We start from the raw sequence: 54946 nt of genomic DNA, 5'->3' as shown, positions 1-54946 counted from the left end.
ATCCCGTCCGCCGCACCGTGACCCGCCGCGGGCAGCGCCTGGAGCTGACCGCCAAGGAGTACGTCATCCTGCAGTACCTCCTGCAGAACAAGGAGCAGGTGGTCTCCAAGCTGCAGATCATGGACAACGCCTGGGACGCCGACTTCGAGGGCTCGGAGAACATCGTGGAGGTCTACGTGGGCTACCTCCGGAAGAAGATCGACGCCCCCTTCGGCCTGTCTACCCTGCAGACGGTCCGCGGCATGGGCTACCGCCTCGTGTCCGACGAGCCGGGGGCACCGGGCCCGTGACCGCCCGCCGGAGGTCGCCGTTCCAGCGGTGGGGCGTGCGCCGGCGCAGCACGGCCGCCGCGGGCCTGCTCATCCTGCTCGTGGTGGCCGTGGCCGGGGCCGTGCTGCTCGAGCTCCTGCACCGCACCGCCGTGGGGGCCGCCCACGACCAGGCCGTGGCCCGGCAGGCCGAGATCCTGCACGACCTCGGCGTTCCCTGGCAGCCGCGGACGGCCGGCGGCACCGCCCGGGAGACGACCGTCTACACGACCTCCGGCCTCGGGGAGCTGATGCAGCGGCTCGGGCGACCGGGCGTGCTCGTGCAGCTGCAGGGCGCCGACGGGCGGTTGGTCGCCGCCTCGCCCGCCGCCGCGCTGGACGCCGCCCTGTCCCCGCCCACGCTCGAGCCGGGGCAGTCCTTCGACTCGGCGGCGGACACCGCCGGACCGGGTCCACGCGCCGACGACTTCGTCTATGTCTCGCACGGCATGTACATCAACGACGTCCCCTTCACTCTCACCGTGGCCGTGCCCATGGCGCTGCAGCAGACCACGATCCGGACCGTGAGCCTGTTCCTGCTCGTCGGCGGCCCGGTGCTGGCCCTGCTCGGCTCCGCCCTCATGTGGTTCCTGGTCGGCCGGTCCCTCGCCCCCGTGCGGCGGATCACCGGGCAGGTCCGCCGGATCGGCACCGCCAACCTCGGGGAGCGGGTGGACGTGCCGCCCACCGGGGACGAGGTCGCTGCGCTCGCCGGGACGATGAACGGGATGCTCGACCGGCTGGAGGCCTCCGACCGGGCCCAGCGCCGGTTCGTGGCGGACGCCTCGCACGAGCTGCGCAGCCCCCTGGCGACCCTGACGACCACCATCGAGGTGGCCGCCTCGGACCCGTCCGCCACGATGTGGCCGGAGGTCGCTCCGGTGCTCCGGTCCCAGTCCCGCCGGATGGGCCGGCTCGTGGAGGATCTCCTGACCCTGGCGAAGATCGACGACGCCGGGCTGCGGCTGCGCGTCGCGGACACCGACCTCGACGAGGTGGTGCGGGAGGAGGTCGCCCGGATGCGGCCCGCGTCGCGGCACGAGGTCCGTGTGCACCTGGATCCGGTGCGGATCCGGGGGGACGGGAGCCGGCTGCAGCAGGTGCTCCGCAACCTGCTCTCCAACGCGGAGCGGCACGCCGAGTCGTGGATCGCCGTGTCCCTGCGGACGCAGGGACAGGAGGCGGTCGTGACCGTCGACAACGACGGCGCCGGCATCGCCCCGGAGGACCGGGAGCGGGTCTTCGAGCGGTTCGTGCGCCTGGACGACTCCCGGACCCGGGACACCGGCGGCTCCGGTCTGGGACTGGCGATCAGCCGGGAGATCGCGACCGCCCACGGGGGCGCGATCACCGCGGGGGAGGACGGACGGGGCAACTGCCGCTTCGAGCTCCGGCTCCCGCTCGGGCCCGGCGGCGCCGGGGCCTGAGCCGCGCTCAGTACCCCGTGGCGGCCTCGCCCCAGATCCGGTGCACCAGGTCCGGGACGTCCTGCTCCGGGGTGCCCCGGGCGCGCAGCGCCTGGCCGATCTGCCGCTCGGCCGTCGAGGCGAGGTGCTCGCGCATCGCCTCTCCCGCTGCGTCCGCGTCCTGGGCGAGCACCGCCTGCACCAGGGCGTCGTGCTCCCCGGCGAGCTCACCGACCGGGCGGAGCGTGGTGGCGGTGACGACGCCCAGGAATGACGTGGTGGCGCGCAGCCGCTCCACGAGCCGCGCCGCCTGCTCGTTCCCGGCGAGCTGGAGCAGGACCAGGTGCAGCCCCTCGTCGGCCTCGGCGGTCGCCTCGAGGTCCTGCGCCCGGGCCGCCGCGTGCATGGTCTCCCACTGCGCCCGGACCCACTCGAGGTCCGGCGGCTGCGCGAGGCCCGCCGCCCGCCGGGCGGCGGGGACCTCCAGGGCGGTGCGCACGGCGAGGATCTGCGCGACGTCGGTGGGGCTGACCTCGACGATCTCGAAGCCGCGGTTGCGGTGGAACCGGATCAGCCCGGCCTCGCCCAGCCGCAGGAGGCCCTCCCGCACGGGGCTGCGGGAGACGTTCATGACGGAGGCCAGCTGCTGCACGGAGTACAGCCGCCCGGGCTCCATCTGGCCGGCCATGACGGCCCGCCGCACCGCCGTCATCACCTGGACGGCGAGCGAGCTCTGGGTCGTGGCGGTCACGGCGGGCAGGGCGGGGGTGCCGGTGGAGGGCCGGCCGTCCGCCGCGGCGCCGGCGAGGGGACGGATGCGCTCGGTCACGGCGTCACGGTGAGCTTGATGTCGCCGGGGCGGTGCTCCTCGGCCCGCTGCATGGCCTCGGGCAGCCGCTCGAGGGGGAGCTCGCGGCCCAGGCAGTGCTCCACGTCGATCTCCCCCTCGGAGATCCGGCGCAGCGCCTCGCGGAAGGACGTGAGTCCCGGCTCCGCCTGCGCCGCCACGGAGCACTGCAGCCTCAGGTTCTTGCGGAACGCCGTCCACAGCGGGATGTCCGTGGGCCCGTGCCGCTCCGGCAGGCCGAAGAAGCCCACGACGCCCCGCTCGGCCGCGAGGTCGACGGCCTGGTCGCGCAGCACGTCGTGCCCCACGGCCTCGATCACGAGATCGGCGCCGCGCCCGCCGCTCACCTCGGCCACGACCTCGCCGAGGTCCTGCTCCGGCACGTGCACGGGGGTGGCGCCGAGTCGCCGGGCGACCTCGAGCCGGCCGGGGTCGAGGTCGGAGGCGACGACGTGCTCGAAGCCCAGCCGCCGGGCCTCCTCCACGAAGAACAGCCCCGCGGAGCCGGCACCCATCACCACGCACGTGTGTGCGCGCCGGGCGGGCGTCTCCACGGGCCAGAACTGGCGCATGGCGTAGAGGCAGGTGCCGTACTGCTGGGCCATCATGAGCCGGCGCAGCTGCCGGGAGTCGGTGGGGTCGGTGCCGGCGGGCAGCTCGACGACGTGCCGGTCGTCCAGCAGCTGCAGCTCCGCGAAGCACCCGCCCATCTCGCCCTGCGGGACGGTGAGCACGAGCGCGCCCTCCGGGACGTGCTTCGACCGGGACAGCACCACCATCCCGACCCCTTCGTGGCCGGGATAGCCGGGCCGGCGGGGGCCCTCGGCGTGCAGCAGGCCGTGGAAGACCACGTGCAGGTCCGAGCCGCAGATCGAGGCGTGCAGCATCTGCACCACCAGCTGGCCCGGTTCCGTGGCCTGCGGATCCGGCCAGTCCGTGACGGTGATCGTCCCCGTGGCGGGAACGTGGGACCCTCGCATGTGCGCCTCCTGCCGTCCGGCACGACGGGCGCCGGGTGAGTGACATGCTACCGACCCTTTGTCTCGGTGGCGCCGCATGACAGCAGATGAAAGGCCGGTGCGGCGCGCCTGCCGGGTGCCCGTCAGGTGCCCAGTGCGAGCTCCAGGCCCAGGACGAGCATGAGCACCGCGAGCGCGCCGTCGAGCACCCGCCAGGAGACGGGCGCCGCGAAGAACCGCTGCAGACGGGTGGCGCCCCACCCCAGGGCGCCGAACCACAGCGCGCTGGCGGTCATCGCCCCGGCGGCGAACCACCAGCGCAGCTGCTCGCCCTGCGCATTGGCCAGCGATCCCATGACCAGGACGGTGTCCACGTAGACGTGGGGGTTGAGCCAGGTCAGGGCCAGCGCGGTGAGCGCCACCCGGCCGCGGCCGGGCGGCGCCGCCCCGGCCGCCACCAGGCCGCCCGCGGGCCGCAGTGCCCGCCGCGCGGCCAGCAGCCCGTAGCCGAGCAGGAACGCCGCCCCGGCCCAGCGCAGGGCGCTCATCAGCCAGGGCGCCACCTGCTCCAGGAGGGAGGTGCCGGCCACGGAGGCGGCGATGAGGATCAGGTCGGAGACCGTGCACAGTGCCACCACGGTGCCGACGAACTGCCGGCGCAGACCCTGCCGGAGGACGAAGGCGTTCTGCGCCCCGATGGCCACGATGAGGGCCAGGCCCGAGCCGAGGCCCAGCAGGGCCGGGCCGAGCAGCGCGGCGAGGCTCACTCGCCGGCGCCCACGGCCTCGGCGGGGACGGCGAAGACCGGGCGCGGGGACTGCAGTCGTGCGGGCGCCGGCAGCTCCCGGCGCAGGACCCGCTCCCCGGGCTCGAGCTCGAGGGAGAAGCCCGCGACGGCGTGGTGCACGTTCTCGCGCAGCACGGTCCGCTCCACGAGCTGCTCGGGACCGGGCGCCCCGTGCAGCAGGAGCACGGGCTCACCCTCCTGCAGCTCCTGCTCGACGCGCGCCACCGCCGCCATCCAGTGGTTCTCCCGCACCCCCTCCGGGACACGGAACGGGACGAGGACGGCGCCGCCGACGGCCTCGTGCGTCCCCGGCGCCAGCACCCAGGCGCGCCGGCCGTGCGGCGGCTCGGCGGGGGGAGTGCGGGACTGCGCGGGCTCCGGCCACACGTACTCCAGTCCCGCGGTGTCGTCCGGGAACACGTCCCGGTAGAGCTCCTCGTCCTTGCTCAGCAGCTTGGACCGGTGGGAGCGGTGGAACGCGTCGTCGCCCAGCCACGGGGGCGGCTGCGCCACTCCGTCGTCGGGATACCGGTCCCAGGCCTCCGGGGCGAACTCCCGGATCTGCCACGCGGTGCTGTCGGCCCCGCCTCGGGCGGTCCACTCGTCGACCATCGCCCGCCCGTAGGCCACCAGCGCGGGCACGTGCCCGGTCCACATCGCCGTGGCCGGGTGCCGGTACCAGCCGTAGCCGGGAACCGTGGCCGCGCGCAGGACCTGGAGGGCCTCCACCCGCTGCTTGCCGAGCCGCTTGCGGTCCAGGGCACGGGCGGAGCGGGTGAAGTCCGGGTAGGGGAGGAAGGTCTGCACCGCCCCAGTCTGCTACGGACCGGACGGCGGCCACCACCGTGGCGCCCCGCGAGCCGCTTCGTAGACTGGCACCATGCCCCTGCCCCGCGCGCTGGAGCCCTTTCGGCTCGGCGAGTACCGTGTGCTCGCCTTCGCGATGTTCGTCAGCGTCTTCGGCGCGGGGATGTGGGCGGTGGCCCTGGTGAACCAGGTCCTGGAACTGGACGGGACGGCCGTGGACCTCTCGGCCGTGACGGCCGTGGGTGCGCTGGGAATGCTCGTGGTCGTGCTCGTGGGCGGCATCGCGGCGGACCGCTTCCCGCTGGCGGCCCTGCTGCGCCTCGTCGAAGCCGGGAACGCCCTCACGGCGGGCACGGTCGCGGTGCTCGCCCTGACCGGTGGGCTGCGGCTGTGGCACCTCGGCGCCGCGGCGTTCGTGTTCGGCGCCGGCGTCGGCTTCTTCTACCCGGCGTACTCGGCCGCCCTGCCCCGGGTCCTGCCCGCGCGGCAGCTGCTCGCCGCCAACGGGGTGGAGGGCACGGCACGCCCGCTGCTGCAGCAGGCGGCCGGCCCCGCCGCGGCCGGCGTGCTCATCGGGCTCCTGGCGCCCGGCGGGGCGGTCGCCCTGATCGCCGCGTGCCACCTCGCGGCACTCGTGCTGCTGCTGCGCCTGCAAGTGCCCGAGCGGGAGGCGCTGCCCGTGACGGGCCCGACGGCCCGGGCGCCGCTCGGGGACCCGGCCGTGGCACCGGCGACGGAGCCGATGGTGAGGCCGGTTGCGGAGTCGGCGGAGCCGGTCGTGGAGTCGGTTGCGGAGTCGGCTGCGGAGCCGGTGGTGAGGCCGGTTGCGGAGCCGGTCGTGGAGCCGGTGGTGAGGCCGTCTGCTGAGCCGGTCGTGGAGCCGGCTGCGGAGCCGGGTGCGGAGCCGGTCGTCGGCTCGGCGCCGGGCCCGGAGGCCGCCGCAGGGCCGTCGGACCACTCCGGGGGCGTGTTCGCCTCCGTGCGGCGCGATCTCATGGAGGGTGTGCGCTACACCCTGCACACGCCGTGGCTGCTGTGGACCCTGCTGTGGGCGGTGTGCGCGGTCTTCCTGCTGCTGGGGCCCCTGGAGGTGCTCGTCCCCTTCCTCGTGCGGGACCGGCTGGGCGGGGACGCCGCCACCTTCGGCTACCTCCTGGCGTGCTACGGCGGGGCCAGTGCGCTGGCCTCACTGGTGGTGGCATCGCTGCCCCTGCCGCGGCGCTATCTCAGCTGGATGATCGGGCTGTGGGGGCTCGGGACGCTGCCGTTCGGTCTGGTGGCGACCACGGAGTCGTTCTGGGTCATGGCGGTGTGCCTGGCGTGCGTCGGCGCCGGGGACGGCGCGGGCATGGTGCTGTGGGGGACGCTCCTGCAGCGCCGGGTCCCGCGGCACATGCTCGGGCGGGTCTCGAGCCTGGACTTCTTCGTCTCCATCGCCCTCATGCCGGTGTCGATGGCGATCGCGGGGCCCGTCGCGCAGGTCGTGCCGATGCCGGTGATCTGCTGGACCGTGGCGGTGCTGACCCCCGTGCTGGGATTCGTGGCCCTGCGAGCCGGCCGGATGCGCCAGGACGAGCTGGCGCACCCGCTGGCGGGCTGAGTGCGTCCGTGCACTGAGTGGGCCGCGCCGAGGGGCTGAGTGCGTCCGGACGTGCCCGCCGCATCCACCGGCGCTCCGAGATCGCCGGGCAGGGCGCGCCGGCGGCCGTGGCCCCTGGGGTGGGGTCGGTCGCCGGCGCGCCCCGGGCAGGATGTGCCGGCCGGGTCAGTAGGCCTTCACGCGCTGCTCGACGATGAGGTGGATCAGGGCGAAGCGGCCCTCTTCGTCGATGGCCTTGAGCGCCGCCTCGAGCGCGCCGGGGATCTGCGCCTCGTGCTCGACGCGCACCCCGTACCCGCCGAAGGCCTGGGCCATGAGGGCGAAGTCGGGGTTGACCAGCTGGGTGCCCGAGACCCGGTGCGGGTAGTCGCGCTCCTGGTGGGTGCGGATCGTGCCGTACTCCTGGTTGTCCATCACGATCACCAGCGGGGTGGCCCCGTACTGGGCGGCGGTGGCCAGTTCCTGGCCGTTCATCAGGAACTCCCCGTCCCCGGCGATGGTCACCACCCGCCGGCCCGGGTAGCGCAGCGAGGCGGCCACCGCCGAGGGCACCGAGTAGCCCATCGAGCCGTTGCGCGCGGAGATCATCGTCGCGTACCCGCGGGTGGGGAAGTACCGGTGGGCGAAGTTGGTGTGCTCCCCGGCCCCGAAGGTCACCATCGCATCCGCCGGCAGGCCGGCCACCAGGTGGGCCATCATCGTGTCCATCCGCGCCGGGGCGTCGGCCGGGGTCTGGGCGGTGACCATCGGGGCGGGGGCGGAGAACTCCACCTGCTGGGCCCGCAGCCGCCCGGTCCACTCCTTCCACACCGGCTTGGCCGGCAGGTCGATGCGCACGAGGTCGCGCACGAACACGTCGGGCTTGGCCACGATCTGGTAGGACACCGGGCCCGACCGGCCGCGCAGGGACGGGTCGATGGTGACCAGGAAGTTCTTCTTGTCCCAGTTCTGGCGGACCAGGAACCCGTTGGTGATCACGTCCCCGGGCACCGTGCCCACGAAGACCAGCAGGTCGGTCTCCTCCAGCATCTCGAAGGTCGCGGCCGGGCGGCCGTAGCCGATCGGGCCCACGTAGGAGGGCGAGTCGAAGCCCACGGTGCCCTCGGTGCGCCACTCGGCGGCGGCCGGCAGGTGGTGCTCCTCCAGCCACTTCGTCAGTCCTGCCGCCCCGGCGGTCGTCCAGTCGTTGCCGCCGGTGACGAACAGCGGCTTCTCCGCCGCCGAGAGCGCATCGCGCAGCGCTTTCCAGTCGTGGACCGTCATCCCGCCGGTGGCCACCGGGATCGGCGGGTGCAGGGTGGCGTCGATCTCGGTGCGGATGATGTCCTCGGGCAGACCGACCACCACCGGACCGGGACGCCCGGAGCTGGCCGCGAACATCGCCTCGGCCACGATCTCACTGGCCCGCTCGGCGTGGTCGAGGACCATCACCCGCTTGGCCCCGGAGTCGAACCAGGCGTGCGGGTCGAACTCCTGGAAGGCCTCCTTGTCCCGGTGCTCGAAGGGGATCAGCCCCACGAACAGCACCATCGGGGTGGAGTCCTGCCAGGAGGTGTGCAGCCCCACGTGGGCGTTGGCCGCCCCGGGCCCGCGGGTCACCATCGCCACCCCGGGCACCGGGTTCATCTTCCCGTCGGCCTCGGCCATGTAGGCCGCCCCGCCCTCGTGGCGGCACACCACCGTGGCGATCGGGGAGTCGTGCAGACCGTCGAGCACGTCGAGATAGGACTCGCCCGGCACCACATAGGCGCGTTCCACCCCGTGCGCCACGAGCGTGTCCACGATCACGTGGCCCGCCGACTTCCGGGCAGTGGTCTCAGCAGGGGATGCGGGGTCCGCAGTGGTCTGGGTCAACGTGGTTCCTTTTCGCCGTTGAAAATGGAGCGGTGGGACTGGGCGGGTCAGGACCGGTTCGGGGGCCGGGGCCGCACACAGCTGTCCCGAAAATACCCGAAGTCGGCGGCGATGCGTGTCCTGACAGTCACCGAGGGGTAACGAAGAGCGCACAGCCCCCGTCCGGGGCCGTGCGGCGAGGAGCACCGGGAGGGTGCCTCCGCGGCAGGCAACGACGGCGGTCCGCCTCCCCGGAGAGGGAGGCGGACCGCCGTCGTTGCCGCAGCTGCAGGGCCGGCTCAGTCCTGCATGTCCTCCAGCTCGATGCCGGTGGTCTCCCGGACCATCTTGAGCGTGAAGAGGAGAGAGACCAGCGCGAAGAACGTGTAGAGCCCGTAGGCGACGCCCAGCGAGAAGGCGGCCAGCGCCGGGAAGGTGACGGTGACCAGCCAGTTGGCGATCCACTGCACGAAGCCGGCCACCGCCAGTGCGGCGCCGCGGATGCGGTTCGGGAACATCTCGCCGAGCAGCACCCACATCATGGGTCCCCAGGAGACACCGAAGAAGACCACGAACAGGTTGGCCGCCACGAGCGCGACCGGACCGGCGGTGGGACCGAGCACGGGCGCGCCGTCCACGACGTCGGCGGTGGCGAACAGCACGGAGAGGGTGCCGAGGGAGAGGGCCATGCCGGCCGAGCCGATGAGCAGCAGCCGGCGGCGGCCCACCCGCTCCACGAGGGCGATCGCCACGATGGTGACGGCCACGTTGGTGACCGACGTGATCACCGTGATGGTGAAGGAGTCCGCCTCGGTGAAGCCCACGGACTGCCACAGCACGTTGGAGTAGTAGAAGATCACGTTGATGCCCACGAACTGCTGCAGCGCGGCCAGGCCGATGCCGACCCACACGATGGGCTTCAGGCCGGCCATACGGCCCTTGAGGTCGGACAGCCGGGGCTTGTGCTCGCTGCGGAGGGACTCCTTGATCAGGCGGACGCGCTCGGTCGCCGACGCGGATCCCTGCAGATTGGCCAGCACGGCCTGGGCCTCGTCGGGACGGCCGTCCTCCACCAGGTAGCGGGGGGACTCGGGGATCGTGAACGCGCCGATCAGGTAGGCGAGCGCCGGGATGGCCTCTGCCATGAACATCCATCGCCAGGCCTCGAGCCCCCACCACAGCTCCTGGGTGGAGCCGCCGGCCAGGGCGGCGAGCCAGGCGTCCACGGCGAGGGAGACGAAGATGCCGAGCACGATGCCCATCTGCTGCAGCGAGCCCAGACGTCCGCGCACGGCGGCCGGGGCGATCTCGGCGATGTAGGCCGGGGCGATGATGGAGGCCACACCCACGCCGACACCACCGACGATGCGCCAGAAGATCAGCCAGCCGAAGCTGTCGACCACGCCACAGCCGATCGCGCTGACGAGGAAGAGCACCGCGGCGATCTTCATGACGGGAACACGGCCCAGCTGGTCGGCGATCCGTCCGCCGAAGAAGGCGCCGGCGGCGGCACCGAGCAGCGCCGAGGCCACGGCGAACCCGAGCGGGCCGGGGCTGACCCCGAACTCCTCCTGGATGGCGGAGACCGCGCCGTTGATGACGGCGGAGTCGTAGCCGAAGAGGAAGCCGCCGAAAGCGGCGATGATGCTGATCCTGAGGACGGCCGAGGTGTTGGGATGCTCCGCCACCGTCGGGGTCGTTGCGTCTTGACTCATCGAACAGCTCCCTTGCTGGTGTGAGATCGGCGGGGTCCGGGGTGCCGGCCTCCGCGCCCCGGGACGGACGCACCGGCCGACGTCGAGGGGATCTTGTGGTCCGGTCCACAGTAGAACTCGGCGCACCGGATGTCCATTAGTCGAACACGATGGACGCGCCGCCCTCCTCAGCGGGTCGGACCGGCTCCGGCCGGCAGCTCCGCGTGCTGCAGGGCCAGGATGACGGCGCCCGCCACATGGGCCTGGATGCCGAGCCGGGCGGCCTCGATCCGCAGGTCCTGCACGCTGCCACGGACCCCGTAGCGGGAGACGATCTCGCGCAGCGGGTCGAGCAGCAGGTCTCCGGCGCGGGAGATCTCCCCGCCGACGACCACGAGCTCAGGGTTGATGATGTTGCACAGGTTGGCCACGCTGGTGCCCAGCATCCGTCCGGTGTCGCCGATGACCCGGGCGCAGCCGACGTCCCCGGCGGCCGCGGCGGCCACGAGGTCGGGGATCGTGAGGTCCGGGCCGTGCGTGTCGGCCAGCAACCGCGTGGTCTCCTCCGAGGAGACGTAGGTCTCGAGGCAGCCACGGTTGCCGCACCGGCACACCCGGCCCCGCTCGTCGACGGTCGAGTGGCCGATCTCGCCCGCCGACCCCGTGGCGCCGCGGAAGAGGGCGCCGTTGAGGATGAGCCCGGAGCCCACCCCGTGGCCGATCTTGATGTACGCCATGTTGCGCGCCCCGCGCCCGGCGCCCCACGCGTGCTCGCCCAGAGCACCCGCGTTGGCGTCGTTCTCGACCACCACGGGCAGACCGAGCCGCCGGCCGGCCTCCTCGCGCACGTCGATCCCGCTCCAGGCGGGCAGGATCGAGCTCGCACTGATCAGCCGGCCGTCCAGGTCGACGGGCGCCGGCAGGGTGAGGCCCGCGGCGAGCAGCTCGGGGCGGGCGGTGCCGAGGCCGTCCAGCAGGTCGTCGAGGGCCCGCCCCGCGAGCTCGAGGTCGTCGGCGAAGCGGTGCCCGGCGGGCAGGTCGTGGCGTCGTTGGGCGAGGATCCGCTGGTTGAGGTCGGCGACGGCGACGGTGAGGTGCCGGTTCCCCACGTCGATGCCCACCACGTGGCCGGCCGAGCCGCTGAAGCTGATCAGCTGACCGCGGCGGCCCGCGTTGTCCGCCTCCATGACCAGCAGGCCGGCGCCGATCAGCTCGTGCACGATGTTGGACACCGTCGACGGCGCCAGGGCGGTGCGCCGGGAGATCTGGGCTTGCGTCAGGTGGCCGTTGCGGCGCACGGTGTCGAGCACGCGGCGCTGGTTGGCGTTGCGCAGGGACGTCTGCGAGCCGGGCTTGGCGCGGGGCTCGGCGGACTCGGACATCGTCGTCCTCTTTCGCCGGTGAACATGTGATGAGGAGTGATTCTACTCACCATTCATAGGTTGAAGACAGGGGGTGAGACTCCGTCCTCGGGGCGGGCCGGCCGCACTCCGCGGGCCGGCTGCACTCCGCGGGCCGGGTGCCGGCGGCGGTGCACCGGGCACGGGCACCGGCGCTCACCGTGCGGCGGTGGAGTTCGCGATCAGTGCTCGCGTGAGGGCCACCTGCTCGCGGGACGCCGCCACGAAGTGCTCGTCGCGGGTGACCACCGTGGGCACGGTGGCGTTGCCGTCGTTGAGCGACTCGACGAACGCCTGGGCGTCGCGGTCCTCCCAGATGTTCGTCCACGTGGCGCGGTCGGCGTCCTCGGCGAGACCGCGCTCGAGCATGCTGCAGAACGGACAGCCGGGCCGCCAGTAGATCGCGACCCCTCCCTGTGCGACGTGCTGCGCGGCCTCGGCGTGGGAAGCGGCCGGTCGGGCGCGGCGGGACGGGTCCTTCTTGAACACGGGTGCTCCATCGTCGGTCGGGTGGCACGGGGCCTGGTTGGCCGATCAGTCTAGTGCGGCTCCTGCGGCACGTCATTGTCCCCTGAGTGGGGGACGTCTCAGCCGGCGCGTGCTCGACGGCGAGAATCCACGGTGCACCGGAGCGCGGTCGGGATCTCAAGCGAAAGACATTGTTCGCGAGCCGGAACCCTCGTCCGTTCCACGTGAAACGGGGAAATGACAGTGTCGTCATCCCGCCGAGGTTGTGCCAGCCGTCGTCGGCCGGCGTCGGGACGCCTGGCGTCATGCGAGCGTGCCGGTGCCGTCTGTCCCCCGAACAGCTTCATGATTTGTCATTCTCTGTGCCCGGGCGGAGAAATCTTCGCGAAGACCCTTGTCACAGGCCTGCTCGGCCGTTGGGCCCACGTGGTGTATGTCATGGTGGGCACCATGGCATTCCCGGCACAGCACTCTTCCCCCCGGCCGGCCCGCTCCACCTGGTCCCTGCCCCAGCTGCACCAGTGGGTGGTCGTCCCCTTCATCGTCGTGCTCGCCACGGCGACGGTGGGACGGCTCCTGGTGTACTCGCCGGGGATCGCGGCGCGGGAGACCGAGGTCCTGCAGCGGCTCGACGTCGCACGCTCCGGCGCGCTCGACCTGTCGGCGCTCGCCCTGCACCACGCCTTCTCCACTCCCGGGGCGTTCGCCATCATCGTCGCCCTCACCGCCTGGCTCGCCCGGAACCGGCGGCGCCCCTGGGACGCCGCCGGCTTCGCCGTGACCGCGCTCTGCGGCTGGGGCGCGGTCGCCGTGGCCAAGGTGGCGGTCGGGCGAGCCCGTCCGGACGCCGCGACGCTCGGCGAGCCGCTCGTCCTGGTGGAGGGCATCACGTCGTTCCCCTCCGGACACACCGGCGCCGCGCTGGCGATCGCGGCGGCCTTCTGCCTCGCGGTGCGCCGGTCCGGGCGGGCACCGGCGGTCCTGGCCGCCGGCGTGGGGGTCGCCGCGCTCGTCGGCGTCTCCCGGCTCTACCTGGGCGTGCACTACCCGCTCGACGTCCTCGCCTCGTTCCCCGTCGCGTGGGCCGGGCTCGCCGTGGGCTGCGGTCTGGCCAACCTGCTCGTGCCCGCGCTGGCCTACGGCTTCGGCTGGCAGCAGGAGGGCGCCGGGTGGGAGGCCGCGGAGCAGGCGCCGGCGGCGGAGCCGGCGCCCGAGGAGGAGGCCCGTCCGGTGACGAACCGGATCCCCGTCGTGGCCCGCCGCTCCGGCCACCACGCCGCCTGACCGGGCGCTCCGGGGCGCCGCCGGATCAGAGGTCGATCCGCCGGTGGGCGGGCCACCAGATGGCCCGCCCGATGTCGTAGGTCAGGGCGGGCACCAGCAGCGAGCGGACGATCAGCGCGTCCAGCAGCACCCCGAACGCCACGATGAACGCCAGCTGCACCAGGAACATGATCGGGATGACGGCCAGGGCCGCGAACGTCGCCGCGAGCACGATCCCGGCGGAGGTGATCACCCCGCCCGTGAGGGTCAGCCCCCGGAGGATGCCGGCCCGCGTGCCGTGGACCAGGGACTCCTCCCGCACCCGGGACATCAGGAAGATGTTGTAGTCGATGCCCAGGGCCACGAGGAACACGAAGCCGAACAGCGGCACCGAGGGGTCGGCGCCGGGCAGCCCCAGGACGTGCTCGAACACCAGGGCGGCGACGCCCAGGGCGGAGAAGAACGAGACCACGGTGGTGAGGATCAGCAGCACGGGCGCCAGGACCGAGCGCAGCAGGAGCATGAGGATCAGGGTGATCACCACGAGGATCACCGGGATGATCAGCGTGCGGTCGGCGATCGAGGTCTCGTTGGTGTCGAGGTTCGTGGCGGTGGTCCCGCCCACCAGGATCTCCTCGTCCACCGCGGCGAGGTTCTCCCGCAGCTCGCGGACGGTCTGCTCGGCGGCGGGGGAGTCGGCGGCGTCGGCCAGGGTCGCCTGCAGCTGGTAGAGGCCCTCGGCCTCGGTCGGCTCCACGCCGGCGAACGGGCCGACCGGCGGGGCCGCGTTCTCCCCCAGGGGGAGGGTGCCGGAGGGCGAGTCGTTGGCGACGGCGGACACGTCGGCGACGCCCGCGGTGTCCTCGATCGCCGTGACCGCCGCGTCCAGGGACCCGGTGGGCACCAGCACGACCGCCGGACTGCCGGAGCCGCCGGGGAAGTGCTCCGCGAGGGCCTCCTGGCCGTCCCGGGCCTGGGACTCCCCGAGCACGAGCTCGCTCTGCTCCACGCCCGTGGCCTGGAACTGGGTGCTGAACCCGGCCAGCACCAGCAGCACCGCCGTGGTCACGACCCAGATCGCCCGCGGGGCGCGGGCCACGAAGCGGGCCACGGACGCCCACACGCCCCGGCCCTCCACGGTCGGACGGTGGCCGGCCCCGTGGCCGACCACGCGCACGCGCTCCGCCCCGGAGGCGTCGAAGCGGGGCCGGAACGGCCAGAAGGCGCCGCGGCCGGTGGCGTAGAGCACCGCGGGCAGGAAGCTCAGGGCCGCCAGGATCGACATCACGATGCCCACCGAGGCCACCGGGCCCAGCGCCTGGTTGGAGGCGAGGTCGGACAGCAGCAGGCACAGCAGGCCGGCGATGACCGTGGCGCCGGAGGCGACGATCGGCTCGACGGAGCCCTTGAGCGCCGCCCGGGTCGCCTCGGCCCGGCCGCGGTGGTGCAGCAGGGCGTCGCGGTACCGGGCCGTGTACAGCAGGGAGTAGTCGGTGGCCGCGCCCACCACGAGGATGAACAGGATGCCCTGGACCTGGCCGCTGATGGTCACGAGGTCGTTGGCGGCCAGCCAGTACACGACCAGGATCGCGGCGCTCAGGGCGAAGACCGAGGTCAGCAGGACGAGGACGGGCAGGACCGGGGAGCGGTAGACCACCAGCAGGATCACGAAGACCACGGCCAGCGCCACGCCGAGCAGCAGCCCGTCGATGCCCTCGAAGCCGGCCACGAGGTCCGCGGTGAACCCGGCGGGGCCGGTGACGTAGGCCTGCAGCCCCTCCGGGCGGTCCTGCGCGAACCGCTCCGAGAGCGCCTCGACGTCCTCGACCACCTCACCGTCCGGCAGCGGGACCACGACCTGGAGGGCTTCGCCGTCCTCGGACGGAATGGGCGGGGACAGGCGTCCCTCGACCGGTCCGCTGTCCTGCACGGAGGCGACGGTCTCTTCTGCCCACGCGCGGTCCGCCGGCTCCAGGCCGCCCTCTCGCACGAGGAGCACGATCGCGGGGATCGCGTCCGAGTCCCGGAACTGGCCCTGCAGGTCCGTCACGCGGGTGGACTCGGTGGACTCCGGCAGGAAGCTGGACTGGTCGTTCGTGGAGACCTCGGAGATCTTGCCGAAGAACGGCCCGCCGACGCCGGCCACGGCCAGCCACCCCACGATGAGCAGCGCCGGCAGGAGCACGCGCAGCAGCGTGGCCCAGCGGGAACGACGCGGCGGCCGGGTCTCGCCGGACCAGGGGGCGGGACGGGACCTGGCGGGGGCCGAGGAGGGCATGGCGGGCCTTTCGAAAGCGGCTGGAGCGGTCCCGGCGGCGGCGTCGGGTCGGACCCGGCGCGGCGGCCGCCGATCCCGGGTCCGGCACCAGCCTAATAATTCGAAAACAGAAATAAAACGCGGCGCTCAGTCGTAGACGGCCTTCACGCCCAGGACCGGGCAGGGGCTCTCCAGCAGGACGCGCTGGGCGGTGCTGGCCATGATGATCTTGCCCACGGGGGAGCGGCGGCGGATGCCGAGCACGATGAGCTCGGCCTCCCGCTCCCGGGCGGTGTCGAGGATGACGTCCGCGGGGTCGCTGTCGTGGTCGGGCTCCCGCAGCTCGTAGCGCAGCCCGGAGCGGGCGAGCTTCTCCCGCTCCACGTCGATGTCGGCTCCCACCTCCGGCGGCTGGTGGCGCTTCGGCCGCGGCTGGACCACCACCAGGTCGGTGCCACGGCGCTCGGCCTCGCGGATCGCGGCGTCCAGCGCGGCGTGTCCGGGGGCGGTGGGCATGTATCCGACGACGACGGTCACGGTCTCTCCTCGGTCAGGGCCGCCGCGATCGGCGGACCGGGTCACAGGGTGCGGTGCGGGTCCCCGCCCTCGGGCTCGTCCTCCATCCGGGCGAGGTCCTCGGGGTTCTCGAACCGTACCTTGCGGCCGAGGAACAGCCGGTCGTAGAGGAAGTTGACGATCCACAGGCCCAGGCCGATCAGCAGCAGGACCACCGCGATCTGGTACTCGATGAGGTCCTGCGCCCACGGCCCCACGAGGTAGGCGCAGGTGATGGCACCCAGGTACGGCAGGACCCGCGGGGCGTGGAAGTAGTCGTGGGTGGGTCCGTGGTCCTTGCGCAGGATGATCGCCGCGATGTTGACGATGGTGAAGACCCCGAGGAGCAGGAGCGCGGTGGTGCCGCCGAGGGCGCTCGCCGTCCCGCTGCCGAGGAGGTTGTTGATCACGATGATCAGGCCCATGGCGAGCAGGGTGGTGAACACGATCGCGGACCACGGGGTCCGGCGCCCGTGCAGCACGTGTCCCAGGAAGTCCGGCAGCACGCCCTGCCGCGCCATGCCGTAGAGCAGGCGGGAGGCCATGAGCATGTTGATCAGGGCGGTGTTGGCCACGGCGAAGATCGTCAGGAACGGGTAGATGGTGTCGATCGGGATGTTGGGGGCCCCGATCCGGACCATGTCCAGCAGCGGCGTGGTCGACTCCCCGAGCACGCCGATGGGCACGACCGCCACGGTGAAGATCGAGACCAGGATGTAGACCACGCCCGTGAGGCCCAGGCCGAAGAGCATGACGCGCGGGAAGTCGCGGCTGGGGTTCTTGGTCTCCTCGACCATGTTCACGGAGTCCTCGAAGCCCACGAAGGAGAAGAACGCCAGGGAGGTCACGGCGGTCAGCGCCAGGAAGATGCCCTTGTCCTCGGAGGTCTCGAAGATCATGGTCTGGCTGAAGTCCGCCTGGCCCTGGAAGGACGCCCAGAACCCGACGAGGATCACGATGAGCAGCCCGGTGAGCTCGATCGAGGTGAGGACCACGTTGAAGGCCAGCCCCTCGGTCACGCCGCGGATGTTGATCGCGGCCAGGATCGCGATGAAGGCCACGGCGATCACGGTGATCCCGGTGGTGCCCACGTCCAGGCCGAAGCCCCGGGCGAAGTTCGAGGCCACGGCGGAGGCCGCGGTGGACGCCGACGTCAGCCCCGAGCTGAGCACGGCGAAGGTCACGAGGAACGTGACGAAGTGGATGCCGAAGGCCTTGTGCGTGTACAGGGCGGCGCCGGAGGCCCCGGGGTACTTGGTCACCAGCTCCAGGTAGGAGAACGCGGTGATGGTCGCCACCACGAAGGCCACGAGGATCGGGGCCCAGGCGGCGCCGCCGATCTCCCCGGCGATGTTCCCCGTCAGGGCGTACACACCGGTGCCGAGGATGTCCCCCACGATGAACAGCAGGAGCAGCCCGGGACCCATCACCCGCTTGAGCTCCGGCTGCGGGCGGGACCGGGTCTTGGAGTCGGCGGACTGGGCCATCGGGTGCCTCGAATCGGTCGTGCCCGGCGCACGCCCGGGCGGACGGTGGTCTGGGCACAGCCTATGCCACGGCCGGGGAGCGGCGCAGGGGGTGACGCGGGGTCCGCATGTTCCTAGCCTGGGGCCATGACCAGCATCGCGCCCCGCTTCCGGCTCTCCGACCTCTCCGTCCCGTTCGTGGGCGCCCCGATGGCGGGTGGGCCGTCGACGCCCGCGCTGGCCGCGGCGGTGACCGCCGCGGGCGGCCTGGGCTTCCTCGCCGCCGGCAACCGCCCGGCCGAGAGGGTCCGGGCGGACGTCGAACAGGTCCGGGCGCTGACCGGCGGCCCCTTCGGGGTGAACGTGTTCGTGCCGCAGGCCGCGAACACCGCCGCACCGGGCGCCGCCGTGGACCCGGCCGCGCACCGGTCGGTCGCCGCCTACCGGGACGCGCTGCAGGAGACCGCGCGGGACTACGGGGTCGAGCTGCCCGCCACGGACCCGGCCGACGACGACGGCTGGGCCGCCAAGCTCGAGCTCCTCGAGCAGCTGCGGGTGCCGGTGGTCTCGTTCACCTTCGGCCTGCCGGCGGCATCCGTCCTGGCCCGGCTGGCGGCGGTGGGCAGCACGACGTCCGTCACGGTGACCTCGGTCCCGGAGGCGGAGGCTGCGGCCCGGGCCGGTGCCGACCTGCTGACCGTGCAGGGTCCGGCCGCCGGCGGCCACCGGGGCACGCACCGCACCGAGGACGTGGCGGGCGAGGAGCCCCTGGCCGAGCTCGTCGCGGCGGTCCGCGCCGCCGTCGACCTGCCGCTCGTGGCGGCCGGAGGCATCGCCTCGCCCGCGGACGCGGCGGCCGTCCGGGCTGCCGGGGCGGACGCGGTCCAGGTCGGCACGCTGCTGCTGCGCACCCACGAGGCCGGGACCTCCGCCGCGTACCGGGAGGCACTCGGCTCGGGCCGCTACCGGGAGACGGTGGTGACCCGGGCGTTCTCCGGCCGCCTGGCCCGCGGCCTGCGGAACGGTTTCATCGACCGCTACTCGAATATCGCTCCAGCGGCATATCCCGAGGTCAACCAGTTGACGAAGCCGCTGCGGGCGGCAGCGGCGGCCGCCGGGGACCCCGAGGCCATCTCGCTGTGGGCGGGCCCGGCCTTCGCCGCGGCGCGGGAGTGCCCCGCGGCGGACGTGGTCGCGCAGATCGTGGTCGGCTGAGCCGGAGGGCGAGAGGATGCCACCGCCCGCCGCGGCCCGGAACCCGGCCGGCACCGCCCGCGGGCCGGAACCCGTGCAGCACGGTTCCGCGGCCCGGGCTCCGGTCGGCGCCGTGCGGCGGGGGCCGGTCGGGTGCCACCGTGGATCAGGACCCGGTCGGTGGGCCCGGCGACTCGGTGCCCGCTGTGGACCGGGGCCCGGTCGGTGGGCCCGGCGGATCGGTGCCCGCTGTGGACCGGGACCCGGTCAGCGCACCCCGCGCATCCGGCGGCGGATCCAGGGGGAGAGCACGAGCAGGCCCGCGCCGATGACGATCGTCACCGCGCCGAGGGCCCCGAAGTAGGCGGCCTCCGACTGCTCGCTGTAGTACCCGGCCAGGGACCCGGACAGGGCGGTGCCCAAAGCCACGGAGAGGTAGAACAGGGAGACCATCAGCACCGGGTAGGCCCGGGGGGCCAGCCGGGTGGACAGGGACAGCCCGACCGGGGAGACCAGCAGCTCGCCGAGGGTGGCCACGAGCAGGATCAGCGCGGCCCACAGCACCGGCACGGAGGACACCCCGACCATGGGCAGGAAGATCAGGAACGCCGACCCCATCAGGACGATGCCGAGACCGAACTTGGCGGGGGTCGACGGCTGCCGGTCGCCCAGGCGCGTCCACAGCACCGCGAACACCGGGGCGAGCAGGATGATGAAGAGCGGGTTGAAGGACTGGACCCAGGAGATCGGCATGGTCCAGTCGCCCAGGCTCCGGTCCAGCCGGGTGTCGGAGTAGATGGTGATCACGGTGAACTGCTGCTGGAACAGCGCCCAGAACGCGGCCGAGCCGATGAACATCGGGATGAACGACCGCACGCGGGAGCGCTCGTCGTCGTCGACCTTCGCGCTGGTGAGCAGCAGCACGAACAGGGCCACGGCCGCCAGCACGGTCACGACCACCACGACGTCCGCCAGGTTGCCCGCGTCGAGCACGCCCGTGAGCACGGCGGCGGCGACCACGGCGAGCGCGGCGGCCGCGACGCCGATCCACCGGCCGTACTGGCTCCGGGGCAGGGGGTTGGGCACGTGGTGGACCTCGCCTGGCAGCCGGCGCCGGCCCAGCGCGTACTGGGTGAGCCCGAACGCCATGCCGATCGCGGCGAGGCCGAAGCCGAGGTGGAAGCCCCAGGTCTGCTGGGCGAGACCGGTCAGCAACGGGCCGGTCAGGCCGCCGATGTTGACGCCCATGTAGAAGATCGAGAACCCGGCGTCCCGGCGCGGGTCGCGGCGCTCGTAGAGGGAGCCCACGAGGTTGGTGATCGTGGCCTTGAGCCCGCCCGAGCCGACGGCGATGAGGATCAGCCCGATTGCCAGGCCGGAGACCGCGGGGAGGAGGGCCAGCGAGATGTGCCCGGCCATGATGAGCACGCCGCTGACGAACATGGTGCGCTCGGAGCCCAGCAGCCGGTCGGCCACCCACCCGCCGAGGATGGCGAACAGGTAGACGGCGCCGCCGTAGGCGCCCACGATGCCGGCGGCGGTCGACTGGTCGATGCCCAGCCCGCCCTCGGTCGTGGCGAAGTACATGTAGAGCAGGACGATGCCCTGCATGCCGTAGAAGGAGAAGCGCTCCCACAGCTCCACGCTGAACAGGTTCGCCAGCATGCGGGGCTGTCCGAAGAAGGTCTTGCCCGCGGGGCGGGGCAGGTCCGCGCCCGGGATGTTGTCGGGGGTGCCGTGCGGGGCGGCGGCGCTGGTGGTGCCGTCGCCCGCCCGGGTGGTGTCGGTGTTCATGACCACCATGGTTCACCCGTCGGCCGGTTCCGCACCAATCGGCGGGCGGGGCGGGCGGGCCCGGCCGCCGTGCAACGGTTCTGTCACGGGGCGTTCGGCGGCTCCGCCGCCGGGCTAGCGTGGGGACCGGTCGGACGAGGAGGCAGGACGAGGGGGCAGGACGATGGGGACGGAGAACGACGAGGACGCCGGGCGGGGCAGGCCCGGCTGGGCCGGGCACGTGTACATCGGGGTCAGCGTGGACGGGTACATCGCCCGCCCGGACGGGGACCTGGCCTGGCTCGAGAGCCGCGGGGCCGCCGCCGCGGAGGCGGGGGCCGGGGACCTGGGCTACGAGGCGTTCCTGGCCGGGATCGACGCCGTGGTCCTCGGCCGCGTCACCTACGAGCAGGTCCTGGGCTTCGGGGACTGGCCCTACGGCGAGCGTCCCGTCGTGGTGCTCGGCTCCGGAGGCCCGGGCCCGGGGGCGGGGGTTCCTCCGGTGCGGTGGGCGACGTCCCTGCCCGGGGCGGTCGAGCTGCTCGACGCCGTGGGCGCCCGCCACGTCTACGTGGACGGCGGCGCCACGATCCGCTCCTTCCTCGACGCCGGCCGGATCGCCGATCTCGTGCTGACCCGCGTGCCGGTGCTGCTGCGGGAGGGCATCTCCCCGTTCGCCGGGGCGGGCACGGACGTCCCGCTGGAGCTGGTGGACGTGCGGTCCTTCCCGGGCGGGCTGGTCCAGGAGACCTACCGCGTGGCCGACCCGCACCGCGCAGGACACCGCCCGCACCGGTGAGCACCGGTGCGGGCGGCCGTCAGGGGCGGGGAGCCGTCCCCGGGCGCCGAGGGCTCAGTTGAAGTCCTTCGGGTCCGAGCCGATGCGCCCGCCGTTGTCGAGGCCGTTGATCGCCTCGACGTCCTCGGCGTCGAGCTGCACGTCGAGGGCCGCGAAGTTCTCGCGGATCCGCTCGGGGGTGACGGTCTTGGGGAAGACCACGTTGCCGATCGCCAGGTGCCAGGCGATGATGACCTGGCCCGGGGTCGCGCCGTGCTTGCGGGCGATCGAGGCGATGGCCGGGTCCTTCAGCAGGTCGCCGCCCTGGCCCAGGGGGGACCACGCCTCGGTGAGGATGCCGTGGGAGGCGTTGAAGTCCCGCAGCGCCGCCTGGTTGAAGTAGGGGTGCAGCTCCACCTGGTTCACCACCGGGACCACGCCGGTCTCGTCGATGATCTCCTGCAGCTCCTCCCGCGGGAAGTTGGAGACGCCGATCGAGCGGGCCTTGCCGCTGTCGCGGATCTCCCGGAAGGCCTTCCAGGTCTCCAGGTACTTCCCGCGCTTCGGCGTGGGCCAGTGGATGAGGTACAGGTCCACGTACTCCAGGCCGAGCCGCTCCAGGGAGGCGTCGATCGCCTTCAGCGCGGAGTCGTAGCCCTGGTCCTCGTTCCACAGCTTGGTGGTCACGAAGATCTCGTCGCGCGGGATGCCACTGTTGGCGATGGCCCGGCCGACGCCCTCCTCGTTGCCGTAGATCATGGCGGTGTCGATGTGCCGGTAGCCGGCCCGGAGGGCCTGGCCCACCACGTCCTCGGCGATGTCGGCGTCGACCTGCCAGACGCCGTAGCCGAGCTGCGGGATGGTGCTGCCGTCGTGCAGGGGCAGGGTGGGGGACTGCGTCATGGACTGGGTCATGGACCGTGCCTTTCGTGGGGAACCAGCCGGTGGCTGGAAGGGTTGGGCTCCGGGACGGGGTCCCGGAGCCGGTGTCCGTCGTTCAGTCTGTGGCCGCCGGGGGCCCGTGACAAGAAGACCAGCCTGCTTTCTGCTCTCAGCTATCAGCGCTCGGCCGTCGGTGCTCAGCTCCCGGTGCTCCGCCGTGGGCGCTCACCGGGACGGCGCGGGACGGTTCCCCTCGGACAGGAGTTCGGGCAGCTGTTCGGGCAGGAGACGGGGCAGCGCCTCGGCGGAGCGGGCCCGCACGGCCCAGTCCGCGTGCGGCGTGAGGGCCGTGTCCTCGGGATTGACCTCCACCACGGGGATCCCGCGGCCGGCCGCGACCAGCGGGAGGGAGGCTGCGGGCTGCACCAGCCCCGAGGTGCCCACCACGAGCACGAGGTCGGCCTCCGCCACGGCGTCGGCGCCGCGCTCCAGGGCACCCTCGGGCAGCAGCTCCCCGAACCAGACGACCGAGGGGCGGACGGCCCCGCCGCACGCCGGGCACACCGGGGGGCGCTCGCGGGTCGGTTCCGCCAGGTCCACCGGGTGCTCCGGGGACAGGCCGGGGACGAGCGCCTCGGGGAAGGGGGTGCCGCAGGCCGAGCAGCGGAAGGCGAACAGGCTGCCGTGCAGGTGGGCGAGGACCTCCGACCCGGCCCGCTCGTGGAGGTCGTCCACGTTCTGGGTGACCACCTGCACCCGGGCCCGCTCGGCCCACCGGGCGATCGCCCGGTGCCCGGCGTTGGGGCGCAGCCGGCGCAGCTGCCGCGCCCGCCACAGGTACCAGGACCACACGAGCTCCGGGTCGGCCTCCCAGGCCTCGGGCGTGGCCAGTTCCTCCGGGGACCACCGGGCCCACAGTCCCGTCCCGGCGTCGCGGAACGTGGGCACTCCGCTCTCCGCCGACATCCCGGCGCCGGAGAGCACGGTGACCGTGCGGGCGGAACGGGCGAGGTCGAGCAGCTCGGGATCAAGGTCGTCCATGCCGCCCACGGTATACGCGCAGGGGCGCCGAGGCCACGGTCCGCCCCGCGGCCGGCCGCGACCCTGGGTGCGGACCGGGAAACGCGCGGGCGCGTTGGTCGATCCACGCGCGCGCGTGGTGGAATGGAACCCATGAAGTTCAACGTCCAGCGCGTTCTCACCCCGGCCTACCTGACCTCCATCGCCCTCATCGTGATCGGAGTGCTCCTCGGCCTGGCGTGGTACCCCGTCGCGGCGTGGGTGTTCGTGCTCCTCGGTCTCGCGCTCAACGCGATGGCCGTGTCCGTCACCGAGATCCACGACGCCCCGCGCGCGGGCGGCCGGCGCCCCACCCTGCCCTCGCGGGCGTCCCGCACCCGTCGCCCCGCCGACGAGCCCGAGGACGACCCCGAGGCCGACCCGGGCACCGATCCGCTCGGAGCGGTCGTCACGGAGCCACCCCGGGAGGGGCTGCGCCGGGCCACCGCCGAGCCGGAGGCCGAGACGGCCGCGACCCCCACGGTGCCGCACACCGGATCCCGGGCCCACGGGCCGCGGCGCTGAGCGCTGCCGCCCGGTCGCTCGTGCTAGATTCGGGCTGATGAGTCCAGTCGTTCGGGTCCCCGCACCCCGAGGTCACGACGTGCCCTCGGCGTACGTGCTGCTCCGGGGCGGGTTGCATCTGCCGGCCGGCACCAACGGCTACACCACGTCCTGGGGTCCGTCGCTCTCCGGACATCCCTCCGAGCTCTGACACCACCTGACCGGCCCCGCCTCTCGTGGAGGGATCGGTTCGTCGGCAATCCCCGGACCCTCCTCACCACGACCGGACGGTAATTCAGGCGTGTCCCTCCTCGTCATTCTGGTTCTCACCAACCTCCTGGCCCCGCTGGCCGGGCTGCTCGGCCGCCGCGCGGGCCGGGACGCGGGCTGGCCGATCGCCGCGGCCCTGCTGGTGCTCGCCGCGGGCCTCGTCTCGGCCTGGAACGGCCGCGCCGACCCGGCAGGGGTGAGCGAGGCGGTCCCGTGGATGCCCACGCTCGGGATCTCCTTCCACCTCCGGCTGGACGGCCTGGGACTGTTCTTCGGCCTGCTGGTGCTGGTCATCGGCGCGGTGGTCATCGCCTACTCCGCCCGCTACCTCGGCCGGGGCCGCCACGCGGCGTTCTACAGCCTGATGACGTTCTTCGCGGCCGCGATGCTCGGGCTCGTCCTCGCGGACGACGTGGTCCTCCTGTTCGTCATGTGGGAGTTCACCACGCTGTGCTCCTTCCTGCTCATCGCGCGCTCGGGCCCGCACGCCCGGGACCCGGCCATCCGGACGTTCCTGGTCACCTTCGCCGGTGGGCTGTGCCTGCTCGTCGCGGCGGTCGCGATGTGGGTGGCGACCGGGACGACGCGCCTCAGCGAGATCCTCGTCGACGACGTGTGGTCCACGTCCCCGGGCCTCGCCGCGTTCGTGGCGGTGCTGATCGCACTGGCGGCCTTCACCAAGTCCGCGCAGTTCCCCTTCCACGCGTGGCTGCCCGACGCCATGGTCGCGATCACTCCCGTGAGCGCCTACCTGCACGCAGCAGCCATGGTGAAGGCGGGCATCTACCTGATGCTGCGCTTCTCCACCGCCCTCAGCGAGGTGCCGGTGTGGAACGTCCTGCTCATCTCGGTGGGCCTGTTCACCGCCCTGATGGGCGCGGTGTTCGCCCTGCAGCGCCATGACCTCAAGGAGCTGCTCGCCTACTCCACGGTGAGCCAGCTGGGGTTCCTGACGGCGACCATCGGGATCGGCACCTCCTACGCCGTGGTGGGGGCCGTGGTGCACGTGGCCGCCCACGCGCTGTTCAAGTCCGCGCTGTTCATGTCCCTGGGGGTGATCGACCACCAGGCGGGCAGCCGGGACATCCGCAGGCTCTCCGGGCTGGCCCGGACGATGCCCGTCACCGCCGTCGTGATGACCCTCGCCGCGGTCTCCATGGCGGGGCTCCCCCCGCTGTTCGGCTTCGTCTCCAAGGAAGCCATGTTCAAGGCCATGGCGGAGAGCCCCGCGCCGCCGGCCGCCGTGTGGCTCGTGGGCGCCGTGGCGGTCCTGGCCGCGTCCTTCACGTTCGCCTACTCGGCCCGGATGGTCATCACGATCTTCCCCGGCCGTCCGGCCGCGGACCCGCCGAAGGAGGCCTCCGCCGCTTTCCTGGCCCCCGTGGCACTGGTCTCCGTGGCCGGTCTGGCGCTGGGTCTGGCCGGCGTGCTGGCGGAGCCGCTGCTCGGCGCCGCCTCCGCCGCCGTCGCCGGGCCCGACGCGGAGCCCCATCTGGGCCTGTGGCACGGCTTCGCCCCCGAGCTGTACATGTCCCTGGTGGTGTTCGCCCTCGGCGGCGCGCTCGTGCTGGCCCGGAGGAGGATGGACCGGTTCCTGGACCGGAAGCTGTCGCCCGTCACCGGGGTGGGTGCCGTCGAGGCGTTCCGGAACGGCTCCGTCGCTCTGGGCGAGCGGGTCGGGGATCTCACCCGCACCGACGCCCCCTACCGGCATCTGGTCCCGCCCGTGGCCGTGCTGGTGCTGCTGACCGTAGTGGGAGTGTCCACGGTCGACGTCCCGCCGCTGCACGGCGACGTGACGGACCCGCTGGACTGGATCCTGCTCGGCGTGGTCCTGGTGGGGGTGCTGCTGGCGCTGGGCGTGCGCAGCCGGATCGCCCTGGTGACCATCATCGGGGTGGTGGGCTTCGCCGTCGCGCTGTGGTTCTTCGAGCTCGGCGCGGCCGACGTGGCGCTGACCCAGCTGCTCGTCGAGATCCTGACCGTGGTGGTCATCGTGCTGCTGCTCAACCGCCTGCCGTCCACCTTCCACCGCACGGGCCGGCGGCGGACGACCACCGCGGCCGTCGTCGCGGTCCTCGCGGGCGCCTCCGCCGCCGTGGCCGTGTGGGCGCTCACCGGCCGTCGCGGGCTCTCCGACGCGGGGCGGTACTACCTCACGGAGGGCGAGACGGAGACCGGAGGCACGAACGTGGTGAACACGATCCTCGTCGACTTCCGCGCCCTGGACACGCTGGGCGAGCTCACCGTGCTGGGCGTGGCCGGCATCGCGATCGTCGTGGCCCTGGAGTCGCGCGGCCTGCTGCCCAAGCTGCACAGTCCCATCACCGAGCCGCCGGGTTCCCCGATCAGCGACGCCGAGGACAACACCATGATCCTGCGGGTCGCGGACCGCCTGCTCGGGCCGGTGATCGTCGTCCTGTCCCTCTTCTTCCTGCTCCGCGGGCACTCCCAGCCCGGGGGCGGGTTCATCGCCGCGCTCATCGGTGCCGCCGGCATCGCCCTCGTCTACCTCGCCGCCCAGGACGACCGCGTCAGCCGCCTCGACCTGCCCTACCTGAAGCTCATCGGCGCGGGAGTCGTCGTCGCGGTGGGCGTGGGCCTCCTCGGCCTGGTCGAGGGCTCGTTCCTCCGCCCGCTGCACTTCTACGTGCTCGACGTGCACATCACCACGGCGCTGATCTTCGACGTCGGTGTGTACCTCGCGGTGGTCGGCGTGATCCTCGCGGCGATCAGTCGCCTGGGGGTGGAGGAGAAGGAACCGCCGCCCCTCCGGCGGGTGGGCTCCACCGCGGTGCCGACGCAGGGTCCCCGCCCGACCACCACCACGGCCGAGCCGCACCACCCCAGCACGGCGCCTCTGGACCGCAGCAGGGTCCGGGTCCTCGAGCGGCAGGCCGGGCCCGCCGCCGGGAACGCCGCGGGAACGTCCGCCGGGGCCGCCGCCGAGCGCACCGACCGACACCGAGGAGATGATTCCTGATGGCACTCGCACTGACCGTGGGCGTGCTCATCGGGGGCGGCGTGTTCATGATGCTGCGGCGCGGCATGGTCCGGCTGATCATCGGCTTCGCCCTGCTCAGCCACGGCGTGAACCTGCTGATCATGGCGTCCGGCGGCGTGGACCGGCGGGGCGAGCCCCTGGGGGCCTCCCCGGACCCCGCGGCCACGGCGGACCCGCTGCCGCAGGCGTTCGTGCTGACGGCGATCGTCATCGCCTTCGCGATCACCATGTACATGCTCGTGCTCGCCGTGACCGGCGACGACGACGACGACACCGACCTCGAGCTCACCGGCCGGGAGATGGAGACCCCTGACCTGATGGACGACCCCGCGGACGACTCCGCTGACAGCACCGGGACGCACCGCGACGCACCCGCGGGAACGGACCCGCTGGGCACCCGCCTCGAGCCGGGCCCGGGGCGGAGTGGTCGCGCATGACCGCGGACCTGATTCCGTTCTTCGTCATCGTCCCCCTGCTGGCCGCCGGCGTGCTGGTGCTGGCCGGCAACTCCCAGCGGATCGGCAAGGCGGGGCTGCTGGCCGTCCTGGGCGCCGATGTCGTGTGGGCGGTGTGGCTGCTGGCCACCCTCCTGGACGGCGACACCGTGCTGGCCCACCGCATCGGACTCTGGCCCACCGGCGTCGCCATCCCGTTCGCGGCCGACCTGTTCACCGCGCTGATGCTCACCGTGACCGGCTTCGTGACCCTGGTCACCTGCTGGTTCGGGGTGGTCTCGGGGCAGGCGGAGAAGCGCTACTTCGGCCCGCTGGTGCTCGTGCTCACCGCGGGCTGCAACGGGGCCCTGCTCACGGCGGACCTGTTCAACCTCTTCGTGTTCGTCGAGGTCATGCTCCTGCCGTCCTACGCGCTGATCATCCTCGCCCACCGCGGGCGGGGACGACTGATGCAGGTCACGTCCTCGCGGATCTACGTGAGCGTCAACCTGCTGGCCTCCACGATCTTCCTCGCGGGCGTGGGGCTGGTCTACGGCACGGCGGGCACCGTGAACGTCGGCGAGCTGGCGGGCCGGGCGGCGGAGTCCACCGCCGTGGCGGTGTCGGTGGCGGTGGTCCTCTCCGCCCTGGCGGTCAAGGCGGCCGTGGTGCCCGTGCACGGCTGGCTGGCCCGCACATACCCCTTCATGTCGCCCACCGTCACCGCGCTGTTCTCAGGGCTGCACACGAAGGTCGCGGTCTACGCGATCTACCGGATCTACGCCGTGATCTTCGACGGCATGGCGCAGTACCTGTGGATCGGGGTCGTGGTGTTCTCCGCGAGCATGGTGATCGGTGTCCTCGGCGCCGTGGGAGAGCGGGACGCCCGCGCGATCCTCGCCTACTCCACGGTCAGCCAGATCGGCTACATCCTGCTGGGCGTCGCCCTGTTCGGCGTCGTGGGCCTCACCGCGGGCATCTTCTACCTCCTGCACCACACGGTGGTGAAGGTCTCCCTGTTCCTGTCCACCGGAGCGGTGGAGCTCGCCTACGGGCGCCACCCGCTGGGCGAGGTCACGGGACTGCTCCGGCGGGAACCGCTCACCGCCGTGGTGTTCTTCGTCGCGGCCCTGTCCCTGACCGGCATCCCGCCGTTCTCGGGGTTCGTGGCCAAGCTGGCGCTGATCCTGGCGGCGCTGGAGGAACAGCAGCTCGCCGCCGCCCTCGTGGCGGTGGGGGTCAGCCTCTTCACCCTGCTGTACTCGCTCAAGATCTGGGGCCGGATGTTCCTGGGGAGGCCGGAGGACTCGTCGAGCGAGGTCGTCGCCGCCGTGGGCACGAAGGAGCGCCGCATCTCGGTGGCACTCATCGCCCCCGCTCTCGTCCTGGCCGTCATCACCCTCGCGTTCGGGGTGGGCGGTGAGCTGCTGCTCGGCGTCTCGGCCACGGCCGCGGACGGACTCGTGGACACCAGCGCGTTCGTGGCGGCGGTGATCTCCTCGTGAAGTGGCTGACCTGGCCGTTCCGGCTGATCGGTTTCCTGCTCTGGTACGCGTGGGCGCTGGTCCTCTCCAACGTGGCGGTGACCCAGGACGTGTTCACCCCCGGTCAGCGCTCCTCGCCCATCGTGGTGCGCTACCGCACCCGGTGCCGCAGCGAGTTCGAGACCGTCCTGCTCAGCGTGCTCATCTCGCTGACGCCGGGCACACTGACCCTGGCCACCGTGGCCCGGTCCCGGAACGGCGCGGACGGCGGCGAGGACGGCGGCGAGGACGGCACGGGGGAGTACGACGTCTTCGTGCACGCCATGTACTCGGACGGACCGCAGGACGCACGGTCGAGCCTGCAGGAGATGGAGACGCACATGCTGAACGGCATCCGAGTGGACGGGGCGCCCCGATGATCGGCGTCCTCTTCGGCGTGCTGGTGCTCGCCGCCTCCGTCCTCGTCGCCGGGATACGGATGTTCCGCGGCCCCAACGACGCCAACCGGGCCATCGCCGCCGACCTGCTGTTCTTCGCCGTGGTGGGGCTCATCGCGCTGTTCGGCGTCCTGGCGATGAGCCCGCCGGTCTTCGACCTGGTGCTCGTCGCCACCCTCGTGGGCTTTCTGGCGACCCTGTCCCTCGCCCGCGCGCTGACCAAGGGGAGGCGATGAGCATGGAGTTCGACCCGATCATGCACGACACCCTGTGGATGAGCCTCGTGGGGCAGGCCTTCATCGTCCTGGGTGCCCTGGTCTTCCTCACCGCCACGGTGGGCATCATCACGCTCCCCGACCTCTACACCCGGTCCTCGGCGATCGCCACCGCCGCGGGCATCGGCGTCTCGTTCGTCCTCACCGGGGCGTTCTTCTTCCTGCCCGGGGTGGAGAACGCGGTGAAGCTGCTCGCCGCGGTGGTCCTGCAGCTGTTGACGTCGGCGGTGGGCAGCATGGCGCTGGCCCGCTCCGGGTACCTCATCGGCTCCGCGGTGTACTCCCCGACCCACCATAACGAACTGGACGGGTCCGGCGGGGGAGCGGCCGGTCACCCGGGCGAGGACGTCCGCCGGTGACCGCCCACGTCCGCAGCGTCAACGTCGGCCGGGCCGAGGAGAACCCCGCCCGCTCCTCCCTGCCCACGGGCATCCGCAAGCGCCCGGTGGCGGGTCCCGTGGAGATCCGCGAACCGGGCCCGCGCAAGGGCGGTCTGGGCTCCGGGCTGGCCGGGGACTTCATCGGCAACAGCACCTACCACGGCGGCACGGACCAGGCCGTCTACGCGTTCGCGCGCGAGGAGCTGGACCACTGGGCGCGGGAACTGGGCCGGGAGCTGCCCGACGGCTCCTTCGGGGAGAACCTCACGCTCTCCGGCGTCGACGTCGACGGCGCCCGGCTGGGCGAGGTCTGGCGGATCGGGGACGTGCTGCTGCAGGTGACCGACGCGCGCATCCCCTGCGGCACGTTCCGCGGGGTGATGCAGGTGCGCGGGTGGCTGCGGAGGTTCACCGAGCGCGGCCGCTCGGGGGCCTACCTCAAGGTGCTCGCACCGGGCACGGTGCGGGCCGGGCAGGCGGTCGACCTGGTCCGCCGGCCCGAGCACGGGGTGGGCGTGACGGACGCCTTCCGCGCCCAGACCACCGAGCGGGAGCGCCTGCCGGAGCTGCTGCAGGCGGGGGAGGACCTGTGCGAGCAGCTGCGCCGGCGGATCGAGAAGGAGCGCCGCGCGGAGGCCCGCCGGGCGCAGCGGCAGGGCGTCAGTTGAGGGCGGCGCCCCGGTAGACCTGCTCGACCTGCGCCTCGGAGAGCCGTGTGTCGATCACCGCGGTGCCCTCGGGGTCGTCGCGCAGGAAGCGCACCGGCCCGTGCGAGCCGACCTCCAGGAGCAGGGCCGCGTCGGCGTCGTAGACCGCCTCCACCACCGTGCGGAACCGGGAGCCGCGGACCGGGGTGACGGACAGCTCGAGGCGGGCGCGCACCCGCCCGCCGTCCTCGGGGGCCTCCGCGGCGGCACCGTCCTGCGCCCTGAGGGGCTCCAGGGTCAGCTCCCGGACCACGCCCACCCCGTGGTCCACCACGTGGGCCAGGCGGGAGCCGAGCCGGCCCTGGGCCGCGGTGAAGGCGCGGCGCAGCCGGGACGTCCACCACAGTGCGGTGGCCACGAGGACCGCGGCGATCAGCGCGAGCAGCCACGCGGCCCCGGAGCGGGACCACTGCTGCCACAGCAGGACCACGGCCAGTGCGCTCAGCAGCGGGACCACGAGCAGCATCGAGGTGCCCAGCCGCTCACCCCACGACGGACGGTCGGCGGCGCCGTCCTCGCCGTGCGCGGTGCGCAGGCGCTTCATCACCTGGACGTCGAAGTCGCGATCGTCCGCGGGAACGGGGCGGGGCCAGGTGCCGAGGGAATCCATGGCTCCCATTATGGGACGCGGGCGGTGCGGGACCGGCGGCGGGGCCCCGGCTCGTAGAATCGTGCCCATGACCGAGACCCGATGGCTGTCCCCCGAGGAGCGCGAGGCCTGGTTGGCGCTCGTGTCCATCATGTTCACCCTGCCCGGCAGCATCGAGTCCCAGTTGCAGGCCGAGGCCGACCTCAGCCTCGCCGAGTACCTCGTCCTGGCGATGCTCTCCGAGGCCCCGGACCGGCGGCGGCGGATGTCGGACCTCGCCACGGCCACCAACACCTCGCAGTCCCGGCTGTCGCGGATCGTGGCGCGGCTCGAGCGCGACGACCTCGTGGTGCGCACGGGCGACGAGAAGGACAAGCGCGTGGTGCTCGCGGAGATCACCGACCGTGGCATGGAGAAGGTCGAGCAGGTGGCGCCGGGCCACGTCGCCCACGTCCGCCGCACGGTGATCGACCGGCTCACCCCCGTCCAGGTCCAGCAGCTCGCCCTGATCGGGCGCCTCGTCGAGGACGACGCCCAGGGCCCGACCGCCCGGGGCATGGCCGCCGACCAGCTGTGACCCCATAAGCATGCGGCGGTAAAAGTTGTAGCAGAAAGTATTTCGGGGTAGGATAGTGACATGTCCACGACGTCCGCGCCCGAGCGCGCCACCGCCTCCCGTTCCTCCGCCCCGGCCGGGGTCGCCGCCGCGAGCGCCGGCCCCACCCTCGGCCTGACCGTCCTGCGGGTCGTCCTCGGCCTCACCTTCCTGCTCCACGGCCGGCAGAAGGTCGGCGAGTGGACCCTCGCCGGCACCCAGGCCTCGTTCGCCCAGATGGGCGTGCCGCTGGCCGAGGTCGCGGCCCCGGCCGTCGCCGTGCTCGAGCTCGTCGGCGGGGCGCTGCTGGTCCTCGGCCTGGGCACCCGGGTGGTCGCCGCCCTCCTGACCCTCACCATGCTGGGAGCCCTCGTCCTCGTCCACCTGCCCGCCGGCTTCTTCGCAGCCGACGGCGGGTTCGAGCTCGTCCTGCTGCTCGGCGCGGGCACGCTGCTCCTGGCCCTCACCGGTGCCGGGCGCTGGTCGGTGGACCACGTGCTCGCCGCGAAGCGCCGGGCCGCCGCGCGCGCCTGATCCCACGGCACCCGCCCCGGTCCCCGTCGGGCCGGAGCCACGGCCCCCGTGCTGCTGCCTGCCGCGGCACGGGGGCCGTCGCCGTCCGTCGGCCGCGCCCCCGCGCCTCCACCGCCGCTGTCGGCACGGAGGCGTAAAATCGGTCCGGCGCGGCGCGCACCACCACGGCGCCGGGCCGGTTCCAGCGCGGGCGACCCCCGCAGAACGGGGGCTCACCCATGAGCATGCAGAACTCGCCGTACATGGTCCTGTGGCGGACGGTCCAGGGCCAGGACGTCAAGGACCGCCGGATCAACCGGGAGACCCTGCGGCGCATCGTGACCTTCGCCCGTCCGCACCGCTCCCTGCTCACGGTGTTCCTGGTGATCTCGGTGCTCACGGCCCTGCTGGGCGTGGTCACGCCCATCCTGGCCGGTGACGTGGTCAACGCCATCACCGGCGGCGACGAGGTCTCCGTGGTCGTGTGGCTCGCCGTGGCCATCGCCGCGGTCGCGGTGGTCGACGCCGCACTGGGCATCCTCAACCGCTGGCTGTCCTCCCGGATCGGGGAGGGACTGATCCTCGACCTGCGCACCGCGGTCTACGAGCACGTGCAGCGGATGCCGATCGCCTTCTTCACCCGCACCCGCACCGGGGCCCTCGTCTCCCGGCTCAACAACGACGTGATCGGCGCGCAGCGGGCGTTCTCCAACACCCTCTCCGGCGTGGTCAGCAACATCGTCTCGCTGCTGCTCACCGTCGTCGTCATGGTCACGATCTCGTGGCAGGTCACGGCCCTGTCCATGCTGCTGCTGCCGATCTTCCTGGTCCCGGCCCGCGCCATGGGCGGGCGGCTGGCCCGGCTCCAGCGGGAGGCGGCCCAGCACAACGCGTCCATGTCCACGCAGATGACCGAGCGGTTCTCCGCCGGCGGCGCCACCCTCGTCAAGCTCTTCGGCCGGCCGGAGACCGAGTCCGCCGAGTTCGCCCGCCGGGCCGGCCGCGTGCGGGACATCGGCGTGCGGGTGGCGATGCTGCAGACCGTCTTCGTCACCGCGCTCACCCTGGTCTCCGCGCTGGCCCTGGCCCTGGTCTACGGGCTGGGCGGTGCGCAGGCCATCCTCGGGAACCTGGACGCCGGCGACGTCGTGACCCTCGCCCTGCTCCTCACCCGGCTCTACGCCCCGCTGACCATGCTCGCCAACGCCCGGATGGACATCATGAGCGCCGTGGTCAGCTTCGAGCGCGTCTTCGAGATCCTCGACCTCGTGCCCCTGATCCAGGAGCGGCCCGGCGCCCGGGCCCTGCCCCCCGGCCCGGCGTCGCTGGAGTTCGACGACGTCCGCTTCGCCTACCCCTCCGCCGAGGAGGTCTCCCTGGCCTCCCTCGAGGACGTCGCGGTGCTCGACTCCCGGGGCGGCGAGGAGGTGCTGCACGGGGTGAGCTTCACGGTGCTGCCCGGGCAGACCGTCGCCCTGGTGGGCTCCTCCGGCGCGGGCAAGTCCACCATCGCCCAGCTCGTGGCCCGGCTCTACGACGTCACCTCCGGGGCCGTGCGGATCGGCGGCACGGACGTGCGGGATGCGACCTTCGCCTCGCTGCGGGAGACCATCGGGATGGTCACCCAGGACGGGCACCTGTTCCACGAGTCGATCCGGGAGAACCTCACCCTCGTGCGCCCCGAGGCCACGGACGAGCAGCTGTGGGACGCCCTGACCCGGGCCCGGATGGAGCACGTGATCCGGGCGCTGCCGGACGGGCTCGACACCGTGGTCGGCGAGCGCGGCTACCGGCTCTCCGGCGGTGAGCGCCAGCGGCTGACGATCGCCCGCCTGCTGCTGGCCGCCCCGCGCGTGGTCATCCTCGACGAGGCGACCTCCGCGCTGGACTCCACCAACGAGGCCTACGTCCAGGCCGCGCTGGGCGAGGCGATGGAGGGGCGCACCGCCCTGGTCATCGCCCACCGGCTCTCGACCATCCGCTCCGCCGACCAGATCCTGGTGGTGGAGGGCGGCCGGATCGTGGAGCGCGGCCGGCATGCGGAGCTGCTGGCGTCGGGCGGGCGCTACGCCGAGCTGTACGAGACCCAGTTCGCGGACCAGGAGGTCTGAGCCGTGCTCGACGACGTCCTGGCGCGCCTCGGGGTGGACGCCCCGGGCGCGCTCGCGGTGGTGCTCTCGGCCGTGGGCATCTACCTGGCGTTCCTGCTCATGGTGCGCCTGCTCGGGCAGCGCGTGCTCTCCCGGCTGTCCACCTTCGACGCGGTCGTGGCGGTGATGCTCGGGGCCGTGGCCGGGCGCGCGGTGCTCGGGGACACGCCCACCCTCGCCGCCGGCGTGCTCGGGCTCGGCACGCTCTTCGCCCTGGAGGCCGGGTTCGGCCGGCTCCGCTCCGGGATCCGGGTGTCCGCGCTGATGAACAACCGGGCCGTGCTGCTGATGGCCGGCGACCGGGTGCTGGAGGCCAACCTGCGCCGGGTGCACGTGGTGGAGGCCGAGCTCTTCGGCGCCCTCCGGGCGGCCGGGGTGCGCCATCCCGCCGAGATCGCGTGCGTGGTCTTCGAGGCCTCGGGCACGATCAGCGTGCTCCGGCGCGGCACGCCGCTGGACCCGCGGCTGCTGGCGGGGGTGCGGGACGGGCACCTGGTGCCGCGGGAGCTGCTGGCGGTCACCCCTCCGGACGCCGCTCCTCCCCGTCCGCCAGGGCGTTGAGCTCGTAGGCGGTCCTGCCGTCGATGCTCTCGCGCAGGATGTCCGCGTGCCCGGCGTGCCGGGCGTTCTCCTCGACCATGTGCAGCGCGACCCACCGGGCGGGCCAGGTGTCCAGGTCGGGCGGGAACCAGGGGGCCTCCGGGACGGGGATCCGCGCCTCGGGATCCGCGGTGCGCAGAGCGGCCTCGACACGGTCGGCCAGCGCGAGCAGGGCCGCGCGCAGGGACTCGGCGGTGTCCGCCGGGCGCACGGCCTCGGGCAGGACCGCGCCGGCCGCCCGGTCCGTGCCGTCCTGCGGCTGCTCCGGCGTGCGGCCGGGATCCGTCAGCTCGGCGAACGCGCCGTGCTCGCCGATGAACAGGACGTGGCGGGCCAGCGCCCCCAGGCTCATGGCGCTGGCGGAGGGCGTCGCCCGCAGCTGCCGGGCGTCGAGCCCCTGCAGCGTGGTGGCGATCTGCCGGATCTGCTGGGCGGCGAAGGCCGCGAGGGCGTCGCGCTCGTCGGTGACGGTGCGGGTGAGGAACGGCATGGTCGTCTCCTGGCGTCCGGGAAGGTGGGTCAGCAGGTGGGTCAGCGGGTGTGGGCGTACAGGTCGCGCAGCAGGGCGAGCTCCGCGCCGTGGTGGATCAGCTCTCGGTTGATGTGCAGCACCAGCGCGAGCATCGGCAGCTCCGCGTACGGGCCCTCCACCGGTCCGCACGGGCGCGCCAGGTCCGTTCCGGACAGGGAGCGCACCCCGGCCGTCCAGCGCGCGTACTCGCGGTCCAGCTGGTCCAGGGCCTCGTCGGCGGTGCCGGCGTAGGCCCAGTCCTGGTAGGAGGCCTCCGGGCCGCCGAAGTGCCCGTGGCTGCGCACCGCGAGGATCCCGACGACGACGTGGGCCATCCGCCAGGCGATGGTCGTGAACGGCGCGGGCACCGGCTCGGGGAAGGCGAAGTCCACCACGAACTCCCCGCGGCCCGCCTGCATCGGCGTGCGCTGCTCGGCCCGGGGGCGGACCGTCCACGCGGACCCGCCGGTGGGGTCGAAGAGGTACTCGTCATCGGTCAGGCCGGCGAGGCGGGGCCGCAGCTGTCGGGTCCAGTGCCACTCGATCTGGTCGGTGGCGCAGGCGGCGACGTCGAGGTCGGGCATGGCGGTTCCCTCCTGTTTCGGGGCCCTCGGCGGGTGCGGGGCCGTGCGCCCAGTGTCCGCGCAGGAGCGGACAGATCCTGTCCGCTGACGCGAGGACACTGGTGCCATGACCGATCCGACCCGCCGCGTCCTGCGCCTGCTCTCCCTGCTGCAGTCCCGGCCGGTGTGGACCGGGCCCGAGCTGGCCGCGGAGCTGGGCGTCACGGTCCGCTCCGTGCGCCGGGACGTCGACCGGCTGCGGGAGCTGGGCTATCCCGTGCCGGCGGACCGGGGACACGGCGGCGGCTACCGCCTGGGGCAGGGGCGCCGGCTGCCGCCCCTGCTGCTGCAGCCGGAGGAGGCGGTGGCCGCGGCCGTGGGCCTGCGGCTGGCGGCGGCCTCCGGGATCGACGGGCTGGGCGAGGCCGCGCTGCGGACGCTGACGGTCCTGGACCAGATGATGCCGCCGGGTCTGCGCGAGGAGGTCTCGGCCGTGGCCGGAGCGGTCGACGTCGTCGTCCCGGCCGGGCCGGGCGTGGACGCGGACGTCCTGGTCCTGCTGGCCCGGGCCGTGCGGACGCGGGTGCTGGTGCGGCTGGACTACGAGACCCGGGACGGCCGGCGCGCCGAGCGGCGGATCGAGCCGTACCGGGTGCTGTCCCTGGGCCGGCGCTGGTACCTGTTCGCCTGGGACGTGGACCGGGACGACTGGCGCACGTTCCGGCTGGACCGGATCCACGGCGCGCGCACCACCACGTTCCGGTTCGTCCCGCGCCCGGTGCCCGACGTGGAGGAGCACGTGCGCCGGTCGGTCACCACCTGGGCCTGCGCGCACCCCGTGCGGGTGCGCCTGCTCGTGCCGCTGGAGCGCGCCGAGGACGTCGTCCCGCCGCAGGCGGGGCGGCTCACGGCCGACGGCCCGGCCGCGTGCGTGCTCGAGGCGGGCGGGGACGACCTGGCCGAGACCGCCCTCCACCTGGTGCGGACCGGCTTCGAGCTGGAGGTCCTGGACCCTCCGGAGCTCGCCGAGGTCCTGCGGGAGATGGGGCGGCGGATGCTGAGGGCGGGTCCGGGGTCCGGGTGAGGGCCCCGGGGGTCAGCCCTTGACGGACCAGAAGCGGCGGTCCCGGTCCCACTGCACCGTGCCGCCGTGGGCCTTGCGGAACTCCGCGAGGACCTCCTTGCTGATCGCGGTGTGCCCGTTCTCCAGGGTGCGGACCCACTCGGGCCCGAAGGTCTCCGGGATCTCCTGCACGGCCTGCTCCTGGGACAGCCGTCCCTCGGTGCGGATCCGGTCGACCATCCAGCCGGCGATGTCCTGTGCGCTCGTCATACCTCGAGCCTACGCGGCTCCGGCGCCCCCGCCGCACCGGGGCCGCAGGAGCTCCGGGGCGCGGGACCCGACCTCCGGCCGGTCAGGCCAGCCGGACCACCGTGCGGGCGTCCGAGTCCCAGCGGCGCAGGGAGACCGCCCGCAGCAGCGCGGGGTGCGGCTCGAGGACGTCGAGGGCCACGGCCACCTGGTCCGGGCGCATCCGGCGGGCCAGGGTGATGTGCGGGGTCCAGGCCCCGGGGAAGGAGGTGCGGGCCTGTCCGGGCACGGTGCCGACGGCGTCGCAGACCCGCCGGTGGAGCTCGAGCAGCTCGGGGGTGGTCACCACCTGGCGGACCACCACGTAGCCGCCCCGCCCGGGGCCGAACAGCAGCACCCCGGCGCTGGCCAGCGGCAGGTCGACGAACCCGGCGGCGGCGGCGACCCGCTCGTCGATGCCCGGGACCGTCTCCGGGGCCAGCGAGGGCGCGGCCACCACGGTGATGTGCGGGCGGTTGGACGGGGACCGGTGCCGGCCGGAGCTGGGCAGGCCCGCCTCGATCAGCCGGTCCCAGTCGGCGCGCACGGACGCCTCGGCGTCCTCGCCGAGCAGCAGTTCCAGGCTGTGCATCACCCACCTCCTGGGCGGGAGTCTATGCGGTGCCGCGGTACGGGGCCTGCGTCCGGCGTGGCCCCGGACCGCCGGCCGATCCGGTCCCCGAGCACCGGCGCCCAGCCTCGGCGGGTCCTGGACCGCGGGTTCTGCTGGTCGACGGGGCCGGTCCCACCGGTCCGGTGCCCGGCCTGCTCCGCGGCCCCTCCGGAGGCGCAGCGGGGCGCGGGTCGTCAGGGGATGTCCGTCCGTGCTCCCGGGGGAGCGGGATCGGCGTCCGGCGCACCGGGTGCGGCCCCACCTGTGGCCTGCTGGAGCAGGAGCTGGAGGCGCTGCGGATCGAGCAGCGGGGAGGTCAGGGCGATCGCGCACCCGCACGGGATGTCCTCGGTCGGGGCCGGGTGCGCGACGGGGCCGTGACGGTCGGTCCGTTCCAGCAGCCCCACGATGCGGTCGAGGCCGCCGGGGTCGATCCCCGCCGGTTCGAGCCAGACGTGGGGCCCCACGCCCTCGATGGCCACGGGCCGGTGCGGGTCGTCGTGGAAGTGCAGGGTGCCGCGGACCCGGCAGGCCCCGCGCACCAGGTCGCCCAGCACGTCGCGGAACAGGGCCGGGTCGAGGGGGCGGTCCGTGCGGAGCACGACAGTGGCTGCGCCCTCCCCCTCGGGTGCGTGGGAGGGGATCGTCCCCGGCCGGCAGCGCAGCAGGGCGGAGGGGAGGTCGAAGGCGCCGAGGCGTCCGCCGTCCGTGCTGTGGTCGTCCGCGGCGCCGGGGGCCCCGGGAGGAAGCCCGCTGCGCTGGACGGCTCCGGCATCGACCACGGTCAGGTGCGGGCCCAGCTCGCGGACCAGCTCGACGCCGCGCCGGTAGGCCTCCGGGTCGTGGGGGACGAGGCCGGGGTGCACGGTGTGCACGGCCAGGAGCGTGCTGCAGAAGGCCAGCTCCGCGGCCAGGAACTCACCGGCCGTGCGGCGGTATTCCCCCTCGACGACGAAGCCTGCGGCCTCCGGGTCCCGGTGCTGCTCCAGAAGCGTGGGTGCCTCCCCGGGAAGGGCCGCGGTGACGTCCCACAGGACGTCCTCGACGACCTCGGGGTCGCACGCGAGCACGACCGTGTCGATGAACAGGCCGGTCGGCGCCGCGGCCAGCACCGGGGCGGAGTGGCCCAGGGCGTGCAGGGCGTCGTTGGAGGACAGGCCCATGGGGAGCAGCAGCACCGCGATGCGCGCCCCGTCGCCGTCCGCCAGGGCTCTGAGCTGCTCGACCACGTGGTGGCCCAGATCGTGCAGGGCGGCGGCACGGTGGTCGGTGCGTGGGGAGAGCCCGGGGCCGGGCTCGTCGGCGGCGTCCGGATCGACGTGGTGCGGCAGCCCGGACCCGCCCCTGTGGAAGTGGTGGCGCACGAGCCCTCCGCGGTTGCCGGGGTCCCACCGGACGAAGAGGGCGTCGGGCTGCCGGGCGTGCAGGTGCTCCGCAGCGGCCTGGCGGGCCAGGGCGTCGATCGAGCTGACGAGGACGAGGCGCATGCCCAGGAGTATAACGAGAATCATTCTCATAGGTAGTCCGGGTCGTCATCCGGACCGCGATCCCGCGCGCCTCATATACTGTCCGCACGGCAACGGGAGGATCTCCATGACCGACATCGCCATCCGTTTCGAGGGTGCCGGCAAGACCTACCCGGACGGGACGACCGCCGTCGAGGCCCTCGACCTCGAGATCCCGCGGGGGTCGCTGACCGTCTTCGTGGGGCCGTCCGGCTGCGGGAAGACCACGTCCCTGCGGATGATCAACCGCATGGTGGAGCCCACCTCCGGCACCGTCACCGTGGAGGGCCGCGACATCACCTCCGTGCCGGCCCACGAGCTCCGCCGCTCCATGGGCTACGTCATGCAGCAGTCGGGCCTGATGCCGCACCGCACCGTGGTCGACAACATCGCGACCGTCCCCCGGCTCAACGGCGTGCCGAAGAAGCAGGCGCGCGAGCGGGCCCGGGAGCTGCTGACCACGGTCGGCCTCGACGCGGGGCTGGACTCCCGCTATCCGTCCCAGCTCTCCGGCGGGCAGCAGCAGCGGGTGGGCGTGGCCCGGGCGCTCGCGGCCGATCCGCCGATCCTGCTCATGGACGAGCCGTTCTCCGCCGTGGACCCCGTGGTGCGCCAGGACCTGCAGCGGGAGCTGCTGGACCTCCAGCGCCGGCTGCACCGCACGGTCGTGTTCGTCACCCACGACATCGACGAGGCGATCCTGCTCGGCAACAAGGTGGCCGTCTTCGCCACGGGCGGGCGCCTGGCCCAGTACGCCACCCCGGAGGAGCTGCTGCGGGCACCGGCCGACGACTTCGTGGCGGACTTCGTGGGCCGCGACCGCGGATTTCGCTCCCTCACCTTCGACTCGGCCCACGACATCCCGGTCCGCTCCGTGGTGGTCCTCCGCCCGGACGGCAGCCCGGGCGTCGTCGGGCCCGGGGACGGTCCCTTCCCCGGGGGGTGGACCCTGCGGATCGACGGCGACGGCGCCCCGCGCGGCTGGGTGCGCACCGGGGCCGAGGCCGACCCCGTGGTCGGGGGCACCCTGCACCGGCCCGGCGGCTCCCTGCGCAGCGCCCTGGACGCCGCCCTGTCGTCGCCCTCGGGCCTGGCCGTGGTGGTCGACGACGGCGGGCGGGCGATCGGGGTCATGGAGCCCGGCGAGATCATCGCCGCCATCCAGGACGCCCGGCTCGGCGGGAGGACCCCGCGGTGAACTGGACGAGCCGGAACTGGCCCTACGTCCTGGAGCTCACGGGCGCGCACCTCGTCCAGTCGGTGCTCCCGCTGCTCCTCGGCGCCCTGGTCGCGATCCCGGTGGCCCGCCTCGCCGCCCGCAACCGTACGCTGCGCCCGGTCTTCGTCACGGGCTCGTCCCTGCTCTACACGATCCCGTCCCTGACCCTGTTCGTGGTTTTGCCCCTGCTGCTGGGCACGCAGATCACCTCGGTGGTCAACGTGATCGTGGCCCTGACGATCTACGTGGTGGCCATCCTCGTCCGCTCCTCCGTGGACGCCTTCGAGTCCGTGGACCGGGACGTCCTGCAGGCCTCCACCGCGATGGGCTACCGCCCGCTGCGCCGGTTCTTCGCGGTGGAGCTGCCGCTCGCGGTGCCCGTCCTGGTCGCCGGGCTGCGGGTCGCCTCCGTCAGCAACATCTCCATGGTCAGCGTGGGCGCGGTGATCGGCGTGCAGTCCCTCGGCACCCTGTTCACCGACGGGCTGCGCCGCTCCATCCTCGAGGAGATCGTGGTCGGCATCGCCCTCACCGTGCTCCTGGCCGTGCTCCTCGACCTGGTGCTGCGCGGGACCGGGCACGCCCTGACCCGGTGGCAGCGGGCGGGCCGGGCCCGCACGCCCGTGCCGCGCGTGCGGAGAGGAGCCGTCGCATGAGCCTCTTCGGCACCGCCCTGTCCTGGCTGACGGACCCCGAGAACTGGTCCGGCGCCGCCGGCATCCCGGCCCGGCTGCTCGAGCACCTCGCCTACAGCGGCATCACCATGGCCCTCGCCCTGGCCGTGGCGGTGCCGCTCGGCCTGTGGGTGGGCCACACCGGACGCGGCTCGGGTCTGGTCGTGGGGCTGACCGGCGCCCTGCGCGCCCTGCCCACCCTCGGACTGCTGACCCTGTTCACCCTGCTGCTGGGGCTCGGGCTCGTGCCTCCGATCATCGCGCTGGTGCTGCTGGCGATCCCCCCGATCCTGTCCGGCACCTACGCCGGGATCGCGAACGTCTCCCCGGCCCTCAAGGACGCCGGGACGGCCATGGGCATGACCGGGGGACAGGTGCTGACCCGTGTGGAGCTGCCCAACGCGCTGCCGGTGATCCTGGGCGGGATCCGCAACGCCGCCCTGCAGGTCGTGGCGACGGTGACCGTGGTCGCCTACATCAACCTCGGCGGGCTCGGCCGCTACCTCATCGACGGGCTCGCGGTGCGCGACTACTCGCGAATGCTGGGCTCCGTGGTGCTCGTGGCGGTCCTCGCGCTCGCCGTGGACGCCGCGCTCGCCGTGGCCCAGCGGCTGTCCACCTCGCCGGGCCTGCGCCTGGCCTCTCCCTGACCGCCCGCCGTCCACCGCCCGCACGCACCGGCCGTCCGGACCGCGTGCACCGACCGCCCGACGTCCCGCGGCATCCACCGCCCGCACCGACCACCCGCACCGACCACCCGCACAGACCGACAGGAGAACCACCATGACCACTGCTCCCGCTTCCCTCCGCCGCGCCGCCGGGCCGGCCCTGGGCGCCGCCCTGCTGCTGGGGCTGACGGCCTGCGGCTCCGGCGGTGATCCGCTCGCCGGGGGCGAGGAGACCTCCACGGGGTCCTCGGAGACCGTGACCGTGGGCTCCGCCGACTTCCCCGAGAGCGAGATCGTGGCCGAGCTCTACGCCGGCGCGCTCGAGTCCGCCGGGATCCAGACGGAGACGTCCCTGGGGATCGGGGCCCGCGAGGCGTACGTCGGGGCCGTGCAGGACGGGTCCGTGGACGTCGTCCCGGACTACTCGGGCAACCTCCTGCTCTTCGTCGACCCCGAGGCCACCGCGAGCTCCGCCGAGGAGATCATGGACGCCCTGCCGGGCGCCCTCCCCGAGGGGCTCACCGTGCTGGAGCCCTCCGAGGCGCAGAACAAGGACGCCATGGTGGTCACGCCCCGGACCGCGGAGCAGTACGGCCTCACGAGCATCGCCGACATGGCGCAGGTGTGCGACCAGCTGGTCATCGCCGGTCCGCCCGAGTTCGCCGAGCGCGCCTACGGCCTGGACGGTCTCGAGGAGAAGTACGGCTGCGTGCCGGAGTCGTTCGAGCCGATCAACGACGGCGGGGGGCCCCTGACCGTCGAGGCCCTGCTCAACGGTGACGTGGACGTCGCGGACATCTTCACGACCACACCGGCGATCGCCGACAACGATCTCGTGGTGCTGGAGGACCCGGAGAACAACTTCATCGCCCAGCAGGTGCTCCCGCTGGCGGCGGCCGACCGGCTGCCGCAGGAGGCCGTGGACGCCCTGAACGAGCTCTCCGGCAAGCTCACCACGGAGGACCTCATCGACCTGAACCGCAAGGTCAGCGGCGACCAGCCGGTCAGCCCGGCGGACGCGGCGCAGGAGTGGCTCTCCGCCAACGGCTACTGAGCCCGGCCGCGCAGGAACCACGTCCCCGCACCGCGGTGCGGGCGCCCCGGGTCCACGCCGGTGCCCCGGGGGCGTTCCCGCCGCCGGGGCACCGGCGTGTCCACGTCCGCGTGGGCGGCGCTGGCGAGGGCGGGTGCCGCCGGAGCGCCACCCGCCCTGCACAGGGTTCTCCACACGCGCGTCCCCGGTCCGACATCCCCGGATCCGCCGTCCGCCGGGGCGGACGCGGCGTCAGCGGCCGGTTCTCCCCGCTTTCCCCAGAGGCCGTCCACACCTGTGGACAACTCTGTGCACAGGGATGTGGAGGGGCGTGCCGGTCATCCGCTGAAAACCCGGGAGCGCATCAGTATGCTGAAGTGCGGGCCGCCCCCTGCCGACGCGCACGGGGCGTACCCGTGACCATCCGAGGGCTCGTCGTCAAGGAGGATCTCGAGTTCGGAGACCGCCCCGCCCAGGAGTGGACGACCGAAGGAGCAGTGTGCCGAACACCAGTCCGCCCGGGATCCCGGGTCTCTCGCAGGAGAACCAGGCCCGTGTGATCACCGAGTGCGTGCGCCAGCAGGTGCGCGAACGCCGTCCGGCCGAGCTGCCGGAGACCGGCTGGAAGGACTTCGACCGACGGTTCGACGAGCACTTCCCCCGGCTGACGCTGCTCTTCGCCGAGGTCTACGGCCACCGCGAGGACTTCCTCGAGCAGCTCACCGAGCTCGGCCTGCAGCTGGCCCGCTCCTGGGCCGAGCGCCCGGACGACCTCAAGGCCCTGGACGCACGCCGGGAGCACGACCCGGCGTGGTTCGGCTCGCGGCAGATGCTCGGCGGCGTCTGCTACGTCGACCGGTACGCCGGGAACCTGCGGGGGATCCGGGAGCAGATCCCGTACTTCCAGGAGCTGGGCCTGACCTACCTCCACCTCATGCCCCTGTTCGAGGCCCCCGAGGGCAACTCGGACGGCGGCTACGCCGTGTCGTCGTACCGCCGTGTGGACCCCCGTCTGGGGACCATGGAGGAGCTCGCCGAGCTGAGCCGGGAACTGCGCCGCCACGGCATCAGCCTGGTCCTCGACTTCGTCTTCAACCACACCTCCAACGAGCACGAGTGGGCCCGCCGGGCCGCGGCGGGGGAGACGGAGTACGAGGACTACTACTGGATCTTCCCGGACCGCACCGTCCCGGAGCAGTTCGAGCGCACCACCCGGGAGATCTTCCCGGACGACCACCCCGGCTCCTTCACCCGGATCCGCGCCACCGAGGAGGACCCCCGGTGGGTGTGGAGCACGTTCTACTCCTTCCAGTGGGACCTCAACTACACCAACCCCGCGGTGTTCCGCGCCATGTCCGCGGAGATGCTCTTCCTCGCCGCCCAGGGCGTGGAGGTGCTGCGGATGGACGCGGTGGCGTTCATCTGGAAGCAGCTGGGCACCGCGTGCGAGTCCCTGCCGCAGGCCCACGTGCTGCTGCGGGCCTACAACGCGCTGTGCCGCATCGCCGCGCCGTCGGTGCTGTTCAAGTCCGAGGCGATCGTCCACCCGGACGAGGTGGCCCGGTACATCGAGCCCGGCCAGTGCCAGCTCTCCTACAACCCCCTGCAGATGGCCCTGACCTGGGAGGCGATGGCCACCCGCGAGCCCAAGCTGCTGGCCCAGGCCCTCGAGGAGCGCCACGCCCTGCCGCCCGGCACCGCGTGGGTGGACTACGTGCGGGGTCACGACGACATCGGGTGGACGTTCTCCGACGAGGACGCGGCCCGGCTCGGTGTCGACGGCCACGACCACCGCCGGTTCCTCAACGCCTTCTACACCGGGCGGCACCCCGGCAGCTTCGCCGACGGGGTGCCGTTCCAGGAGAATCCGCGCACCGGCGACTGCCGCGTGTGCGGGACCACCGCGTCCCTGCTCGGCCTCGCGGAGGACCCCGGTGCCGCGGTGGACCGGATCCTGCTCGCGCACTCCGTGGCGATGAGCACCGGCGGCGTCCCGCTGCTGTACCTGGGGGACGAGGTCGGCCAGCTCAACGACCCCGCCTGGGCCGAGGACCCGGCCCACGCCGGTGACGCCCGATGGGTGCACCGTCCGCCGCGGCCCGTCCGGGACTACGAGCGACGCCACGAGCTCTTCTCCGTGCAGGGCCGGATCTTCGGCGGCATCCGCCGGATGGTCGAGCTGCGCCGCAGCGCCCCGGAGTTCGACGGCAACGCCCTCATCCCCTTCGACACGCGCAACCCGCACGTGCTGGGCTACCAGCGCCCGGGCGGCAACACGATGATCCTGTGCCTGGCCAACTTCTCCGACTGGTCCCAGTTCGTCACGGGCGAGACCCTCTCGGGATTCCTGCCCCAGGGCGTGGAGCTGCACGGCAACACCGAGCTCGACCTGCGCCACGGCCTCCTGATCGACGCTCACGGGTTCCTCTGGATCCGTGTGGTCCCGAAGCGCTGACCGATGGGAGCCTGGGTCGTGCTGGTCCTCTCGGGGGTCCTCGAGGCGGTGTGGGCCTCCGCGCTCGCCGCCTCGGACGGCTTCCGCCGACCGGTGCCGGTCGCGGTGTTCGCGGTGACGGCGGCCCTGAGCCTGTTCGGCCTCGCCCACGCCATGACGAGCCTGCCCACGGGCACGGCCTACGCCGTGTGGGTGGGCATCGGCGGAGCCCTCACCGTGGCCTGGTCCATGCTGACCGGCCGGGAGGCCGCCACCGTCCTCAAGATCCTGCTCGTGCTCGGGATCATCGGCTGCGTGATCGGACTGCGGCTTGTCGCCTGAACCCCCGGTGACCGGCCGCACGTCGTCGTCGCCCGTCCCGCCCCCGCGCTTCCCCGCGGCGTCGCCGGACACGGGGGCGCGGCGGTCCCGGGCGTGGGCGCTGCTGCTCCTGAGCGGGGTCCTGGAGGCCGTCTGGGCCACGGCCCTGGGCGCCGCGGAGGGACTCACCCGCTTCGGTCCCACCGTGCTCTTCGCGGCGGCGCTGGTGCTGAGCATGATCACCCTGGCCCGCGCTGCCCGGGTCGTGCCGATGGGCACCGCCTACGCGGTGTGGACCGGGATCGGCGCCGTGCTCACGGTCGCGTGGGCGGCCGGCACCGGGCAGGAGCAGATGTCCTGGCTCAAGGCCCTCTTCCTGGCCGGCATCGTCGCGTGCGTGGCCGGGCTGCACGCCGCCGACCGGCCGCACAGGGAGACCGACCGGTGACCCCACCGGGGGAGCGGGAGCGGGTCCCGGGGGCGAACCTCATGGTCGTGCTCACGGCCACGATGGCGGTGGGCCCGCTGCTGACGCACAGCCTCTCCGCGATGAGCCCCCTGGTGATCCAGGACCTCCGGCTCACGGAGGCGCAGTTCGGGCTGCTCGCCACCGTGACCTTCTTCGTCGCCGCCGTCACCGCCGTGCGCACCGGCCGGTGGGCGGACCGGCTGGGCGCGCGCACCCTGCTGGCCGTGATGTTCGGCGGGGCGGTCCTGGCCATGCTGCTCGCCGCCGTCGCGCCGGACTACACCGTGCTGTTGCTGGCCATGGTGCTCTCGGGCCTCGGCCAGGTCATGGCCAATCCGGCCACCAATCGGCTCATCCGCCTGCACGTGCCCGCCCACCGGCGTGCGAGCTGGCTCGGCATCAAGCAGGCCGGGGTGCAGGCCGCCCAGCTGGTGGCCGGGCTGACCTTTCCCGCGCTCGGCCTGCTCCTGGGCTGGCGCACCGCCGTGGCCGTGGCCGCCGGAGCGGTCCTGCTCCTGCTCGTGCACGGGTGGCTCACCGTCCCGGAGAACCACGCCGGTGACAGATCGGCCCCACGGTCCCGCAGGGCACCGGATCCCGGTGCGGGATCCGGTGCGGCCCTGGCGTCCCGTTGGAATCCAGCGTCCGGTCCGGCTGCGGTCTCCGGGACGGCCTCGGCGTCCGGTTCGGCTGCGGTCTCCGGGACGGCCTCGGCGCCCGGTCCGGCCGCGGTCTCCGGGACGGCCTCGGCGTCCGGTCCGGCCGCGGTCTCCCGGACGACCTCAGCGTCCGGCGCGGCTCCGGGTCCCGGCGCAGCCCCGGTGCCCCGTGCGGTCCCGGGCTCCGGACCCGGGCCGGGATCCCGCACGGGATCGTCGTCGCCCGACCGGTCGGGACGGACCGGGGGCCGCCCGCCGATGCCCGGCGTCGTGCGCGCCTACGCGGCCGCGGCGGCGCTGACCGGCCTGGGGGCGCAGGCGGCCAACGTCTACCTGCCGCTCTACGCCCACCGGGAGCTGGGCCTCGACGTCGTCGCGGCCGGGGCCACGGTCTCGGTCGCCGCACTGGTGGGCATCGCCTCGCGCGTGCTGTGGGCGCGGGTGATGGATCGTCCGGGCGCCGACGGATTCGTCCTGCTCGCCGGCATGGCCCTGGGGGCGGCCGTGAGCGCGGGCCTGCTGGTGCTGGCTCCCCTTCATCCAGCACTGGCGTGGGCGGTGTGGCCGGCCGCGGTGCTGCACGGCGGGGCGGCGCTCGCGGTCAGCGTGATCGTGATGTCCGGGGCGATGCGGGCCGTGCCGGCCGAACGGGTGGGCGCCTCCACCGGTGTGGTGACCATGGGTCTCTACGCCGGGTTCTGCTCCGGGCCGCTGGTCATGGGCCTGCTGCTGCAGCTCACCGGCTCCTTCGCCGTGGGCTGGATCCTGGTGCTCGTCTGCTACCTGGCCTGTGGACTGCTCGCCGTGCTCGTCCGCCGACGCTCCCGGCTGCGGACCGGGCCGGCCGCCGGGACCCCGTCCGTGGATCCCCGGCGCTGACCGTCCGCTCCTGCCGCGCCGACCGGACGCCGGACGTCCCGTCGTCCCCGGTTCCTGGCCCGACCGTCCTGGCCCGGTGCGTCCTGGCCCGGTGCGTCCTGGCCCGGTGCGTCCTGGCCCGGTGCGTCCTGTCCTGGTCCGGCGCCTCCCGTGGTCCCTGCCCACGCGTGCCCTGCCCACGCGCGCCCGGTCCGATGCGTCCCGATCAGGTGCGTCCCGGGCCGGACGTCCCGGTCCGGATGGACCGAAAGACGCTTCACGACCCTCCATGACCTCCGCCGGCCGGGTTTCTCAACATCTTCTCCACAGGCGTTGTCCACAGCGTGGATAACTTCCACCGGTGGAATTACGCATGGGGAGCCCCTGTGCCCCCTGCTCTGACGTGGATTTGCGCCTGCGCAGGAGAAGCGGGCGTACGGGTGTTCGAATTTTGCACACGCTCGTCCACACCTGTGGACAAGCTTCTCCACCGGGTGTGCACGCAGGGCTGGCCGCACCGCACGGCCGGTCGCTAAAGTAAATGTCTGTGCATGGATGGAGGATCCCGCCCATGCCTCCGGGGCCGTGCGGCGGCGTCCCGGGCTCTGGGACCGGCATGGAGGTTGGAATGGCACTCGGCCCGGCATCGTTCTGCGTGGACGCCAAGACGGTGATCGGCGTCGACCCCTGTGTGGTGGAGCGCCTCCTGCTCGACAGCGGCTGCTTCCCGCTGTGGCACCGGGGCGTGGCCGGAGTGCCCACCATCAGCACACCCGTGCTGCAGACCGGGACCTCCGTGGAGTTCTTCGGCCGGGTCGGCCCGCTCCGCTTCCCCTACGTCACGATCGTCTCCGCGCAGGAACCGGGGCGGAAGCTGGCGCTCCGGACCACGCGGGGGATCGTGGACCTCCTGGCGGTCACCACGTGGGCGGCGGTGGACGGGGGCACCGAGGTGCGGACCACCGTCGACGGCCGGCTCACCGCGGCGAGGGCCGGCCTCGCCACGTGGGCCGAGCGGATCGTGCGCCGCAACCTGGGCGCTGAGCTCGGGGACCTCAAACGGCTGCTGGAGACGGGGCGGTTCGAGTTCACCGTGCCCTCCCAGCTCACGGCGCACCCGCCCCGCTGCCCGCTCGAGACCCCACCCGACTTCTTCTGAGGCCGCGCGCGGCGGGCCCGCGGGGCACCGTACGCTGGTGGCGGAACCTCCTTGACCCCTGCTCGCGCGCGGGACGAGTGTGGAACCACACGACAGCTATCGAAAGGATTCTCCTATGGCCGAGAAGTACACCCTTCCCGATCTCCCCTACGACTACGCGGCGCTCGAGCCCCACATCTCCGCGAAGATCATGGAGCTGCACCACGACAAGCACCACGCCACCTACGTGGCCGGTGCGAACACGGCCCTCGAGAAGATGGCGGAGGCCCGCGCCAACGGCGACGGCGCCGGTGCGGCCAAGCTGTCCAAGGATCTCCAGTTCAACCTGGGCGGCCACGTCAACCACTCGATCTTCTGGAACAACCTCTCCCCGGAGGGCGGCGACAAGCCGACCGGTGAGCTCGCCGCGGCGATCGACGACCACTTCGGGTCCTTCGACGCCTTCCGCGCCCACTTCACCTCCGCGGCAACCACGATCCAGGGCTCCGGCTGGGCGATCCTCGCCTACGAGCCCATCGGCGGCAACCTCGTCATCGAGCAGATGTACGACCAGCAGAACGGCGTGCCCGTCGCCACGATCCCGCTGCTGCAGCTGGACATGTGGGAGCACGCCTTCTACCTCGACTACCAGAACGTCAAGGCCGACTACGTCAAGGCCTTCTGGAACATCGTGAACTGGGCCGACGTCCAGCAGCGCTTCGAGAAGGCGCGCGCCGGGGGCGCGTCGATCGTCTGATCCCCACCCCGCACGGTCGGCGCGGAGCGCGCCGCCCACCGCGAACAGGACCCCCGGACCGCCCGGTCCGGGGGTCCTGTGCTGTCCGCGCGCCCCGGGGCGGGGCCCACGGCCCCCGTCCGGCTTCCGCCTCTTCCGTCGGGCGCGTCCCCTCGCGGTCGCCCACCGCTCCCCGGGCGCGGCCGCACGACCGGGCATGTCGTCCCATGTCATCGAGGGGTCACAGATCGATCACGGAACTGGATCCACCTTCGGCCCTCCATTAGCGTTCGGGAAGGCGCCGGGGGAGCCGCGCCGGGGAACGGGGAGACGGGTCGGCACATGCAGAAGGTCATCGCGGTACTGGCGGCCCTGGCAGGGGTGGCCTTCGGGCCGGCGGCGCCACCGTGGGCGGTCTCGGAGCTGCACGAGGACGGCACGGGGTTCGTGACCGGGAACGACGTCCGGGCCGCGCTGGGCTGGGACGATGCGACCCTGCGGGCCGAAGCCGCGTCCCTGGAGTTCGTGGCCGAGTCCGAGTCGGTCACCGGCATCTCCTGGTCGTGCGTCCACGCCGGGACGGCGGAGGTCCTCCCGCGGCGGACGGACCTGGTCGTCACCGAGTCCCGGGCGATCACGAGCCGGCCGCAGACCGTGTGGTGGGGGACGGTCACCGGCTTCCGGCTGCAGGGCTTCGACGGCCGCGGCGCCTCGAGTGCCGTGCCCGAGGGGCCGGCTCCCGGCTCCTGTCCCGCGGGTCCGTGGTCACTGGTCGAGGGCAGCACGCAGACCGTGGAGACGGCCGGCGAGCCGGTGCTCATGGTGCGCCACGACGGGGTGCAGCACCCGGTGCCCGTGGGCTGAGCCGCGGGTTCAGCCGTGCGGGGAGCCCAGCCGCCCCACGACGTCCCGCGTGGCCGCGACGATCCCGTCCACCTGCTCCGGCGTGACGTCGGCGGAGAGGGTGAAGCGCACCGCGGTGGTGGCGACCTCCGGCGGGTAGCCCATCGCCGTGAGCACGTGCGAGGGCTCGGTGTCCCCGGCCGAGCAGGCCGAACCCGAGGAGACGAGCAGCCCCCGCGACTCCAGGTCCACCAGGACCGTCTCACCGTTGACCCCGGGAAAGCAGAAGGACGCGTGCCCGGGCAGCCGGGACCCCGGGTGCACCCGCGGGTCGGGGCCGGTCAGGAGGGCTGTGGGCACCTCGGCCAGGACCCCGGTGATCAGCCGGTCCCGCAGCGCGGCCAGGCTCACCGCCTTCGCCGGCCGTTCCTCGGCGGACAGCCGCAAGGCCGTGGCGAGACCGACGGCGCCCGCCACGTTGGAGGTGCCCGAGCGGCGGCCGCGCTCGTGCCCTCCGCCGCTCATCAGGGGGCGCAGGGGCGTGCCCCGGCGCACGTAGAGCGCTCCGACGCCCTTGGGCGCCCCGATCTTGTGCCCGGCGAGGCTCAGCGCCGCCACGTCGAGCCCTTGTACGTCCAGCTCCAGCGACCCGGCCGCCTGGACCGCATCCGTATGGAACGGGACCTCCCGCGCCCGAGCCACCGCAGCCAGCTCGGCGACCGCCTGGACCGCACCCGTCTCGTTGTTCGCATGCATCACGGATACCACCGCCGTGCCCGGACGAACAGCCCCGGCCAGGTCGGCGGGATCGACCAGACCCTCGGGCGAGACGCCCAGTTCGGTCACCTCGAAGCCGTCCCAGCGGGCGAGGTCCCGCGCGGAGTCCAGCACGGCGTGGTGCTCCACCGCGCTCGTCACCACGTGGCTCGTCGACGCGTCCCGGTCCCGGCGGGCCAGGGCGATGCCCTTGACCGCCAGGTTGTCCGCCTCGGTCCCCCCGGAGGTGAAGACCACCTCCGCGGGCCGGCAGTTGAGCACCTCGGCCACGGTCTGCCGAGCCGCGTCCAGTCCGGCCAGTGCCCGGCGGCCGACCTCGTGGTGGCTGGAGGCGTTGCCGAACTCCTGGGTCAGATAGGGCCACATGGCCTCCAGGACCTCCCGCCGCACGGGAGTGGTCGCGGCCGCGTCGAGGTACAGCACGGTCAGTCCTCCCGGACGTCCAGGACGACGTCGAGGCCCAGGTCCAGGTTGCGGGCCGAGTGGGTGAGCGCGCCCACCGAGATGACGTCCACCCCGGTGGCGGCGATCTCCCCGACGGTCTCCAGGCTGACCCCGCCGGAGGCCTCCACCGTTGCGCGGCCGTCGATGATCGCCACGCCGCTCACGAGGTCGTCGACCGAGAAGTTGTCCAGCAGCACCGTGTCCGCGCCTCCGGCCAGCACGGCCTCGATCTGGTCCAGCCGGTCGACCTCCACCTCGAGGTGCACCGTGTGGGGCAGCCGACGGCGCAGCTGCCGCAGCGCGCCGGTCAGGTCGGTCCCGTCGGCGGTGAGCAGCGCCAGGTGGTTGTCCTTGGCCATCACGGCGTCGGAGAGCGAGTGCCGGTGGTTGTGCCCGCCGCCGCTGCGCACGGCGTGCTTCTCCAGCGCCCGGAGCCCCGGGGTGGTCTTGCGGGTGTCCGCCACCCGGGTCCGGGTGATCGTGCCGGGGGGCAGGTTCGCCGCCCGCTCCACGCGGGCGACGGCCTGCTCGACGGCGGCGACGTAGCGGGCCGTCAGCGTGGCGATCCCGCACATCCGCTGGGTGAGGTTCAGGGCCACGCGCTCGCCGGTCAGCACGGCGCGGGCGGGTCCGGCCACCACGGCCAGGGTGTCCCCCGCGGCGAAGGGGTCCCCGTCGGCGGGGATCAGCTCCACGGCCACGGCGGGGTCCACGGCGGCGAACGCCGCGGCGAAGACCTGGCCGCCGGAGAAGACGCCGTCCTCGCGCGCGACGAGCTCGGCCCGTGCGAGGGCGGTGGCGGGAATGAGCAGCTCGGACGTGATGTCGCCCCAGGGCGCGTCCTCGGCGAGGCCCCGTTCCACGACCTCGGTGATGGCGGCTCGGGTCAGCATGCGGAAATCCTCTCGAACATGTCGTTGTGGGCATATGTACTCGTGGCGGGTCGGTGACCGTTGCGGGGTGCCACCCGCGACCGGCGCCAGAAGGCGCGCCCGGCGCGGGCGGGCTCGGGGACCGGGCAGTCCTCCCGGAAGTGTGCGCCCCGGGACTCGGTGCGGTGCAGGGCCGCGGCGGCCACGGCACGTCCCACGGTGAGCAGGTTCCGGTCCTCGACCGCGGAGCGGGAGAGCGCGGCGGGCGGGCGGAGCGCGTCCAGCCGGCGGACCAGCGCCTCGAGACCGGGACCGTCCCGCAGGACGCCGGCGCCGGCCCACATCGCGGCCTGGAAGGCCTGCCGGTCGAACGGCACGTCCGCCTCGGCGGGGTCCGGCAGGGCCAGCACGCCACCGGGCGCGAGCCGGGCGGGGTGCCGCCGGACGGCGCGGGGCGGACCGGGACGCGTCCGGTCGGTGCCCTCGGCCCGGAGCTCCGCGGTCGCCGCGGACTGCGACCGGGTCGAGTGCGGCCGGCGGGTGTCGTCGGCCCGGAGGTCCCCGGCCAGGGCCTCGGCGGTCCGGGCGCCGAACACGGCGCCCTCCAGCAGCGAGTTGGAGGCCAGCCGGTTGGCGCCGTGCACGCCCGTGGCCGCGCACTCGCCCACGGCGTACAGGCCCGGGACGCTCGTGCGGCCGCGGTCGTCAGTCGTGATCCCGCCCATGAGGTAGTGCGCCGCCGGGGTGACGGGGACCGGTTCCCGGGACCAGTCCACGCCGTGGGCCCGCACGGCGGCGTCGATCGTGGGGAACCGGCGCGCCAGGTGCTCGGCAGTGTCCGGCCCCGCGTGCCCGGCGCCGGCCGGAGCGGTCATGGCGGTGCAGTCGAGCAGCACCGGCCGGCCTCCCTGGGCGAGCGACCGGCGGACGATCTCGCGGGCCACGACGTCCCGCGGGGCGAGCTCGGCGAGCGGGTGCGCGTCCTCCAGGAAGCGCCGTCCGGTGGCGTCCCGCAGCACCGCACCCTCGCCGCGCACGGCCTCGGAGACCAGGAAGCAGCCGGGAGCGGCGAGGGCGGTGGGGTGGAACTGCACGAACTCGAGGTCCGCGACGACGGCTCCCGCGCGCAGGGCCGCGGCGATGCCGTCGCCCGTGGCCACCGCGGGGTTCGTGGTGTGGGGATAGAGCTGTCCGGCCCCGCCGGTGGCCAGCACCACGGCGTCCGCCCGCAGTTCGCGCAGCCGGTCGCCGTCGAGGACGAGTGCTCCCCGCACGCTCCCGTGGTGGTCCGTGACCAGGTCCACGAGCATCGTGTGCCGGAGGACGTCCAGCCGTCCGGAGGTCTCGGCGTCCAGTGCTGCCGCCACGAGGGCGCGCTGGATCTCCCGGCCGGTCGCGTCCCCGCCGGCGTGCAGGATGCGGGGCACGGAGTGGGCGCCCTCGAGGCCCTCCACCCATGGGGAGCCCGGGCCGCCCGCGCGGTCGAACGCGACGCCGTGCTGCACCAGGGCGGTGATGGCGGCGGCCGAGTCCTGCACGAGCACGCGCACGGCGTCGTCGTCGCAGGTGCCGGCCCCGGCCCCGAGGGTGTCCCGGACGTGCAGGGCCACGGAGTCCCGGGCCTGCCCGCCCGGGAGGCCGGCCGTCATGGCGGCGATCCCGCCCTGGGCGCGGACGGTGTTGGTCTCGTCCAGGCGGTCCTTGCTCAGCAGCACCACGTCGAGCCCGCGGCCGGCGGCCGCGAGGGCGGTGATGAGCCCGGCGATGCCGCTGCCCACCACGAGCACGCGGGGGAACGGGGTCGTGCTCACCGCGGAAGCGCCGCCAGCATGCGCTCGAGCGCCACCTCGGCGTCCCGGGCGGTGATGGGGTCCACCGCGATCCGGTTGATCACCCGGCCGGCCACGAGCTCCTCGAGCACCCAGGCGAGATAGCCGGGGTGGATCCGGTACATCGTGGAGCACGGGCAGATCACCGGGT

At 73.5% G+C, this 54946-nt stretch carries 55 protein-coding genes (2 of these 55 only partly in view); 31 read left to right on the top strand and 24 right to left on the bottom strand.

Annotated features, from left to right (window positions below):
- Both AYX06_RS10705 and AYX06_RS10700 read left to right on the top strand, forming a co-directional pair.
- Window positions 1–290, top strand: partial view of a response regulator transcription factor gene (locus tag AYX06_RS10705; protein WP_062735758.1) — the final stretch only. The gene continues 403 nt to the left of window position 1, outside the view; the window shows 290 of its 693 coding nt (coding positions 404–693); the start codon falls outside the window, past its left edge; it ends in the stop codon at window positions 288–290.
- Window positions 287–1735, top strand: coding sequence for a sensor histidine kinase (locus AYX06_RS10700; RefSeq protein WP_147017563.1), 1449 nt, complete (start codon window positions 287–289; stop codon window positions 1733–1735). The genes AYX06_RS10705 and AYX06_RS10700 overlap by 4 nt, the downstream gene beginning before the upstream one ends.
- Before the next feature lie 7 nt (window positions 1736–1742).
- Here the strand turns inward: AYX06_RS10700 and AYX06_RS10695 are convergent, their stop codons facing one another.
- The 4 genes from AYX06_RS10695 to AYX06_RS20490 form a co-directional block, all read right to left on the bottom strand.
- On the bottom strand, window positions 1743–2543 hold the full coding sequence (locus AYX06_RS10695) for a GntR family transcriptional regulator (protein ID WP_062735756.1): 801 nt from the start codon (window positions 2541–2543) through the stop codon (window positions 1743–1745).
- The gene (locus tag AYX06_RS10690) at window positions 2540–3541 is read right to left on the bottom strand and encodes a zinc-binding dehydrogenase (protein WP_062735755.1); all 1002 of its coding nucleotides are present in this window, start codon (window positions 3539–3541) and stop codon (window positions 2540–2542) included. The genes AYX06_RS10695 and AYX06_RS10690 overlap by 4 nt, the downstream gene beginning before the upstream one ends.
- Before the next feature lie 122 nt (window positions 3542–3663).
- Window positions 3664–4287: a LysE/ArgO family amino acid transporter gene (locus AYX06_RS10685; RefSeq protein ID WP_062735754.1), complete on the bottom strand. Its 624-nt coding sequence runs from the start codon at window positions 4285–4287 to the stop codon at window positions 3664–3666.
- A complete protein-coding gene (locus AYX06_RS20490; protein WP_062735753.1) occupies window positions 4284–5114 on the bottom strand; it encodes an MSMEG_6728 family protein in 831 nt (276 codons plus the stop codon). The genes AYX06_RS10685 and AYX06_RS20490 overlap by 4 nt, the downstream gene beginning before the upstream one ends.
- A gap of 73 nt (window positions 5115–5187) precedes the next feature.
- Between AYX06_RS20490 and AYX06_RS10675 the strand changes: the two genes are divergently transcribed.
- Window positions 5188–6714 carry an MFS transporter gene (locus AYX06_RS10675; protein WP_062735752.1) on the top strand — a complete coding sequence of 509 codons (1527 nt, stop codon included), beginning with the start codon at window positions 5188–5190 and terminating at the stop codon, window positions 6712–6714.
- A gap of 165 nt (window positions 6715–6879) precedes the next feature.
- Here AYX06_RS10675 and AYX06_RS10670 read toward each other — a convergent pair whose 3' ends face one another.
- The 4 genes from AYX06_RS10670 to AYX06_RS10655 form a co-directional block, all read right to left on the bottom strand.
- Window positions 6880–8568 (bottom strand): thiamine pyrophosphate-dependent enzyme, encoded by a 1689-nt coding sequence (locus AYX06_RS10670; protein WP_062735751.1) that lies wholly within the window; start codon window positions 8566–8568, stop codon window positions 6880–6882.
- A 278-nt stretch (window positions 8569–8846) separates the two neighbouring features.
- On the bottom strand, window positions 8847–10262 hold the full coding sequence (locus tag AYX06_RS10665; protein WP_062735750.1) for a sugar porter family MFS transporter: 1416 nt from the start codon (window positions 10260–10262) through the stop codon (window positions 8847–8849).
- A 167-nt stretch (window positions 10263–10429) separates the two neighbouring features.
- Entirely contained in the window at window positions 10430–11623 is a 1194-nt protein-coding gene (locus AYX06_RS10660; RefSeq protein WP_062735749.1) for an ROK family transcriptional regulator, read from the bottom strand.
- A 174-nt stretch (window positions 11624–11797) separates the two neighbouring features.
- Window positions 11798–12130, bottom strand: a complete 333-nt coding sequence (locus AYX06_RS10655; RefSeq protein WP_062735748.1) for a glutaredoxin domain-containing protein — start codon at window positions 12128–12130, stop codon at window positions 11798–11800.
- Between the two features lie 429 nt (window positions 12131–12559).
- Between AYX06_RS10655 and AYX06_RS10650 the strand changes: the two genes are divergently transcribed.
- Window positions 12560–13393 (top strand): phosphatase PAP2 family protein, encoded by an 834-nt coding sequence (locus AYX06_RS10650; protein ID WP_232319288.1) that lies wholly within the window; start codon window positions 12560–12562, stop codon window positions 13391–13393.
- A gap of 25 nt (window positions 13394–13418) precedes the next feature.
- Here AYX06_RS10650 and AYX06_RS10645 read toward each other — a convergent pair whose 3' ends face one another.
- The 3 genes from AYX06_RS10645 to AYX06_RS10635 form a co-directional block, all read right to left on the bottom strand.
- A complete protein-coding gene (locus tag AYX06_RS10645; protein WP_084271574.1) occupies window positions 13419–15650 on the bottom strand; it encodes an MMPL family transporter in 2232 nt (743 codons plus the stop codon).
- Window positions 15651–15776: 126 nt separating this feature from the next.
- Window positions 15777–16166 (bottom strand): universal stress protein, encoded by a 390-nt coding sequence (locus tag AYX06_RS10640; RefSeq protein ID WP_062735746.1) that lies wholly within the window; start codon window positions 16164–16166, stop codon window positions 15777–15779.
- A gap of 41 nt (window positions 16167–16207) precedes the next feature.
- Entirely contained in the window at window positions 16208–17671 is a 1464-nt protein-coding gene (locus tag AYX06_RS10635; RefSeq protein ID WP_062735745.1) for an APC family permease, read from the bottom strand.
- Window positions 17672–17797: 126 nt separating this feature from the next.
- Here AYX06_RS10635 and AYX06_RS10630 point away from each other — a divergent pair, with 126 nt between their 5' ends.
- Window positions 17798–18865, top strand: a complete 1068-nt coding sequence (locus AYX06_RS10630; protein ID WP_062735744.1) for a nitronate monooxygenase — start codon at window positions 17798–17800, stop codon at window positions 18863–18865.
- Between the two features lie 246 nt (window positions 18866–19111).
- Here AYX06_RS10630 and AYX06_RS10625 read toward each other — a convergent pair whose 3' ends face one another.
- On the bottom strand, window positions 19112–20638 hold the full coding sequence (locus AYX06_RS10625) for a peptide MFS transporter (protein ID WP_062737007.1): 1527 nt from the start codon (window positions 20636–20638) through the stop codon (window positions 19112–19114).
- A gap of 163 nt (window positions 20639–20801) precedes the next feature.
- Here AYX06_RS10625 and AYX06_RS10620 point away from each other — a divergent pair, with 163 nt between their 5' ends.
- Window positions 20802–21416 (top strand): dihydrofolate reductase family protein, encoded by a 615-nt coding sequence (locus AYX06_RS10620; protein ID WP_062735743.1) that lies wholly within the window; start codon window positions 20802–20804, stop codon window positions 21414–21416.
- A 54-nt stretch (window positions 21417–21470) separates the two neighbouring features.
- Here AYX06_RS10620 and AYX06_RS10615 read toward each other — a convergent pair whose 3' ends face one another.
- Together AYX06_RS10615 and AYX06_RS10610 are read right to left on the bottom strand one after the other, a co-directional pair.
- Entirely contained in the window at window positions 21471–22298 is an 828-nt protein-coding gene (locus tag AYX06_RS10615; protein ID WP_062735742.1) for an aldo/keto reductase, read from the bottom strand.
- Window positions 22299–22502: 204 nt separating this feature from the next.
- Window positions 22503–23318: an NAD-dependent deacylase gene (locus AYX06_RS10610; protein WP_062737006.1), complete on the bottom strand. Its 816-nt coding sequence runs from the start codon at window positions 23316–23318 to the stop codon at window positions 22503–22505.
- Between the two features lie 132 nt (window positions 23319–23450).
- Here AYX06_RS10610 and AYX06_RS10605 point away from each other — a divergent pair, with 132 nt between their 5' ends.
- The 9 genes from AYX06_RS10605 to AYX06_RS20735 all read left to right on the top strand — a co-directional run bounded on the left by AYX06_RS10605 (window position 23451) and on the right by AYX06_RS20735 (window position 30792).
- Complete coding sequence (locus tag AYX06_RS10605) at window positions 23451–23861, top strand: hypothetical protein (RefSeq protein ID WP_062735741.1); 411 nt, start codon at window positions 23451–23453, stop codon at window positions 23859–23861.
- Between the two features lie 37 nt (window positions 23862–23898).
- Window positions 23899–24051, top strand: a complete 153-nt coding sequence (locus AYX06_RS19775) for a hypothetical protein (RefSeq protein ID WP_157093458.1) — start codon at window positions 23899–23901, stop codon at window positions 24049–24051.
- Between the two features lie 90 nt (window positions 24052–24141).
- Window positions 24142–27093: a DUF4040 family protein gene (locus tag AYX06_RS10600; RefSeq protein ID WP_062735740.1), complete on the top strand. Its 2952-nt coding sequence runs from the start codon at window positions 24142–24144 to the stop codon at window positions 27091–27093.
- Entirely contained in the window at window positions 27093–27551 is a 459-nt protein-coding gene (locus AYX06_RS20870) for a sodium:proton antiporter (protein ID WP_084271573.1), read from the top strand. Before AYX06_RS10600 ends, AYX06_RS20870 begins: the two co-directional genes overlap by 1 nt.
- A complete protein-coding gene (locus AYX06_RS10590; protein ID WP_062735739.1) occupies window positions 27548–29053 on the top strand; it encodes a monovalent cation/H+ antiporter subunit D family protein in 1506 nt (501 codons plus the stop codon). Before AYX06_RS20870 ends, AYX06_RS10590 begins: the two co-directional genes overlap by 4 nt.
- A complete protein-coding gene (locus AYX06_RS10585) occupies window positions 29050–29451 on the top strand; it encodes a Na+/H+ antiporter subunit E (protein WP_062735738.1) in 402 nt (133 codons plus the stop codon). The genes AYX06_RS10590 and AYX06_RS10585 overlap by 4 nt, the downstream gene beginning before the upstream one ends.
- The gene (locus AYX06_RS10580) at window positions 29448–29705 is read left to right on the top strand and encodes a monovalent cation/H+ antiporter complex subunit F (protein ID WP_062735737.1); all 258 of its coding nucleotides are present in this window, start codon (window positions 29448–29450) and stop codon (window positions 29703–29705) included. The genes AYX06_RS10585 and AYX06_RS10580 overlap by 4 nt, the downstream gene beginning before the upstream one ends.
- The gene (locus tag AYX06_RS10575; protein ID WP_062735736.1) at window positions 29702–30103 is read left to right on the top strand and encodes a cation:proton antiporter; all 402 of its coding nucleotides are present in this window, start codon (window positions 29702–29704) and stop codon (window positions 30101–30103) included. Before AYX06_RS10580 ends, AYX06_RS10575 begins: the two co-directional genes overlap by 4 nt.
- Window positions 30100–30792, top strand: a complete 693-nt coding sequence (locus AYX06_RS20735; protein ID WP_062735735.1) for an MOSC domain-containing protein — start codon at window positions 30100–30102, stop codon at window positions 30790–30792. The genes AYX06_RS10575 and AYX06_RS20735 overlap by 4 nt, the downstream gene beginning before the upstream one ends.
- On the opposite strand, the gene AYX06_RS10565 is transcribed toward AYX06_RS20735, so the two are convergent.
- A complete protein-coding gene (locus AYX06_RS10565) occupies window positions 30785–31441 on the bottom strand; it encodes a hypothetical protein (protein WP_062735734.1) in 657 nt (218 codons plus the stop codon). The two genes, AYX06_RS20735 and AYX06_RS10565, sit on opposite strands and share 8 nt — an antisense overlap.
- 67 nt (window positions 31442–31508) lie before the next feature.
- Between AYX06_RS10565 and AYX06_RS10560 the strand changes: the two genes are divergently transcribed.
- From AYX06_RS10560 to AYX06_RS10545, 4 genes are all read left to right on the top strand, one after another.
- Window positions 31509–31997, top strand: a complete 489-nt coding sequence (locus AYX06_RS10560; protein ID WP_047805059.1) for a MarR family winged helix-turn-helix transcriptional regulator — start codon at window positions 31509–31511, stop codon at window positions 31995–31997.
- Between the two features lie 60 nt (window positions 31998–32057).
- Window positions 32058–32549 carry a DoxX family protein gene (locus AYX06_RS10555; protein WP_084271572.1) on the top strand — a complete coding sequence of 164 codons (492 nt, stop codon included), beginning with the start codon at window positions 32058–32060 and terminating at the stop codon, window positions 32547–32549.
- A 218-nt stretch (window positions 32550–32767) separates the two neighbouring features.
- Window positions 32768–34639 (top strand): ABC transporter ATP-binding protein, encoded by a 1872-nt coding sequence (locus AYX06_RS10550; RefSeq protein WP_062735733.1) that lies wholly within the window; start codon window positions 32768–32770, stop codon window positions 34637–34639.
- 3 nt (window positions 34640–34642) lie between these two features.
- On the top strand, window positions 34643–35239 hold the full coding sequence (locus AYX06_RS10545) for a DUF421 domain-containing protein (RefSeq protein ID WP_062735732.1): 597 nt from the start codon (window positions 34643–34645) through the stop codon (window positions 35237–35239).
- On the opposite strand, the gene AYX06_RS10540 is transcribed toward AYX06_RS10545, so the two are convergent.
- Window positions 35196–35768, bottom strand: coding sequence for a mycothiol transferase (locus tag AYX06_RS10540; protein WP_062735731.1), 573 nt, complete (start codon window positions 35766–35768; stop codon window positions 35196–35198). The two genes, AYX06_RS10545 and AYX06_RS10540, sit on opposite strands and share 44 nt — an antisense overlap.
- 41 nt (window positions 35769–35809) lie before the next feature.
- Window positions 35810–36373 carry a DinB family protein gene (locus AYX06_RS10535; protein WP_062735730.1) on the bottom strand — a complete coding sequence of 188 codons (564 nt, stop codon included), beginning with the start codon at window positions 36371–36373 and terminating at the stop codon, window positions 35810–35812.
- Window positions 36374–36479: 106 nt separating this feature from the next.
- Here AYX06_RS10535 and AYX06_RS10530 point away from each other — a divergent pair, with 106 nt between their 5' ends.
- On the top strand, window positions 36480–37436 hold the full coding sequence (locus AYX06_RS10530; RefSeq protein WP_062735729.1) for a helix-turn-helix transcriptional regulator: 957 nt from the start codon (window positions 36480–36482) through the stop codon (window positions 37434–37436).
- 12 nt (window positions 37437–37448) lie between these two features.
- On the opposite strand, the gene AYX06_RS10525 is transcribed toward AYX06_RS10530, so the two are convergent.
- From AYX06_RS10525 to AYX06_RS10515, 3 genes are all read right to left on the bottom strand, one after another.
- Window positions 37449–37685 carry a DUF6953 family protein gene (locus tag AYX06_RS10525; protein WP_047805053.1) on the bottom strand — a complete coding sequence of 79 codons (237 nt, stop codon included), beginning with the start codon at window positions 37683–37685 and terminating at the stop codon, window positions 37449–37451.
- Between the two features lie 82 nt (window positions 37686–37767).
- A complete protein-coding gene (locus AYX06_RS10520; RefSeq protein WP_062735728.1) occupies window positions 37768–38295 on the bottom strand; it encodes a 2'-5' RNA ligase family protein in 528 nt (175 codons plus the stop codon).
- 215 nt (window positions 38296–38510) lie between these two features.
- On the bottom strand, window positions 38511–39803 hold the full coding sequence (locus AYX06_RS10515; protein ID WP_062735727.1) for a GTP-binding protein: 1293 nt from the start codon (window positions 39801–39803) through the stop codon (window positions 38511–38513).
- A gap of 106 nt (window positions 39804–39909) precedes the next feature.
- Here AYX06_RS10515 and AYX06_RS10510 point away from each other — a divergent pair, with 106 nt between their 5' ends.
- The 11 genes from AYX06_RS10510 to AYX06_RS10460 all read left to right on the top strand — a co-directional run bounded on the left by AYX06_RS10510 (window position 39910) and on the right by AYX06_RS10460 (window position 50894).
- Window positions 39910–41019: an ABC transporter ATP-binding protein gene (locus tag AYX06_RS10510; protein WP_062735726.1), complete on the top strand. Its 1110-nt coding sequence runs from the start codon at window positions 39910–39912 to the stop codon at window positions 41017–41019.
- A complete protein-coding gene (locus AYX06_RS10505) occupies window positions 41016–41696 on the top strand; it encodes an ABC transporter permease (protein WP_062735725.1) in 681 nt (226 codons plus the stop codon). Before AYX06_RS10510 ends, AYX06_RS10505 begins: the two co-directional genes overlap by 4 nt.
- Window positions 41693–42364 carry an ABC transporter permease gene (locus AYX06_RS10500; RefSeq protein WP_062735724.1) on the top strand — a complete coding sequence of 224 codons (672 nt, stop codon included), beginning with the start codon at window positions 41693–41695 and terminating at the stop codon, window positions 42362–42364. The genes AYX06_RS10505 and AYX06_RS10500 overlap by 4 nt, the downstream gene beginning before the upstream one ends.
- Window positions 42365–42497: 133 nt before the next feature.
- Complete coding sequence (locus AYX06_RS10495) at window positions 42498–43436, top strand: ABC transporter substrate-binding protein (protein WP_062735723.1); 939 nt, start codon at window positions 42498–42500, stop codon at window positions 43434–43436.
- A gap of 535 nt (window positions 43437–43971) precedes the next feature.
- On the top strand, window positions 43972–45870 hold the full coding sequence (locus AYX06_RS10490; RefSeq protein ID WP_062737004.1) for an amylosucrase: 1899 nt from the start codon (window positions 43972–43974) through the stop codon (window positions 45868–45870).
- A 3-nt stretch (window positions 45871–45873) separates the two neighbouring features.
- Window positions 45874–46191, top strand: a complete 318-nt coding sequence (locus AYX06_RS10485) for a DMT family transporter (protein WP_062735722.1) — start codon at window positions 45874–45876, stop codon at window positions 46189–46191.
- Window positions 46181–46618 carry a DMT family transporter gene (locus AYX06_RS10480; RefSeq protein ID WP_330999229.1) on the top strand — a complete coding sequence of 146 codons (438 nt, stop codon included), beginning with the start codon at window positions 46181–46183 and terminating at the stop codon, window positions 46616–46618. The genes AYX06_RS10485 and AYX06_RS10480 overlap by 11 nt, the downstream gene beginning before the upstream one ends.
- Window positions 46615–48177: an MFS transporter gene (locus AYX06_RS10475; RefSeq protein ID WP_062735721.1), complete on the top strand. Its 1563-nt coding sequence runs from the start codon at window positions 46615–46617 to the stop codon at window positions 48175–48177. The genes AYX06_RS10480 and AYX06_RS10475 overlap by 4 nt, the downstream gene beginning before the upstream one ends.
- Before the next feature lie 607 nt (window positions 48178–48784).
- Complete coding sequence (locus AYX06_RS10470; protein WP_062735720.1) at window positions 48785–49315, top strand: SRPBCC family protein; 531 nt, start codon at window positions 48785–48787, stop codon at window positions 49313–49315.
- Between the two features lie 115 nt (window positions 49316–49430).
- Complete coding sequence (locus AYX06_RS10465; RefSeq protein WP_062735719.1) at window positions 49431–50051, top strand: superoxide dismutase; 621 nt, start codon at window positions 49431–49433, stop codon at window positions 50049–50051.
- Window positions 50052–50372: 321 nt separating this feature from the next.
- On the top strand, window positions 50373–50894 hold the full coding sequence (locus AYX06_RS10460; protein ID WP_062735718.1) for a hypothetical protein: 522 nt from the start codon (window positions 50373–50375) through the stop codon (window positions 50892–50894).
- A 9-nt stretch (window positions 50895–50903) separates the two neighbouring features.
- Here the strand turns inward: AYX06_RS10460 and AYX06_RS10455 are convergent, their stop codons facing one another.
- The 4 genes in view from AYX06_RS10455 to nadA are tightly spaced (at most 2 nt apart) and all read right to left on the bottom strand, a layout consistent with a single transcriptional unit that may run on beyond the window.
- Complete coding sequence (locus AYX06_RS10455) at window positions 50904–52073, bottom strand: cysteine desulfurase family protein (RefSeq protein ID WP_062735717.1); 1170 nt, start codon at window positions 52071–52073, stop codon at window positions 50904–50906.
- Between the two features lie 2 nt (window positions 52074–52075).
- Entirely contained in the window at window positions 52076–52987 is a 912-nt protein-coding gene (gene nadC, locus AYX06_RS10450; protein WP_062735716.1) for a carboxylating nicotinate-nucleotide diphosphorylase, read from the bottom strand.
- Window positions 52981–54777: an L-aspartate oxidase gene (nadB, locus tag AYX06_RS10445; protein ID WP_062735715.1), complete on the bottom strand. Its 1797-nt coding sequence runs from the start codon at window positions 54775–54777 to the stop codon at window positions 52981–52983. The genes nadC and nadB overlap by 7 nt, the downstream gene beginning before the upstream one ends.
- A protein-coding gene (gene nadA, locus AYX06_RS10440; protein WP_062735714.1) for a quinolinate synthase NadA crosses the window boundary here: on the bottom strand, window positions 54774–54946 show its 3' portion. It continues 1123 nt past the right edge of the window; 173 of the gene's 1296 nt are visible here — the last part of the coding sequence; the start codon falls outside the window, past its right edge; it ends in the stop codon at window positions 54774–54776. The genes nadB and nadA overlap by 4 nt, the downstream gene beginning before the upstream one ends.

The organism is Kocuria turfanensis, assembly GCF_001580365.1.
Classification (GTDB): domain Bacteria; phylum Actinomycetota; class Actinomycetes; order Actinomycetales; family Micrococcaceae; genus Kocuria; species Kocuria turfanensis.
This window is presented reverse-complemented; position numbering and strand designations above follow the sequence as displayed.

What these genes read in the sequence shown, in the direction of transcription:
- AYX06_RS10565 (WP_062735734.1), bottom strand. Translation starts at nt 31,441, where the DNA reads ATGGATTCCCTCGGCACCTGGCCCCGCCCCGTTCCCGCGGACGATCGC.
- AYX06_RS10575 (WP_062735736.1), top strand. Translation starts at nt 29,702, where the DNA reads ATGAGCATGGAGTTCGACCCGATCATGCACGACACCCTGTGGATGAGC.
- AYX06_RS10580 (WP_062735737.1), top strand. Translation starts at nt 29,448, where the DNA reads ATGATCGGCGTCCTCTTCGGCGTGCTGGTGCTCGCCGCCTCCGTCCTC.
- nadC (WP_062735716.1), bottom strand. Translation starts at nt 52,987, where the DNA reads ATGCTGACCCGAGCCGCCATCACCGAGGTCGTGGAACGGGGCCTCGCC.
- AYX06_RS10625 (WP_062737007.1), bottom strand. Translation starts at nt 20,638, where the DNA reads ATGAACACCGACACCACCCGGGCGGGCGACGGCACCACCAGCGCCGCC.
- AYX06_RS10675 (WP_062735752.1), top strand. Translation starts at nt 5,188, where the DNA reads ATGCCCCTGCCCCGCGCGCTGGAGCCCTTTCGGCTCGGCGAGTACCGT.
- AYX06_RS10665 (WP_062735750.1), bottom strand. Translation starts at nt 10,262, where the DNA reads ATGAGTCAAGACGCAACGACCCCGACGGTGGCGGAGCATCCCAACACC.
- AYX06_RS10530 (WP_062735729.1), top strand. Translation starts at nt 36,480, where the DNA reads ATGACCGATCCGACCCGCCGCGTCCTGCGCCTGCTCTCCCTGCTGCAG.
- AYX06_RS10630 (WP_062735744.1), top strand. Translation starts at nt 17,798, where the DNA reads ATGACCAGCATCGCGCCCCGCTTCCGGCTCTCCGACCTCTCCGTCCCG.
- AYX06_RS10515 (WP_062735727.1), bottom strand. Translation starts at nt 39,803, where the DNA reads ATGCGCCTCGTCCTCGTCAGCTCGATCGACGCCCTGGCCCGCCAGGCC.
- AYX06_RS10485 (WP_062735722.1), top strand. Translation starts at nt 45,874, where the DNA reads ATGGGAGCCTGGGTCGTGCTGGTCCTCTCGGGGGTCCTCGAGGCGGTG.
- AYX06_RS10495 (WP_062735723.1), top strand. Translation starts at nt 42,498, where the DNA reads ATGACCACTGCTCCCGCTTCCCTCCGCCGCGCCGCCGGGCCGGCCCTG.
- AYX06_RS10470 (WP_062735720.1), top strand. Translation starts at nt 48,785, where the DNA reads ATGGCACTCGGCCCGGCATCGTTCTGCGTGGACGCCAAGACGGTGATC.
- AYX06_RS10510 (WP_062735726.1), top strand. Translation starts at nt 39,910, where the DNA reads ATGACCGACATCGCCATCCGTTTCGAGGGTGCCGGCAAGACCTACCCG.
- AYX06_RS10525 (WP_047805053.1), bottom strand. Translation starts at nt 37,685, where the DNA reads ATGACGAGCGCACAGGACATCGCCGGCTGGATGGTCGACCGGATCCGC.
- AYX06_RS19775 (WP_157093458.1), top strand. Translation starts at nt 23,899, where the DNA reads ATGAGTCCAGTCGTTCGGGTCCCCGCACCCCGAGGTCACGACGTGCCC.
- AYX06_RS10660 (WP_062735749.1), bottom strand. Translation starts at nt 11,623, where the DNA reads ATGTCCGAGTCCGCCGAGCCCCGCGCCAAGCCCGGCTCGCAGACGTCC.
- AYX06_RS10620 (WP_062735743.1), top strand. Translation starts at nt 20,802, where the DNA reads ATGGGGACGGAGAACGACGAGGACGCCGGGCGGGGCAGGCCCGGCTGG.
- AYX06_RS10645 (WP_084271574.1), bottom strand. Translation starts at nt 15,650, where the DNA reads ATGCCCTCCTCGGCCCCCGCCAGGTCCCGTCCCGCCCCCTGGTCCGGC.
- AYX06_RS10535 (WP_062735730.1), bottom strand. Translation starts at nt 36,373, where the DNA reads ATGCCCGACCTCGACGTCGCCGCCTGCGCCACCGACCAGATCGAGTGG.
- AYX06_RS10650 (WP_232319288.1), top strand. Translation starts at nt 12,560, where the DNA reads ATGGCATTCCCGGCACAGCACTCTTCCCCCCGGCCGGCCCGCTCCACC.
- AYX06_RS10635 (WP_062735745.1), bottom strand. Translation starts at nt 17,671, where the DNA reads ATGGCCCAGTCCGCCGACTCCAAGACCCGGTCCCGCCCGCAGCCGGAG.
- AYX06_RS10540 (WP_062735731.1), bottom strand. Translation starts at nt 35,768, where the DNA reads ATGCCGTTCCTCACCCGCACCGTCACCGACGAGCGCGACGCCCTCGCG.
- AYX06_RS10610 (WP_062737006.1), bottom strand. Translation starts at nt 23,318, where the DNA reads ATGGACGACCTTGATCCCGAGCTGCTCGACCTCGCCCGTTCCGCCCGC.
- AYX06_RS10550 (WP_062735733.1), top strand. Translation starts at nt 32,768, where the DNA reads ATGAGCATGCAGAACTCGCCGTACATGGTCCTGTGGCGGACGGTCCAG.
- AYX06_RS10615 (WP_062735742.1), bottom strand. Translation starts at nt 22,298, where the DNA reads ATGACGCAGTCCCCCACCCTGCCCCTGCACGACGGCAGCACCATCCCG.
- AYX06_RS10590 (WP_062735739.1), top strand. Translation starts at nt 27,548, where the DNA reads ATGACCGCGGACCTGATTCCGTTCTTCGTCATCGTCCCCCTGCTGGCC.
- AYX06_RS10460 (WP_062735718.1), top strand. Translation starts at nt 50,373, where the DNA reads ATGCAGAAGGTCATCGCGGTACTGGCGGCCCTGGCAGGGGTGGCCTTC.
- AYX06_RS10555 (WP_084271572.1), top strand. Translation starts at nt 32,058, where the DNA reads ATGTCCACGACGTCCGCGCCCGAGCGCGCCACCGCCTCCCGTTCCTCC.
- AYX06_RS10690 (WP_062735755.1), bottom strand. Translation starts at nt 3,541, where the DNA reads ATGCGAGGGTCCCACGTTCCCGCCACGGGGACGATCACCGTCACGGAC.
- AYX06_RS10605 (WP_062735741.1), top strand. Translation starts at nt 23,451, where the DNA reads ATGAAGTTCAACGTCCAGCGCGTTCTCACCCCGGCCTACCTGACCTCC.
- AYX06_RS20870 (WP_084271573.1), top strand. Translation starts at nt 27,093, where the DNA reads ATGGCACTCGCACTGACCGTGGGCGTGCTCATCGGGGGCGGCGTGTTC.
- AYX06_RS10500 (WP_062735724.1), top strand. Translation starts at nt 41,693, where the DNA reads ATGAGCCTCTTCGGCACCGCCCTGTCCTGGCTGACGGACCCCGAGAAC.
- AYX06_RS10520 (WP_062735728.1), bottom strand. Translation starts at nt 38,295, where the DNA reads ATGCACAGCCTGGAACTGCTGCTCGGCGAGGACGCCGAGGCGTCCGTG.
- AYX06_RS10560 (WP_047805059.1), top strand. Translation starts at nt 31,509, where the DNA reads ATGACCGAGACCCGATGGCTGTCCCCCGAGGAGCGCGAGGCCTGGTTG.
- AYX06_RS10465 (WP_062735719.1), top strand. Translation starts at nt 49,431, where the DNA reads ATGGCCGAGAAGTACACCCTTCCCGATCTCCCCTACGACTACGCGGCG.